At 58.4% G+C, this 47,814-nt stretch carries 45 protein-coding genes; 15 read left to right on the forward strand and 30 right to left on the reverse strand.

The genetic code is table 11. The features are described 5' to 3' along the window. The 6 genes from C3Y91_RS38475 to C3Y91_RS28180 all read right to left on the reverse strand — a co-directional run. Positions 1-160: acetyl-coenzyme A synthetase N-terminal domain-containing protein (locus C3Y91_RS38475; protein WP_168576088.1), on the reverse strand; the 160-nt coding region annotated here is incomplete at its 3' end. Positions 161-310: 150 nt separating this feature from the next. Next, positions 311-1,645, reverse strand: coding sequence for an NAD(P)/FAD-dependent oxidoreductase (locus C3Y91_RS28160; protein WP_018068446.1), 1,335 nt, complete (start codon positions 1,643-1,645; stop codon positions 311-313). 225 nt (positions 1,646-1,870) lie between these two features. Next, positions 1,871-2,749, reverse strand: a complete 879-nt coding sequence (locus C3Y91_RS28165; protein ID WP_020397318.1) for an ABC transporter permease — start codon at positions 2,747-2,749, stop codon at positions 1,871-1,873. A 32-nt stretch (positions 2,750-2,781) separates the two neighbouring features. Then, entirely contained in the window at positions 2,782-3,732 is a 951-nt protein-coding gene (locus C3Y91_RS28170; RefSeq protein ID WP_024323560.1) for an ABC transporter permease, read from the reverse strand. A 71-nt stretch (positions 3,733-3,803) separates the two neighbouring features. Beyond that, complete coding sequence (locus tag C3Y91_RS28175; RefSeq protein ID WP_018068443.1) at positions 3,804-5,474, reverse strand: peptide ABC transporter substrate-binding protein; 1,671 nt, start codon at positions 5,472-5,474, stop codon at positions 3,804-3,806. A gap of 57 nt (positions 5,475-5,531) precedes the next feature. Next, complete coding sequence (locus C3Y91_RS28180) at positions 5,532-7,175, reverse strand: ABC transporter ATP-binding protein (RefSeq protein ID WP_018068442.1); 1,644 nt, start codon at positions 7,173-7,175, stop codon at positions 5,532-5,534. A 217-nt stretch (positions 7,176-7,392) separates the two neighbouring features. Between C3Y91_RS28180 and C3Y91_RS28185 the strand changes: the two genes are divergently transcribed. Continuing rightward, on the forward strand, positions 7,393-8,061 hold the full coding sequence (locus C3Y91_RS28185) for a FadR/GntR family transcriptional regulator (RefSeq protein ID WP_018068441.1): 669 nt from the start codon (positions 7,393-7,395) through the stop codon (positions 8,059-8,061). Positions 8,062-8,211: 150 nt separating this feature from the next. Here C3Y91_RS28185 and C3Y91_RS28190 read toward each other — a convergent pair whose 3' ends face one another. Next, entirely contained in the window at positions 8,212-9,081 is an 870-nt protein-coding gene (locus C3Y91_RS28190) for a LysR substrate-binding domain-containing protein (RefSeq protein ID WP_018068440.1), read from the reverse strand. 107 nt (positions 9,082-9,188) lie between these two features. Between C3Y91_RS28190 and C3Y91_RS28195 the strand changes: the two genes are divergently transcribed. The 6 genes from C3Y91_RS28195 (at position 9,189) to C3Y91_RS28220 (ending at position 15,132) form a co-directional block, all read left to right on the forward strand. Continuing rightward, the gene (locus C3Y91_RS28195; protein WP_130676707.1) at positions 9,189-10,397 is read left to right on the forward strand and encodes a four-carbon acid sugar kinase family protein; all 1,209 of its coding nucleotides are present in this window, start codon (positions 9,189-9,191) and stop codon (positions 10,395-10,397) included. Continuing rightward, positions 10,394-11,368, forward strand: coding sequence for a 4-hydroxythreonine-4-phosphate dehydrogenase PdxA (gene pdxA / locus C3Y91_RS28200; protein ID WP_018068438.1), 975 nt, complete (start codon positions 10,394-10,396; stop codon positions 11,366-11,368). Before C3Y91_RS28195 ends, pdxA begins: the two co-directional genes overlap by 4 nt. An 11-nt stretch (positions 11,369-11,379) precedes the next feature. Continuing rightward, entirely contained in the window at positions 11,380-12,108 is a 729-nt protein-coding gene (locus C3Y91_RS28205; protein ID WP_024323562.1) for a nitronate monooxygenase family protein, read from the forward strand. A gap of 78 nt (positions 12,109-12,186) precedes the next feature. After that, entirely contained in the window at positions 12,187-13,365 is a 1,179-nt protein-coding gene (locus C3Y91_RS28210; protein WP_024323563.1) for a DSD1 family PLP-dependent enzyme, read from the forward strand. Then, positions 13,365-13,790, forward strand: a complete 426-nt coding sequence (locus C3Y91_RS28215; protein ID WP_168576089.1) for a RidA family protein — start codon at positions 13,365-13,367, stop codon at positions 13,788-13,790. The genes C3Y91_RS28210 and C3Y91_RS28215 overlap by 1 nt, the downstream gene beginning before the upstream one ends. Positions 13,791-13,809: 19 nt before the next feature. Then, positions 13,810-15,132 (forward strand): NAD(P)/FAD-dependent oxidoreductase, encoded by a 1,323-nt coding sequence (locus C3Y91_RS28220; RefSeq protein ID WP_018068434.1) that lies wholly within the window; start codon positions 13,810-13,812, stop codon positions 15,130-15,132. Positions 15,133-15,166: 34 nt separating this feature from the next. On the opposite strand, the gene C3Y91_RS28225 is transcribed toward C3Y91_RS28220, so the two are convergent. The 5 genes from C3Y91_RS28225 to C3Y91_RS28245 form a co-directional block, all read right to left on the reverse strand. Next, positions 15,167-16,441 (reverse strand): NAD(P)/FAD-dependent oxidoreductase, encoded by a 1,275-nt coding sequence (locus C3Y91_RS28225; protein ID WP_018068433.1) that lies wholly within the window; start codon positions 16,439-16,441, stop codon positions 15,167-15,169. Between the two features lie 63 nt (positions 16,442-16,504). Beyond that, the gene (locus tag C3Y91_RS28230) at positions 16,505-16,981 is read right to left on the reverse strand and encodes an Lrp/AsnC family transcriptional regulator (RefSeq protein WP_018068432.1); all 477 of its coding nucleotides are present in this window, start codon (positions 16,979-16,981) and stop codon (positions 16,505-16,507) included. Between the two features lie 64 nt (positions 16,982-17,045). Further along, positions 17,046-18,374, reverse strand: coding sequence for an aspartate aminotransferase family protein (locus C3Y91_RS28235; RefSeq protein WP_130676708.1), 1,329 nt, complete (start codon positions 18,372-18,374; stop codon positions 17,046-17,048). 95 nt (positions 18,375-18,469) lie between these two features. Further along, positions 18,470-19,627 carry a phosphotransferase enzyme family protein gene (locus C3Y91_RS28240; protein WP_168576090.1) on the reverse strand — a complete coding sequence of 386 codons (1,158 nt, stop codon included), beginning with the start codon at positions 19,625-19,627 and terminating at the stop codon, positions 18,470-18,472. Positions 19,628-19,873: 246 nt separating this feature from the next. Beyond that, on the reverse strand, positions 19,874-20,542 hold the full coding sequence (locus tag C3Y91_RS28245) for a haloacid dehalogenase type II (RefSeq protein WP_018068429.1): 669 nt from the start codon (positions 20,540-20,542) through the stop codon (positions 19,874-19,876). Positions 20,543-20,900: 358 nt separating this feature from the next. Here C3Y91_RS28245 and C3Y91_RS28250 point away from each other — a divergent pair, with 358 nt between their 5' ends. Together C3Y91_RS28250 and C3Y91_RS28255 are read left to right on the forward strand one after the other, a co-directional pair. Then, positions 20,901-21,893 (forward strand): ornithine cyclodeaminase family protein, encoded by a 993-nt coding sequence (locus C3Y91_RS28250; protein WP_018068428.1) that lies wholly within the window; start codon positions 20,901-20,903, stop codon positions 21,891-21,893. Next, on the forward strand, positions 21,893-22,870 hold the full coding sequence (locus C3Y91_RS28255; RefSeq protein WP_172643717.1) for a threonine/serine dehydratase family protein: 978 nt from the start codon (positions 21,893-21,895) through the stop codon (positions 22,868-22,870). The genes C3Y91_RS28250 and C3Y91_RS28255 overlap by 1 nt, the downstream gene beginning before the upstream one ends. 94 nt (positions 22,871-22,964) lie before the next feature. Here C3Y91_RS28255 and C3Y91_RS28260 read toward each other — a convergent pair whose 3' ends face one another. The 12 genes from C3Y91_RS28260 to C3Y91_RS28315 form a co-directional block, all read right to left on the reverse strand. Further along, positions 22,965-23,801 carry a GNAT family N-acetyltransferase gene (locus tag C3Y91_RS28260; RefSeq protein WP_020397317.1) on the reverse strand — a complete coding sequence of 279 codons (837 nt, stop codon included), beginning with the start codon at positions 23,799-23,801 and terminating at the stop codon, positions 22,965-22,967. Positions 23,802-24,038: 237 nt separating this feature from the next. After that, entirely contained in the window at positions 24,039-24,392 is a 354-nt protein-coding gene (locus C3Y91_RS28265) for a cupin domain-containing protein (protein ID WP_018068425.1), read from the reverse strand. A 118-nt stretch (positions 24,393-24,510) separates the two neighbouring features. Next, the gene (locus tag C3Y91_RS28270) at positions 24,511-26,019 is read right to left on the reverse strand and encodes an NAD-dependent succinate-semialdehyde dehydrogenase (protein WP_029768303.1); all 1,509 of its coding nucleotides are present in this window, start codon (positions 26,017-26,019) and stop codon (positions 24,511-24,513) included. Between the two features lie 489 nt (positions 26,020-26,508). Next, positions 26,509-27,504 (reverse strand): ectoine utilization protein EutC, encoded by a 996-nt coding sequence (gene eutC / locus C3Y91_RS28275; RefSeq protein WP_024323569.1) that lies wholly within the window; start codon positions 27,502-27,504, stop codon positions 26,509-26,511. Beyond that, positions 27,504-28,487 (reverse strand): hydroxyectoine utilization dehydratase EutB, encoded by a 984-nt coding sequence (gene eutB / locus C3Y91_RS28280; RefSeq protein WP_168576094.1) that lies wholly within the window; start codon positions 28,485-28,487, stop codon positions 27,504-27,506. The genes eutC and eutB overlap by 1 nt, the downstream gene beginning before the upstream one ends. 58 nt (positions 28,488-28,545) lie before the next feature. Next, on the reverse strand, positions 28,546-29,865 hold the full coding sequence (locus C3Y91_RS28285; RefSeq protein WP_026170622.1) for an NAD(P)/FAD-dependent oxidoreductase: 1,320 nt from the start codon (positions 29,863-29,865) through the stop codon (positions 28,546-28,548). Between the two features lie 42 nt (positions 29,866-29,907). After that, the gene (locus C3Y91_RS28290) at positions 29,908-30,261 is read right to left on the reverse strand and encodes a cupin domain-containing protein (RefSeq protein WP_018068420.1); all 354 of its coding nucleotides are present in this window, start codon (positions 30,259-30,261) and stop codon (positions 29,908-29,910) included. A 22-nt stretch (positions 30,262-30,283) separates the two neighbouring features. Next, positions 30,284-30,964 carry an ABC transporter permease subunit gene (locus tag C3Y91_RS28295; RefSeq protein ID WP_018068419.1) on the reverse strand — a complete coding sequence of 227 codons (681 nt, stop codon included), beginning with the start codon at positions 30,962-30,964 and terminating at the stop codon, positions 30,284-30,286. A gap of 1 nt (position 30,965) precedes the next feature. Next, complete coding sequence (locus C3Y91_RS28300; protein ID WP_026170621.1) at positions 30,966-31,679, reverse strand: ABC transporter permease subunit; 714 nt, start codon at positions 31,677-31,679, stop codon at positions 30,966-30,968. Between the two features lie 58 nt (positions 31,680-31,737). Next, complete coding sequence (locus C3Y91_RS28305; RefSeq protein ID WP_018068417.1) at positions 31,738-32,556, reverse strand: transporter substrate-binding domain-containing protein; 819 nt, start codon at positions 32,554-32,556, stop codon at positions 31,738-31,740. A gap of 41 nt (positions 32,557-32,597) precedes the next feature. Then, a complete protein-coding gene (locus C3Y91_RS28310; protein WP_168576091.1) occupies positions 32,598-33,374 on the reverse strand; it encodes an amino acid ABC transporter ATP-binding protein in 777 nt (258 codons plus the stop codon). Positions 33,375-33,406: 32 nt separating this feature from the next. Beyond that, positions 33,407-34,807, reverse strand: coding sequence for an aspartate aminotransferase family protein (locus C3Y91_RS28315; protein WP_168576092.1), 1,401 nt, complete (start codon positions 34,805-34,807; stop codon positions 33,407-33,409). Positions 34,808-35,046: 239 nt separating this feature from the next. On the opposite strand from C3Y91_RS28315, the gene C3Y91_RS28320 reads away from it, so the two are divergent. The 3 genes from C3Y91_RS28320 to C3Y91_RS28330 all read left to right on the forward strand — a co-directional run bounded on the left by C3Y91_RS28320 (position 35,047) and on the right by C3Y91_RS28330 (position 38,268). Next, complete coding sequence (locus C3Y91_RS28320; RefSeq protein WP_018068414.1) at positions 35,047-35,523, forward strand: Lrp/AsnC family transcriptional regulator; 477 nt, start codon at positions 35,047-35,049, stop codon at positions 35,521-35,523. A gap of 268 nt (positions 35,524-35,791) precedes the next feature. After that, positions 35,792-36,853 carry a homoserine dehydrogenase gene (locus C3Y91_RS28325; RefSeq protein WP_163861809.1) on the forward strand — a complete coding sequence of 354 codons (1,062 nt, stop codon included), beginning with the start codon at positions 35,792-35,794 and terminating at the stop codon, positions 36,851-36,853. Then, complete coding sequence (locus C3Y91_RS28330; protein ID WP_018068412.1) at positions 36,853-38,268, forward strand: aldehyde dehydrogenase family protein; 1,416 nt, start codon at positions 36,853-36,855, stop codon at positions 38,266-38,268. The genes C3Y91_RS28325 and C3Y91_RS28330 overlap by 1 nt, the downstream gene beginning before the upstream one ends. 286 nt (positions 38,269-38,554) lie before the next feature. Here the strand turns inward: C3Y91_RS28330 and C3Y91_RS28335 are convergent, their stop codons facing one another. The 5 genes from C3Y91_RS28335 to argE form a co-directional block, all read right to left on the reverse strand. Then, the gene (locus C3Y91_RS28335; RefSeq protein ID WP_020397314.1) at positions 38,555-38,998 is read right to left on the reverse strand and encodes an Lrp/AsnC family transcriptional regulator; all 444 of its coding nucleotides are present in this window, start codon (positions 38,996-38,998) and stop codon (positions 38,555-38,557) included. Positions 38,999-39,012: 14 nt separating this feature from the next. Further along, complete coding sequence (locus C3Y91_RS28340) at positions 39,013-39,801, reverse strand: phosphotransferase (RefSeq protein WP_018068410.1); 789 nt, start codon at positions 39,799-39,801, stop codon at positions 39,013-39,015. 168 nt (positions 39,802-39,969) lie between these two features. After that, the gene (locus C3Y91_RS28345) at positions 39,970-40,323 is read right to left on the reverse strand and encodes a cupin domain-containing protein (protein ID WP_018068409.1); all 354 of its coding nucleotides are present in this window, start codon (positions 40,321-40,323) and stop codon (positions 39,970-39,972) included. A gap of 28 nt (positions 40,324-40,351) precedes the next feature. Beyond that, entirely contained in the window at positions 40,352-41,275 is a 924-nt protein-coding gene (locus C3Y91_RS28350) for a 2-hydroxyacid dehydrogenase (protein WP_018068408.1), read from the reverse strand. Between the two features lie 9 nt (positions 41,276-41,284). Beyond that, on the reverse strand, positions 41,285-42,409 hold the full coding sequence (argE, locus tag C3Y91_RS28355) for an acetylornithine deacetylase (RefSeq protein ID WP_018068407.1): 1,125 nt from the start codon (positions 42,407-42,409) through the stop codon (positions 41,285-41,287). Positions 42,410-42,612: 203 nt separating this feature from the next. On the opposite strand from argE, the gene C3Y91_RS28360 reads away from it, so the two are divergent. After that, positions 42,613-43,542, forward strand: coding sequence for a LysR family transcriptional regulator (locus C3Y91_RS28360; protein WP_018068406.1), 930 nt, complete (start codon positions 42,613-42,615; stop codon positions 43,540-43,542). Here the strand turns inward: C3Y91_RS28360 and C3Y91_RS28365 are convergent. Beyond that, complete coding sequence (locus C3Y91_RS28365) at positions 43,536-44,963, reverse strand: aldehyde dehydrogenase family protein (RefSeq protein WP_024323581.1); 1,428 nt, start codon at positions 44,961-44,963, stop codon at positions 43,536-43,538. The genes C3Y91_RS28360 and C3Y91_RS28365 overlap by 7 nt on opposite strands. 373 nt (positions 44,964-45,336) lie before the next feature. Between C3Y91_RS28365 and C3Y91_RS28370 the strand changes: the two genes are divergently transcribed. Then, positions 45,337-46,617, forward strand: coding sequence for a DUF3422 domain-containing protein (locus tag C3Y91_RS28370; RefSeq protein ID WP_130673827.1), 1,281 nt, complete (start codon positions 45,337-45,339; stop codon positions 46,615-46,617). 286 nt (positions 46,618-46,903) lie between these two features. Continuing rightward, positions 46,904-47,803 carry a recombinase zinc ribbon domain-containing protein gene (locus C3Y91_RS28375; RefSeq protein ID WP_168576093.1) on the forward strand — a complete coding sequence of 300 codons (900 nt, stop codon included), beginning with the start codon at positions 46,904-46,906 and terminating at the stop codon, positions 47,801-47,803. Positions 47,804-47,814 lie beyond the last annotated feature (11 nt).

Raw genomic sequence — 47,814 nt, forward strand, 5'->3', positions numbered from 1 at the left:
CCTTGGTATAGGGCTTGAACCAGTCGATCCGCTTGCCGTGCTTGCCCCAGAACTTGTCCGGGTTCTCGACGCTTTCCTCGTACCATTTCAGGTACTTTTCCCTGTCTATGAATGCTCGCTGCCGGACAAGGCGCGGCACGGTGTAGCGCTCGAGGACCACTGTTTTGCTCCCTATGATTGGCTCCTGAAAACGATCCCGCTCGACAAGAATCTGGAGACCTGTTCTGTCTGATTGATATCCCGACCCATGTCGGTCCGAGGCCCGTTTATCGGCACACCGACAGCAGCAGTTTGGACTGCAAATCAACCGTTACATCATTTCCGGTCGTCTGATCGCCGAGCCATCGCTGAACCGGCTCAGCCTGTAGGGTGAGATGTCGGTGATCGGGGTCTCGTTCATCACGATCTCGCTGACCAACCGGCCGGCACCCGGTCCTATGGCAAAGCCGTGCCCGCTGAACCCCGCAGCAATCACGTAACCCGGCAATTGCTCCACTCTTGAAATAACGGGGACGAGATCTGGCGAAGTATCGATGAGCCCTCCCCACGCGCGTTCGACCCCGATTCCCTTGAGTGCGGGGTATTCGCTTTCAAGGTTCTTCAATGCGAGCTTCACGAGTTCCCCGTCGGGCGCGGGATCTAAAATTCGGTTTTTTTCAAACGGCGAGATTTCATCGTTCTCCCAGGTACTGAAAGCATCGGGCCCATTCCAGAAGCTGCTGCTCAGACGGTACTTCAGCTTCTTCCCAATCTTGCTGCGGTACATCTGATAGAATTTGAAGGCGTATCGCATCCCCCTCGGAGTGAGGTCGAGCGTACCACGTCCGGGTACGGCGATCGTGTAGGCGCCATCTGTCCGACGTCGCAACACGAAGTTTGAAGCCGAGAGGCACCCCGCTTGAATGATTTCGGGCGCGGGAGTCGTCTTAATTGCGGTGCCGGAGATGTTTGCGACCGGAAGCTCGATACCATATCGATGAGAAAACCGCGAAGCCCATGCTCCACCAGCGCAAACAACGGTGCCAGCTTTCACAAGTCCTCGCTCTGTCCACACGCCTGTTACCCGGCCTTCGGTAATGTCAAGGCCCCGAACGGCGCAGTTTTGATGGAGCGATACGCCGCTTTCCTTCGCGGCCTCAGCGATGGCAGGCACAGCAAGACTTGGCTCAGCTCTCCCATCGGTCGGAGACCAAACGCCGCCGACCCACGAGGATGTGCCACCCGAAGCCCGATTATTGGCCTCGGACGCACTCAGTATCTGGCTGTGGAATCCTTGAAGGCGCGCAGCCTTACCCCACGTTTCCCACCGAGCAACATCAGCCTCGTTCTTCGTGCAGTAAAGTATCCCGCTTCGACGAAACCCAAGATCGCGACCGATCTCGGTGCTCAGTTCCTCCCAGCGCCGCAGACTATACGTGGCAAGCGCAAGTTCATGGAGGTCGCGGTTCTGCTGTCGGACCCATCCCCAATTGCGGCTTGACTGCTCGCCGCCAACGATACCTTTTTCGAGAAGAGCAACGGACACCCCCTTGCGGGCGAGCTCATAGGCCGTGCAGGTACCGACGATCCCCGCCCCGATGACAACGACGTCGACCTCGGTTGGAAACGAAAAGCTGTCACTTACTTTCTGAACTTCGACCGGCATAGACCCATTCCTCTGGCATCGTGCGCCGGCATCTCCGACAGGCACGTTTGAACCCTCAACAATCATCCGTGGCAACACGCAAGGTTTCCAACCCATCAGGGATAGCGATGAAGTGAATCTGCTACGCCGTCCTTACGCCTATGTCATCGGCAGAAGCCTATTCGACATCCTAGTGCCGATGGCTTTGCGTTAGACCGTCGTCATCTCGCCTAGGATGGTGTTCTCTCAGCTGTGATCACCGCGAACATCGAGCGCGTCGCGCAGCCCGTCGCCGATGAAATTGAAGCTGGTTACAGCGATCGTGATGGCGGCGCCGGGAATGATCGCCAGCCACGGTGCGGTCTCCAGATACTGCTGCGCGCCATTCAGCATGTTGCCCCAACTGGGAAGAGGCGGTTGAATTCCATAACCGAGGAAGCTGATATAGGCCTCCATCAGGATCGCCCGGGCGATGGTCAGGGTGGCCGCGACGATGATCGGACCTATGGCATTGGGAAGGATCTCTCGGAACATGATGTGCGTTGCGCTCAATCCCAGCATGCGGCCGGCCAGCACGAATTCACGCTCGCGCAGGGAGCGGACTTCGGCCTCGACAATTCGGGCAACTTCCATCCAGCTCGTGGCAGCAATAACGACGGTAATCATGATCGGGCTCGGCTTAAGCGCAGCTGCAAGAGCAAGCACGAGGAAGATGGATGGGAAGGACAGGAAGCCATCCACGGCACGCATCAGCACCGTGCCGACCAGGCCACCTCTATATCCCGCCACCACGCCTACAAGGGTCCCGATCAGCGTCGACAGCAGCATTGCCGAGAAACCGACCAGGAGCGAAATCCGGCCCGCCATGAACAACCGGGCGGCCAGATCCCTTCCCAGCGGGTCGGTACCGAGATAATGCCGGCCGGTCAGCGGCGGAGCGAAGCGGGCGCGCAGATCGATATAGAGCGAATCGTACGGCAACAAGTGGGGTCCTAAGACGCATGCCAGCGTCAGGAGAGCGATCATCACCATGCCGATGAGGGCCAGATGGTGGTTCATGAAACGGTGCGCAGATCGGCTGTTCCACCAGCGCTCCCGGGGCGAATTTGCGGCAATGGCAGTCATGATGGCTGACTCCTGATGAGCGTTTAAGGCGCTTAACTCAGACGGATCCGGGGATCGATGATGGCGACAACGATGTCGGCGGCGAGGTTGCTCACTACGACAAGGATCGCCGAGAACATGAGCAATCCCATCACCACCGGGTAGTCACTGTAGCCGAGGCTGTCGAGGAACAGGCGGCCCATTCCCGGCCAGGTGAATACCGTCTCTGTGACCAAAGCACCCGTGAGGACGCTGGGAAGCTGCATTCCCGCGAGCGTGATCATCGGCAGAAGCGCGTTTCCGATGACGTGTTTCATCAGAATGCGGCGCTCGCTCAGTCCTTTGGCGCGGGCCGTCTTGATGAATTCCTGATTGATCACGTCGAGAGTAGCCGATCGCATGTAGCGGCTCCAGATGGCCACATGCACCAGCGCAAGCACGACGCTGGGCAGGATGAGATGGTGAAGATAGTTCAGAACGGACTCGTCACCGATCGTGTACATGTTGCCGGCCGGGAGCCAGCCAAGTCTGAGCGAGAATACGTAAATGCCAATCAGTCCGAACCAAAAAGTCGGGATCGAAAGGGCCACCATCGCACCGACCGTCGCCATGTAATCGAAAATCGAATAACGCTTTATGGCGCCGCGAACTCCGATCCACGTACCGATGGCAATCGCGATGACGGTAGACGATCCCATCAGCAACAGCGTTGCCATGAGGTGTCGACCGATCACGTCGAGGACTGGCGCTCCGTCGCGAAAGGAGTGGCCCCAATCTCCTTTCAAAAGGCGCCAGGCCCAATCCATGTACTGGATCCACAGAGGACGGTTCAAGCCCAACTGCTCCGTCAGTCGGTTCAGGTCATCCTGCGTCATGCTCGCATCCAGCCCAAATTGTGCTAGGGGCCCACCCGGGATCAGGTTTAGGACCACGAAGCCGATGACGGAAACGATCAGAAGCAGTACAAGGCTCTGAGCGAACCGGTTAAGTAGGAAGCTACGCATTGAGCTCTCCCTGTGATAGCGCCAATAGAGGCCGCCGCCGCAACGCGCGGCAGCAGCGACGTTAGGTTAACTCAGCTCTTCCAGTGCCAGCCGGCAGCATGCCATGATGCCGTGCGCGTGTTCGTATTCGGTTGCCAGCCTTCAAGGCCTTCCTTTGTGCCAACCACATAGGTGGCGGCAAACAGGGGAAGAAAAGGAAGGTCCTGACGCACGATTTCCTGGATACGGTGATAGATTTCACGACGTGCTTCCGGATCGAAGGTCTGGGCACCCTTCTTGAGCAGCGCATCCACTTCCGGATTGGAATACTGGCCGACATTCGATCCCTTTCCACCCTTCGCGGCAATCGCGCTGCTGGCAAGACGGTTGGTGGCGTCGGGATCCGCGGCAATCAGATGCGTAACGCCCGAGATCGCCGTGTCGAACTGTGACTTCAGCCAGAATTCACCAAACATGACGGCAGCCGGCAAATTCGAGATGGTCATCTGGACGCCAATTTCCGCGAATGTCTGCTGCAGGAACTGCTGCACCTGCTCGCGGAGATTGTTGCCGGATGTCGTTGAGTTGTTGAACGCCAGCTTCACTCCATTCTTCTCACGAATCCCATCCGACCCCGGCACCCAGCCGGCATCGTCGAGGAGCTTGCGTGCTGCGTCCGGATTGTATTCCTGCGCCGGAAGGTTCGGATTGAAATAATACGACTCCTTCGGCATGAAGGTTTCCGTCGTTGTCACCACGCCGAAATAGAGGGCGTCGATGATCGCCTTTCTGTCCATTGCAGCATAGAGTGCCTGACGCACCGCAAGTTCCTTGAACTGCGGCCGCTCAAGATTCAGATAGAACGACTCGACGGAGGCACCAGGCACCAGGCTCACCACCCGACCCGGCAACTTGCTAGCCTCGTCGTAGTGGTCGGACGTGATGTACGCCTGGTCTGTGAGATCGATATCGCCGCTCTTGAACTGGGTGTAGAGTACCGTCTGGTCAGGAATGTATTTGAATATGACCTGTTCGACATACGGACCGTCGCCAAAATAATCCGGATTCGCCGCCAGTTCGAGATGGTCGCCGGCCACACGCTGGCTCCACTTGAAGGCGCCGGTGCCAATGGGTGCCTGATTGAAGGCCGCTGCGTTCGGATCAGGCTCCTTCTCGAGAAGGTGCTTCGGCACGATGAAGGTTTCGGTGAGAAACGACAGGTAAGGAGCGAAAACCTGCTCCATGCGCCAGGTGATTTCCGTTGGCGAGACCACAGTGAGGTCGCGCACCAACGAATGGCCGCCCGTACGCCAGGCGCGGAATTTCGGATTGGTGATCAGTTCAAGGGTGAACTTCACGTCCTCAGCCGTGAAGGGATTACCGTCATGCCAGTGCACATCGTCACGCAGGCGGACGCGCCAGTTCAGGCCATCCTCCGAGATGCCGCCGTTCTTCTGCGTGGGAACCTCTAGCGCAAGATTGGGCTGGAGAACGCCGCCTGGATCCATGCGGAAGAGGGCGTCGAAGAGTGAGAAGTGGACCGCATCGTCCGTTTCGATATGGGCCATCAGCGGATTGAAGACGGTCGGTTCCTGCGAAAGCCCGACCACGACGCGACCCGCAGGCTTCTTGTCGGCGGCCCGGGCAATGTCAGGCTTGCCTATCAGGTTGGGAGCGGCAAAGCATGCAATGCCGCCGGCTGCCATCAGGCGCAGTGCGTCGCGCCGAGAAATGTTGCTTTTGGTCGTAGAGTCATTTGTCATTTTATTCCCTCTCTTTTGCTTATTAGGCAGCGACTGCCAGGGGTGAATTGAACCTTCTCAAGTGCCTCTCCGTCGTTCTCCCGGAATTGCAGCGACAAGTTCACGGGTGTAGTCCGATTGCGGTTTCAGGAAGATCTGAGACGGCGGGCCGCGCTCGACGACCCTGCCCTTCTGCATCACTGCGATTTCGTCACAGATCTGACTGGCGACACGAAGGTCATGGGTGATGAAGATCATTGATACGCCCGTCTCGCGCTGGATTTGGTCAAGCAGCTTGAGGATCTGGGCCTGGATCGACACGTCAAGCGCGGAGACTGCTTCGTCGGCAATCAGTAGCTTAGGCTTGAACATCAGGGCCCTGGCGATGCCGATGCGCTGGCGCTGCCCACCCGAGAATTCGTGCGGGTAGCGGCCGAAGGCGCCGGCATCGAGACCGACGTGGGAAAGCAACGCACGGGCCTCTTCGCGCGCCTGCACGTAGGGCATACCATGTGCGACAGGCCCGACTGTCAGTATTTGACCAATCGTGGATCGCGGATTGAGCGAGGCAAAAGGATCCTGAAAGATCATCTGAATTCGAGGGCGCAGCGGCCGGAACTCGGATTCCGAAAGCTTGACGATATCCTTGCCCTCAAACAAGATCTGACCGCTGTCGCTGTCCTGAAGCTTGATCAGAAGCCGGCCCAGCGACGATTTTCCGGAGCCGCTTTCGCCGACAATGCCGAGGGTGCGGCCCGTAGCCAACGTGAATGAGGCGTCCTTCACCGCAGGCACGACACGCTGGCTACCGAACAGCGCGCTGCCACTGCGATAGGTCTTGCACAACCCATTGACCGTCAGGATCGTCTCGTCGCTCGTCTGCGCCTTGAACTTTCTGTCTTCGCCCGTGAGGTGCGGAACGGCTGCGATCAAGCGCTTAGTGTAGGGGTGGCTGGGGGATTTGAGAACCTGATCGACGCTCCCCTGTTCGACAATCCGCCCCTTCTCCATAACCACGACGCTGTCGGCAATTTCAGCCACAACACCGAAGTCATGGGTGATGAACATGACGCTCATATCCTTGCGACGCTGAATGTCACGGATGAGCTTCAGGATCTGCGCCTGCGTGGTGACGTCAAGGGCGGTGGTTGGTTCGTCTGCGATCAGAATGGTCGGCTCAAGGGCCAGCGCAATAGCGATCATGACGCGCTGCCGCTGGCCACCGGAAAGCCGGAAAGGATACTGGTGGTACATCAGCTCCGGATCAGGCAGGCCGACTTCGGTCAACAATTCAAGGGCGCGCGCACGCCGCGAGGCCTTGGTGCCCACTCCATGGGCCGCCATCACTTCAGCGACTTGGTCGCCGACCGTCATCAGCGGGTTAAGCGCCGAAAGCGGATCTTGAAAGATCATGGACACGACACGGCCACGCAGCTGGCGCAGCTTTTTTGCCGGCGCGCCGACTATGGTGGTTCCATTGAGATTGATCGCGCCCGATGAGACCGGAATGATCTTGGGCAAGAGCCCCATGATTGTGTTTGCAGTCACCGACTTGCCCGAACCAGACTCACCGATAATGCAAAGGATCTGACCACGCTTGAGGTCGAACGAGACATTTTCGACGGCATGGGCCCGTTCCATGCCTTTCGGCAGGTCGACAGTGAGGCCGCGCACCGTAAGCGCTGCGTCGCCCGCTGTAACGGCCTCTGTCATAACGGCCATCGGTCTATCTCCTTTATCTACGCAGCGTCTCGATTGAAATTTTGTCGCCGATTCATGCATGCTGCCGCACAATCTCTTCGAGCAGGTGCACAGCTCCTGGACTCGACACCATTCGCTACCAATCGGCGTTGGTTCGATGATCAATATAAGATTGGTATTGCCATTGGTGTCAATATAGATCAAATTGGTTTCGCAAAATAATTATTGTGGAGGTCACATGAGCGTGGTGTTGAAAGATTTCATTGAGGCGGAAGGCCTGGAACCAGGCGATCGCCTGCCCCCCGAACGTGACTTGGCGCTGAAACTCGGGCTGCCGCGTACCGCCCTCAGACGGATGCTCAGTTCGTTGGAGAAGGAAGGCCGCCTTATCAGGCACGTTGGCAGAGGCACCTTTATCGCCGGCAGCGGCGTAGGCTCCAGCGCCCTTCGCCGGCCGGCAACCAATGAAGGAGACACATTGCGCACCTATCCGGCGGAAGTGTTTGAGGCCCGACTGATCATTGAACCCAAGATCGCTGCCTTGGCAGCGTTACGGGCGACAAGGCAGGAAGTCGAAGAAATGCAGAAATCAATCGCACGAGGCAGCACGTCGGAATCTCTAGTTGATTTCGAGAAATGGGACGCCGTCTTTCATCGCATCATCGTCCAAGCCGCTCGTAACGGTCTTCTTGCCTCGCTCTATGAAGGCATTCACGCAGTACGGGCGGGAAACCTCTGGGGAAAAATGAAAGAACAGTCGCTGACCTCTGAGCGCATGGCGACCTATATCGTCAGCCATCAGGCGATTCTTGACGCCATCAAAGACCGCGACAGCAGAGAGGCCGAGCGAAACATGTACGACCATATCATCGAAGCCAGAGCAAACATACTCGGCCCCAGCATCTGAACTTGGTCAGAGCGATTGGTATGTTAGGCACGGCGTCGCGTTGTCCGCTGCGGCCGTCTTGGCTGCGATCTCCACCATGTCGCTCCTCTAGCCACACTATCTCTCACGTAGCGGAGCATCCGCCTCAAGCTACTGACCAGACTGCGCGCTTCAGGGACCAAACTGCCGTCGAATCCAGGAAAGGAAGTTACGTTTCCTAGCATCGCCTTCGAACGGGAGGCGGCTCAAAAGGATGTAGCTGTATCCGTTGCCGGAGTAACCCCGCGGCGCCACCAGTTGCCCACTTTCTACAGCATCGGCTACCAACGGCTCTGGACCGATTGCAGCACCTAAGCCAGCGATTGCCGCCTCAATGCTCAGATAAAAATGTTCGAATACCTGGTTCCCGGGTGGATTTGGATCTGCGAGCTGATTGTCGGCGATGTATCGCGCCCACGCGTCTCGCCGCGTGGCCGCATGAATGCGAGGCAAGGAGAGAATATCATTGCTGTCGGAAGCCAACAGGCGTGGCGCGCATACGGGGCCGACACGTTCTTCGACGACCGTTTCCACAAAGAGCTCCGGCGACCAGCTAAAATCGCTTCTCCGCAGCGCTAAATCAATATGATTCCTGTCGAAGCTCACCGGACCGCCAGCGGCCAATACATGAACCTCGACATCTGGATGAAGTGCATTGAATTGTGGGAGGCGAGGGATCAGCCACCGCTGCGTGAATGTCGGCTCGCATGAGACCACCAGCGGCGCCGAACCGCCAACTCTTATTTCCTCGCAACAATCGCTGATCTGGCGAAGCACCTCACTCATCGTACCAAGGAGGCGTCGCCCTGCGTCGGTGAGGAAAACGGCCCTGTTTCTTCGTTCGAAAAGATCTACTCCAAGGTCTTCCTCCAGTAAGCGGATTTGCTTGCTGATGGCGCTGTGCGTCACAAACAATTCATCGCCGGCGCGCCCGAAATTCAAATGACGTGCAGCGGATTCAAAGGCTCTCAGTGCGGATAATGCAGGGACTCGTGCGGCCATATCTGTGACTTGAAGTTACGGATTTCTGTCAGAATTCATCGTTTTTTTGTCAGAAGCAATAGCGCTAATAGTCTTTCGTCACATTGAGAACCGACGGGAGAGCGATTTTGAAGGTAGGAATTCTCGCCGACGATCTGACGAGCGCAACGGATGGCGCCGCGCCATTCGTGAGCATGGGGCACAGATGCTTTGTCTTCAACGATTATCAGCCATCGTCTCTGCAAGATGCTGCGATTATCTCCCTGAACAAGGCAAGCCGGGCAGGATCCATTGAGGACGCTGTCGATCGGGCGACGCTGGCAGCAAAAAGCCTGGCGTCCGCGGAGATCCTTTACAACACGGTGGATTCCACCATTCGAGGCCACGTCGGAGCTGAAGTATCTGCTGCACGTGCGGCATCCGGTCGGGCTGTTGCAATCGTCGCTCCGGCCTTCCCAGCGGGCGGGCGAACGACTGAAGGAGGGCGTCAGCTTCTGCGTGGCGTGCCGTTGGAGAAGACCGAATTTGCGATGGACCCGCTGCATCCTATAACAGACTCTCGTCTTCGGGCTCTGTTCCGGGATATTCCAGACGCGGAAGTGCGTTTTCTTGGGCTTGAGGAAGTTCGCGCATTAAAGTCCGGCGAACTTGTCGCGAATGGCAGCAAGTTACTGATAGCCGATGCAGCAACCCAGGACGACCTGGCACTGCTGGTGAAATCGGCGGCCGATCCTAAGTCCATTCTTTGGTGTGGTTCTCCGGGACTGGCGACTGCGTTGGCGGACTATGTTGGCCCCGCTGACATCGCACCGTCGACCCCCACGGCGGCGCTCAATCTCTTCGTCATTGGCAGCGTCAACCCTCTGAGCCGCGAGCAATGCTCAAGGCTGATGAGCACTGGCAACGTGCGCCAGATCGTGGTCGACGCCGAGCAGGCGTCTCACTCTCCCCGTCTCGCGGCCGAAAGCGCCGTTGCGCAATATAGCCAATCTGGGTCTACCCGAGATGTCATTCTAACAACGTCTGAGCGCGGCACGCCGGCCGAGCCTCGATCCATCGCAATCGCTCTTGGCCAGGCGGTCCGCATGCTTCTGGAGCGTAATCCCGTGACCGGGCTCTTCGTGACCGGCGGCGACACTGCCGAATCCGTCTTGGGCGTACTTGAGATTGGTTCGCTCGAACTTTTGGGCGAGATCGAGCCTGGAATTCCGGTCGGACGTACGAGCGGATCGCATCCCATGCACATCATCACAAAAGCGGGCGGCTTCGGTTCGTCGAACGTGCTGCTGAAATCAGCCGAATTGCTTCGGGGCCTCTGGCTTGGAGAAAAGAAATGAAGAAGCCTATCGGAATAACCATGGGCGATCCTTGCGGGATCGGCCCGGAAATCGTCGCACGCATTTTTGCGGACGGACTGCCTGAGCACGCGCTGGTGATCGGCGATGCCAAGGTGATGGAGCGTGCTGTCCGAGCCCTCGATCTTCCGCTTCAGGTGCAGCCCGTCACTTCCGTCGATGAGGCTGTCCCAGACCGCAAGCTCATGGCCGTTCTCAACGTTTCGGATCTACCTGACGATTTGCCGATCGGTCAGGTGGATGCGCGCGCTGGCCGCGCCAGCTACGACTATGTTGTGAGGGCGATCGACGAAGCGCTGGCAGGCAACATCAGGGCGATCGTTACCGCGCCGATCAACAAGGAAGCGATGAAAATGGGGGGGCTCAATTATCCCGGCCATACTGAAATCCTTGCAGAACGGTCGGGGACCGACAAGTTCGCGATGATGCTGGCAAACGACGAATTGCGTGTCATCCTGGTCACGATCCACGTGTCGTTGCGAGACGCCATTGACCTCGTGACGCAGGAATCTGTGCTCAGGACGATCGAATTGGCGCACAGGGCAGGTAGGGCATATGGCATCGCCTCGCCCCGCATCGCCGTCGCCGGCCTCAATCCCCATGCCGGTGAAAACGGCATGTTCGGACGCGAAGATCTCGACATTATCGCGCCGGCGATCAGCCGGGCCCGGGAACTTGGAATAAACGCGTCCGGTCCATGGCCAGGAGACACTATTTTCATGCGAGCCCGCAGAGGCGAGTTCGATATCGTCGTTGCGCAATATCACGACCAGGGCCTCATTCCGGTCAAGTATCTCGGCATCGACAGCGGCGTCAACGTCACCATCGGCTTGCCCTTCATCCGGACCAGTGTCGATCACGGCACCGCATTCGACATCGCGGGCCAAGGTACGGCCGACCATTCCTCACTTCGCTACGCCTTCGATCAGGCGCTGCTTCTCAACGCAATCTAGGAGTGCTTTCGATGCCCCAGACTTCTCCCGACTTCATATTTATGTTGACCAACCAGGACCGCACTGTTGCCGACGCGGCCGAGCGCCTCCAGGATGTGCTTGCCGCCGGCATCAGACATGTGGGGTTCAAGGATATTGGCCTGCCATTCGATAAACTCTTGGGCCTTGCTTCGGCAATCAAGGCGGGGGGTGCCACGCTCTACCTCGAAGTGGTCAGCCTCGACGAAGAGAGCGAGCTACGATCCGCGCAGGCCGCGGTCGAGCTTGGCGTCGACATCTTGATGGGTGGCACCCGACCACATGTCGTTCTCCCAGTTATTGCTGGGCGAAACATGGGGTACTATCCGTTCCCCGGCAAGATTGTCGGTCATCCGAGCAAGCTCGAAGGGACGATCGACACAATTGTGGAAAGTGCCCGGCATTTGACGGCGATCAACGGTGTCAGCGGTCTGGATCTGCTCGCCTATCGCTTCGGCGGCGATGTCGAAGCGCTGATGACGCGGGTGTGCGAGGCCGTGGCCAAGCCTGTGGTCGTTGCCGGATCGATCGACAGCCCTGAAAGGATGGCGGCGGTCGTACGGTCTGGTGCTGCAGGCTTTACCATCGGAACGGCGGCTTTCAATGGCGCTTTTTCCGGCAGTGCCGATCTGCGATTGGAGATCGAGGCGGAGATCAACGTTCTTGAGCGGATTCAAGCTGACGCTGGCTGGATTGCACCATCAGAATTAACGCGTACCTGAATCGAACCTTCACCAATCATTAATTGCCGTCTTTACGATTGGGCGACAAGATGAGTTTCGAAATTGGAGACCCGACAAATGGATCTAGCGACGTTCGCCCCCTCCCCTGGCTTGGCAGCAACGACCACTCTTGAGGCGCTGGAAACGCCCTGTCTGGTTCTGGATGCGGACCGGATGGACCGCAATATCAAGCGGCTCAGGAACCGGCTCGATGACCTCGGCGTGTCGCTGCGACCGCATCTGAAGACGGCGAAGTCGATTGACGTGGCCCGGCGGTTGATGAGTGCGCCAGAGGGACCGGCAACCATCTCGACGCTGAAGGAAGCGGAGCAGTTCGCGGCCGCTGGCGTTCGCGACGTGATCTATGCGGTCGGCATCGCTCCTTCAAAGCTCGCGCGTGTCACCGATCTGCGCGCCAAGGGCGTCGATCTCGTGGTGGTATTGGATACCGTCGAACAGGCGCAGGCGGTTGCCGAGGCGTCCCGAGACGCCGGAATGCGGATCCCAGCCATGATCGAGATCGATTGCGATGGCCACCGCTCGGGTGTTGTGCCTGGCAATCACACGCAGTTGCTGGAGATTGGGCAGACGCTGGCGGCAGGCGCGGAGCTGCGTGGCGTTTTGACCCATGCCGGCGATAGCTACAAAGGTGGAGACGACGAGGCGCAGCAGCGCTATGCGGAGGCGGAGCGGTTGGCCGTTGTTGAAGCCGCCCAGCTTCTTCGTGGTGCGGGTCTGCCGTGCCCGGTCGTCAGCGTCGGTTCGACGCCGACGGCCCATCATGCGAAGGATCTAACCGGCGTGACCGAAGTCCGCGCCGGGGTGTTCGTGTTCTTCGATCTGGTGATGGCAGGCATCGGCATTTGCCAGGTCGATGACATCGCGCTCAGCGTTCTTGCGACGGTTATCGGACACCAGCGCGAGAAGGGTTGGATCATAACCGATGGCGGATGGATGTCTTTGTCGCGGGACCGCGGCACCAGCAGGCAGGCCATCGACCAGGGTTATGGCCTCGTCAGTGGCATCGACGGCAATGCCTACCAGGACATCATCGTTGCCGACGCGAACCAGGAGCATGGCATCCTCGCCGTGCGGCCCGGCTCGAACGCTCGCCTTCCCGATTTGGCGATCGGAGACCGGGTGCGGATCCTGCCGAACCACGCATGCGCAACCGCTGCGCAGCACCCCGTCTATCATGTTGTCCGCAGTGGCTCGCATGCCGTTGAGGCTTGTTGGCCGCGCTTCGGGGGCTGGTGATGTCGAAGGTCATAACCGTAAACACCGATCGCGCGCCCAGCCCTGCCGGTCATTATGTCCAGGCCAAACTCGCGGGCCAGCATCTATATATATCAGGGCAGCTCCCGATCCGGCCGGATGGGGCGCCGCTTTCCGACGATAGCTTCGAGACGCAGACGGGGCAGGCCATCGACAACATGCTGGCGGTCCTGGAAGCCGCAGGCGGAACCCCGGACGATCTCATCAGGGTGACCGCCTACATCGTCGGCGTCAGCAACTGGCCGCGCTTCAACCAGGTTTATGCAGCGCGGCTGGGAGAGGCGCGCCCGGCGCGCACCGTGGTTCCGGTGCCCGAACTCCACTACGGCTATCTCGTCGAGATCGACGCGATCGCCGTGCTCGCGCAAGACGCTCCTGCGCGGCAGGCAGAAAACAGCTCCGACTAATCAATTCAGGTCAGCCACGATGTCACCACTTCTCAAAAGCATACAGAGCGATCAAGAGCTTCCCGCGAAGGCCGACGTCGTCGTCATCGGTGGCGGCATTATCGGTGCGTCGGCGGCATTTTTTCTCGCAGAGCGGGGGCTCTCTGTTGCCTTGGTCGAGAAGGGCTATATCGGCGGTGAGCAGTCCAGCCGAAACTGGGGCTGGTGCCGCCGGCAGAACCGCGATGAGCGCGAACTGCCGCTCTCGGGAATTTCCATGCAGGCGTGGGACCAGTTCGCAGCCAAAATCGAGGAAGACGTCGGCTTCCGCCAATGCGGTCTGTTCTATGCGACGGACAACCCGCAACAGCTGGCGGAATGGGAACAATGGCTTGATCTTGCCCGGCAATTCAACGTCAATACCAGGATGCTAACTGCCCGGGAAGCGCATGACAGAATTCCCGCGCAAGGCCGCCGCTGGATCGGCGGCGTGCATTCAGTCGATGATGGCAAAGGCGAACCCTCCATTGCAGCGCCGACCATCGCGAATGGTGCCCGCAAGTTGGGAGCGACTATCCACCAGGAATGCGCTGCACGGGGTCTCGATATCGTCAATGGTGCAGTTGCTGGGATCATCACCGAAAAAGGGATCATCAGGTCGCAGGCCGTTCTGAACGCCGGCGGTGCGTGGACCTCCTTGTTCTGTCGCCAGTACGGCGTGCAGTTCCCGCAGGCATGCGTGCGCCAGACTGCAATTCGTACACGACCCACAACCAATCTCGGAGAGGCGATCTATACGCCTGAGTGCTCGCTGACCCGCAGGTTGGACGGCAGTTACACGCTTGCTATCAGCGGTAGGGCGACGTTGGATATCACGCCACAGGGCCTGCGCTACGCGCGCTGGTTCATGCCGATGTTTCTGAAGCGACTGAAAGCGGTCCAGATTGGCGTTGGCAAGTCCATGTTCCATGGACCGGAAGCTTTGGCGAGCTGGAACAAGGATACGCCTTCGCCTTTCGAGCAAATCCGTGTTCTCGATCCAAGACCGAGCCGCCGGACAATCGCCGCTATCCTGAAGGGCGTCACCGAGCAGTTCCCGGCGCTTGCGGGTATCGAAATCGCTGACAGTTGGGGCGCGTATGTGGATTGCACACCGGACGCAGTACCCGTTGTCTCGGCGTCTGATCATGTGAGCGGCCTTTATTTGGCCGCGGGCGGTTCCGGCCATGGCTTTGGCATTGGCCCGGGCATCGGCCGCCTCGCCGCTGATCTGGTTGCTAACGATAGGCCTTGCGTTGATCCCACGCCCTTCCGGCTGTCGCGCTTCTTTGACGGCTCCCGAGTCGAGGTCGGCGGGCTCTGATCATGGCGGACGACGAGGGTAGGACAAGAAGTCCCTAGCCGACGCTGTCCAGCATCTTGTAATACATGCCGACCAGCGGCAGGAACCAGGGGGTTCCGAAGTGCCCCGGGACGGCCGGCCATTCGAGCCCCTTCATCGGATTGCGGTCAGGCCGGCCGAGGATCGCGTCGGCGACCAGCATTCCGAGATGGGTCGAAAGCTGGGCGCCATGGCCGGAGTAACCCATGGCGTACCAGACGCCGTCATGACAGCCGGCGCGCGGGAACCGATCCTTGGTTATGTCGACGAGCCCGCCCCAGCAATAGTCGATCTCGACACTGGCGAGTTGCGGGAAGATTTCTGCGAGGCTTGCCTTTAGGGTCGCTGCGATCTTAGGGTCCGACCCGTGGTCGGAAGTTGCCGAGAAGCGCGCGCGGCCTCCGAAGATAAGCCGGTCGTCGGGCGAGAGCCGAAAATAGTTGCCGATGTTCTTCGATGTGACGCAGGTGCGGTTGCCGGGCATCGTCGCCGCGATCTCCGCTTCGGTCAGCGGCCGCGTGGCAATGATGAAGCTGCCTACCGCAATGATCCGGCGCCGAAAATAGCCGAAGGTCGAGGGGGTATAGGCGCCGGTGGCAATAAGCACCGCATCGGCGGTGACGCTGCCGCGGCCGGTTTTCAGATGATGACGGCGGTCCGCCTGCCGATGGCCCGTGACGGCCGCGTTCTCGAAGATCGTCGCGCCGTGACGCTTCGCTGCCTCGGCGAGCCCTATGACGTAGCGACCCATATGCATCATCGCGCTCTTCTTCGAGAGCATCGCGCCGTGGAAGGGCGAGCCGATTTCCTGCTTCAGGTCGTCTGCGCTTAGCAACGCCGTGTCCGGATCGACTTCGGCGTGCACGGCTTCGAAGTTGCGCGCGATCGCTTGGAAATGCTGGGGCTTGGAGGCGAGCTTCAGCTTACCGGTGCGGCGGAAGCTGCAATCAATTCTCTCGTCTTGGATTAGAGCCTCGATCGTGTCGATCGAGTCGTCCAGCGCCTTGTAAAGCGCAATCGCGCGCTCCTTGCCAAGCTCCGCCTTTGCCGCCAGATAGCTATGCGCAAGTCCGTTGTTCAAGTGACCGCCATTGCGGCCGGAGGCGCCCCAACCCACCGCCTCGGCTTCCAGAACGACGACTTTGGCACCTGCCTTTGCGAGCTGCCGGGCGGCGCCAAGACCGGTGAAGCCGCCGCCGACCACGGCGACATCGTAATGGCCATCGATCGGACCCTCTTCGGCCCCGGCAAAAGCCGGAGCAGTGTCGTGCCAGTAGGATAAGAACTTCATGGTGGCGCGCCTTGTCTCTAGAGATTGGATCGCCCGAAGAAAGGGCGAGGAGTTTATCGGAGCCTATGGTTGAAACAGTTTCGTCAGCGGCAGTTGCGCCCTGCGGATCGGCGATTTCAGCACGACGTAGCTGAAATACTTGTCAATACCGACGTCCAGCTCAATCAGCCGCTCCATGATCTCCTGATATTCGCCTATGCCGGTAGTCACGAATTTCAAGAGATAGTCGTAGCCGCCCGAGATCACATGACACTCGATGAGTTGCTCGATCTTCTCGATAGCGGCGAGGAAGCGCGCAAAATCGGTCTGCCGGTGGTTCTTCAGCGTGACCTCAGTAAACACCAATAGCGCCTGCCCCAACTTGGCGACATTGATCTGCGCCGTGTAGCCTTCGATATAGCCCTCCTGCTGCAGCTTCTTGACGCGCATGAGGCAGGGGCTCGGCGATAGGTTGACAACCTCAGCAAGCTCCACATTGGTCATTCGACCATTCTGCTGCAGCACGTGCAGGATCTTGATGTCTGTCCGGTCGAGTTTCATGGACTTAGCTTTCGGTGATAAATGGAACGATCCGGGTCGGCTGCCGAGGCGGTCGATGTTACACCTACGCAACGACCTTCCTGAGCGCGGACTCCATGGCTTCGAGAAACCGATCCACGTGCTCCTCCTGACAAATCAGTGGCGGCCGAACTTTCAGCGTATCCTCGTTGGCGCCAGTCGTGCTGATAAGAACGCCATCTTCACGCACCAGGTTTACAATCTCCAATGCCATGGCACGCCGGCTGGCCTCTCCCGTTCCATCCAGCCCGATGTCGATGCCGAAGAACAGACCGGCATTTCGAATGCCGCGGATACCGCCGTGCAGCTTAGCAAGATGCTCCAACCCCATTTTCAGGCGTTCGCCCATGGCATGCGCATGCTCGGGGATGCGATCTCTGTGCAAAATGGTCAGGACGGCGTCAGCAGCCGCGATCCCGACGGTATTGCCGCCGAAAGTGTTTGAGTACCGGGCAGTCGCGCCAAAGCGAGCCATCGGTGCCTTGCGACCAACAACCGCGCCGATTGGAAATCCATTGCCCATAGGCTTGCCGAGAGTGACGAGGTCAGGCACTACTTCGTGACGCTCAAAACCCCACATGTGTGTGCCCGTCCGTCCAAATCCTGGCTGAACTTCATCGGCAATCACGAGGCCACCTGCTTCCCGCACCGCTTTAACTCCATCGGCGATGAAGCCAGGAGGGTCAACCCAGACGCCGTCGCTGGAGAAAATCGTGTCGATGAGAAGGGCCGCGATGCCTATCCCACGCCGGTTCAAATCAGCGATTGCGGAGCGAACCTGTTCTTCAAAGAACGCCGCAGCTTGCCGCTCGGGTATGCCCGAGGGACCGTGCAACGACACCATGCGCACGGCAGGGCTGAGCTTGATGGCATCGCCCAGATTAGGCGACACCATCGCGGTGGCCGTACTGGTGCCGTGATAGGCATGGGAAGAGACGATCACGCCCTCGCTGCCGCTGGCCAGCCTTGCAATCCTGAGTGCCAGGTCGTTCGATTCGCTCCCCGTGCAGGTAAAGACAACGCGGTTCAGTTCCTGGGGAAAGGTGGCCACAAGCCGTTCGGCATAGTCGACTAGCCTCGGTTCAAGATAGCGCGTGTTTGCGCTAATTCGGCTGGCTTGTTCTGCCATGGCAGCGTTGATCTCTGGGTGACAATGCCCGAGAGAGGGCACGTTGTTGTAGAAATCGAGATAGGGACGTCCGTCCGGATCGAAGAGCCACATGCCCTCGCCCCGAACGAAATGAACCGGCCGGCGATATTGGAGCCTGTAGGAAGCTCCCAATACGCTGTCGCGCCGGGCGATCAGCTCAGACTCCCGGGGGGGAATTGTGGCTTCCCCGGGGGTGAAGCGGTTGGGCATGAGATCTGTGGACATAGCTTTGATCCTGCTTAAGTTTCCATCCGCGAGAAGGTCGCGGCTTACCGTCCTGATGACCAAGGCGAGTGACGCAACGTTTAAGTGCGGCCGGGCTAAGGTCCTGCGCGACGCACAGCCACATCGGCCTCCCCTACGCTTAACGCCGATAGGATAGAGAGCCCGCGTTCGGCCCTGGCCACGTTTTTCTTGATATATGCCGCCTCGGCCGGAAACAGCTCGGCTCTCCAGTAGTTGATGAGGATGAGGGCGCTTTGGCGCGCCTTCATCAGTCCGACCAGCAGTTTCGCCTCAAGCGTGGAAAGCGGAGCCACCGAAGTATAGCCGGCGATGAGATTTTCTGAGCCGCCGAGAGCCAAAGATGGGTCGGTTACCAAGTGGCTTGCAGCAACCACGAGATCCTGAATCCGAGGACCCCAGCAGCCATCGCCGAAATCGATGAACGCGATACCCTGACCGGCCAGGAGCGTGTTGAAAGGGCTGGGGTCATTGTGCGTGACCTGCCATGCTACCTCGCGCAGTTGCGGCTTGATGAGCTCGACATAATTGCCCATGGCAAGACGCACTGAGGCCGCGACAGGCTCTGATTGCAGATGCTCCTCCAGTTCCAATAGCCTCGGCCAGCATCCGACATGCCAAAGTACCGGGCGATGCATGGCGGGCAGCTTCAGAGGCTCGAGCGCCAAACTGAGCCTGCCAAGCGCCTGGCCGACCCGGTAGCGGACGTCCGGAGTTGCGTTCACCTGGTGCAGCGGCACCCCTGAAAGTCGGGTCTGCAGGTAGCCGCAAATCTCCTCCTCTTCGAACATCAGCGTACCGGCGCCGGTACGCAGCAGATGAGGTGCTGCGAAACCGGAAGCGCCTTCCAGCCCTGCAAGGGCCGCAACCTGGAAGCGGAAACTGTCTCGTCCTTCCGGCCGCGCTGACGTTTTGAGGATCAACCGATCGCCGCTCAACAGAGTGACCTCGGCGGTACATTCCACTTCCGAGGACAGAACCCTGATCGTCCCCGTCAAACCGTAGTGGCGCAGTAGCAGCTCACCGGACACGTGCGCATCGGCAGGGCTCGGCTTAGTCCCCAGAATAGCGGCAGCGCCCCTGAAATATGCTTCGGTGAATGGCTCGCCGAACGACTGGTTGCCGTCGAGATGACCCGCGCCGTCGTCTGGAACCGTATCGTTACAAGCACCCACGATTGAGACCCTCGCACTGTTTGGAGCCGGACGGCAATGGTCAAAAACGACCGTCCGCATGGCATCCAGTCCGCTGCGGCCAACCTCCGTGAAGGATGGCGATGCTACTGAAGGCGCTGGAACCACTGTCCCCGCCTTCAGCACGATTGTCCTGGCCCCGGCATTGTTACCTCGCCCCTGCCGGGATCCATGAACGCGCCGCCGAACACGGCGGCACCGCAATGCCCTCGGCCCTTTACCCTCCGGCAAACCGAGGTTCGCTGTCGGACCGGTGGCAGAGAGATTTTCAGATGTATTCGGGCTTCCTTAAAGCCCGACAACGCCCGGCAAGTCAGAGATGCCGGCAATCTCGGTGTAGCCGTAATAGGGATTGGCCGGCTCGTGACCGCGATTGACCCAGACCTTGTTCTTGATCCCAAGGTCGTGCGCGGACATAAGATCGTAACGAAACGAAGAAGAGCAATGCAGTATGTCCTCCGGTCCGCAGCCAAGCATATCGAGCATATATTCGAAGGCCCGGAAGTGCGGCTTATAGGCCTGAGCCTCTTCGGCGGTGTAAACCGCGTGGAAAGGCGCGCCGAGCTTCTCGACGTTAGACATGATCTGGGAGTTCATTGCATTCGACAGGATGACCAGCGGAATTTCCTTTGCCACCTTGGCAAGACCGGCCGGAACGTCGGGATGCGGGCCCCAAGTGGGAACGCGTTCGTAAACCATCTGCGCGTCTTCGTTCTTGAACTGGATGCCATTGCGTTTGCAGGTCCTCGCCAATGCGTTATGCACGACCTCCGCATAGGGCTTCCAGTCGGCCATGACTTCATCAAGCCGGTACGCAGAGAAGTCGGCGATGAACTGCAGCATTTTCTGCTCGCTCATACGCTCGGCGTAGAGATCGCGTGCCGCCTCCGCCATCTGAAAGTTGATCAGCGTGCCGTGGCAATCGAACGTGATGTATTTCGGGCGGAAAGTGGTCATGCGCTTCGTCCTTGCTTTGCGGGGAGCTGTTTAAGTTATGACCAATCATAGCCCGGCGCTCGCATCCGAATTGCCCGGAGATTGCGGAACATCAGCACAAAATGCTGGAGGGAAACATCATTTCCCCTTGTGAGTGCCGGGTCACAGTGATCCGCGGTGGCGGGATAGTTCCAACACACCGCCCAAGCTTCGAAAGCGCATGCCGGTACTCTCTGCCAAAATCGCCATGCGATATAAAACAATCTGCTTGAGGCCCCGCGGATACGGCCAATAGAAATACAGCGGGCCCAATATGATTAGTGCAGATCAGGTCGTGATGCGCCGAGGCATCCGATGAATTGAAATAGAGAGGTCACGCATGAAAACGCTGCTGCTCAAGAAGAATGACGTAGGACGGCTTATCGGCATGACGGAGGTCATTGGCGCGGTCGAAGAGGCTTACAAGGCCTTCAGCAGCGCTCAGGTGGAACAGCCCGACTATATCGGGATTCATCTGCCCTCCCGGCGTGGCGAGATCGACTTCAAGCTTGGCTATTATAAGGTCGCTGAAATCATCTCTATGAAGGCGCATTCCGGAGGGTTCACCAACAACCCGGTAGAACACGGCGTGCCGAACAGCATGGGCACCATTCTCCTGTTTGATGCAAAGAGCTGTGCGTTGATTTGTATCATGGATGGTAGCTTGATCACTGGCCTCAGAACCGGGGCGGCGGGAGCCGTCTCCGTCAAAGCACTGGCGAGAAAGAACGCCAGGACGATTGCGTCGATCGGCACAGGCAATCAGGCAAGAATGCAAATCCGTGCGATCAACGAGATCTTGAAGATCGAAGAGATCCACGCCTGGGATAGCACCTACGAAACAAGTTCCAAATACAAGGCGGACATCGAGCGCGAATTCGGCATTCCCGTCACCGTCGCAAGCTCGAAGAAGGAGGCGGTCGAGCGGGCCGACATCTTGATCACAACGACCCGAGGGAAAGGGTCGCTTGTGGAAGCGGAATGGGTAAAAACCGGTACACACATCGTTGCGATCGGCACGGATCAACGCGGCAAACAGGAGCTGGATCCGGAACTTTTCCGAAATGCCAAAATCATCGTCGACTCGCTTTCACAATGCACGGAAAAGGGCGAGACTTGGCACCCGCTGAATAAAAACATCATTACCAAGGACGACATCCACGGCGAAATCGGCGAGGTATTGTTGGGGAGGAAGCCGGGACGAGAAAATGATGACGAAATCACTATTTTTGACTCCACGGGGATGGCCATACAAGACAATACGACAGCCAACAAAATCTATCAGAACGCAATAGCCAACAACGTCGGCGCTTTCTTCCAGTTTTTTGAGTGATGACCATGCGCAACTACCCCACCATTCAAGACATTCGTGAAGCTCAGGAACGGCTGAAACCGCACATCAGGCACACGCCGCTATTGCGCGCGGAAAAGATGGAAAGCGCCGCTGGTTGTCAGCTCTATCTCAAGCCGGAAACCCTGCAGATTACGGGTGCATTCAAAATTCGCGGTGCCCTGAACAAGGCTCTCTCGCTATCGCGGGAAGAGATCGCGAACGGCATCATCGCAACGTCGTCGGGCAATCATGCCCAAGGGATTGCCTATGCTGCCAGGTTGCTCGGCGTAAAAGCAATTTTGGTGCTTCCGGTCACCACGCCCAAAATTAAAATTGAAAACACAAAGGCACTCGGGGCAGAAGTCATTCTTTTCGATGGCGACACCGCCGCCAGGTGGAAAAGGGTGTATGAAATCGCTGAAGAAAACAAATACGCAGCTGTTCACGCTTTCGAGGACCCCGTCGTGATGGCCGGCCAGGGCACGATCGGCTGTGAAATACTGCAGGATCTCGCCGATGTAGATACGGTCATTGTTCCCATTGGCGGCGGCGGGCTAATCTCGGGAATCGCGACTGCCATCAAAGAATCGAAACCATCAGTGCGCGTCATTGGGGCGGAACCCGCCCTGACGCCGAAGTATTTTCAGAGCCGTATAAACAAGGAGCGCACATCGCTTCCCTTGAAGAACACTATTGCGGATGGGCTGAGGATAAGCGTTCCGGGCCAGAATCCTTTTCCGATTATCGAAAAGTATGTGGACGAGATTGTTCTTGTTGAAGACGAGCATATCATTGCCGGGATGCGCGCTCTTGCCAAGGACGCGAAACTCATTGCTGAACCCGCCGCATCCATCGGCGTGGGAGCGCTGTTGGCGGGCGCCATAGATGTCGAGCCCGACGAAAAAGTTTGTGTCGTGTTGTCTGGCGGAAACTGGGATCTATGCGACCTTGCCGAGATATACAATGCGGAGAGGTGATCGCCACTCGCGATCACCTCGGAGTACAGACATGATTATTATGTTTCGCCCAGAGACAATGGACGTGCAATCAACGGACTTCCGCCCGACCAAGTCAGCCGATAGCCTGGCTGGCCAGGCAGAAAGTCTGAACCGCTGGTGTTTGAGGGTGGCCCGCAGCACCTCGAACCATCGCAACGACTCCATCCGCTTGAGGTAGCCCCCACCCCTTGAGCGACGACGAAAGGCCCGTCTGTTCAGGGATGTCGATCCGTACGAAGCGACCCTCCTTGCCTGAGAGGATGAATGCGAGCAAGTCCCTCGCCTGTTCGAAGTTTTCCGCAACGACCGGCCCGACCACTTCGCCCTTTCCGAACAACCGCGTCGACGCGAATGCGACGATACGATCATCGTTCCGAATGACCGCGAACCTTCCCTCCTTCGACAGGACATCGTTTAATGCCTCGCGGGAGGCGCCGAACGCCGCACGATCGAGCGCTTTGATTGCCGGCAGGGCGTCGGGCCCGACCCACTCAACATTTTCAGAAGCATCGATGCGATTGACGATGCCTTGGTGGCGGACGATCTGATGCGTCGCAACAAAGCCCAGCTTTTCGTAAAGCGGCAAGCCGTCACTCGTCGCCGTCAAACGGCATTGGCGATCGCCGGCGAGTTCCAACACGGCGGTGGTCAATTTTCTTCCCAATCCCCGGCCGCGCTGGCTTTCGTCGACAATGATCATGTTGATGGCTGAGCAAGTGTCTCCGAAGGGAGTCATGAGAGCTGTTCCCACGACCCGGTCGCCAGCGAGTGCAACGCGCCCCTGGCTCAGCGACCATATCATTACCCAGTCTTCTCTCCTGTGAGCCCAGCCCGCCGCACGCGAAAGCGCCACCGCATCATCCAGATGGTGAGCCTCGAAAGGCGCAAGAACGACGGATTCCGTTTGCATGAGTTCATCCATTTCGTGGGTCTCTGCGCTCACCTCGAAAGAACAGCGGCGGGTTTTGGTGGCACAGGGGCGTAAGATTGACGTCTAGGCCGAACCGCGACAAGCTTGGCATATAGGCCTTCGAGTTTGGAAGTCGGCATGGGCGGATAAACCGCCCATCCAGTTTCGGGTGGAAGCATCTGAAGGCCTTGCCTGCCGGATTGCTCCGTTTCCGCCCCGTCGCCGAGAGTCCCGTGATCAGGTGACGGTGACGAAGATTTTTCGCACCGTCTCTATGGTCTTCCAAACGCCGACATAGCCGGGCTTCATCACGAAGCTGTCGCCTGCACGATATGTGACAGGCTCCTTTCCCTTCTCGGTCAGTTCGATGACACCGTGGACGAGATGGCAAAATTCAAAAGTCTCACCCTTGATGGAGTGCGTTTCGCCGGGCGTGGCCTCGAAGACGCCGGTATTGACTGTGCCGTCCTTGGCGGTGTCCTGCAACCATGTCTTGAACGCGGGGCTGCCCGCGATGAGGCGATCCGGCTCTGCAGTTTTATGCTTCGGCTCGAACAATGGATTCGGGTCGATGGTTTTCAGTAGCGACATTTATCTCTCCTAGGTCTGGCTTCAGCCACCCGCATCACCTTTGGATGGCTTTGAGCCGGCTTGACTTCCCCACGCCATTACCATGGCATAGCGAAACGTACCTGCGTTGATCGGGCCCCTACCAAGCGGCGGCGATGTATTTCGTTTCGAGATACTCGAGCATGCCGTGGTGGCTGCCTTCGCGTCCGAGGCCGCTCTGTTTCATGCCGCCGAACGGCGCGGCAGCGTCGGAAACGACACCTCGGTTAATTCCCACCATGCCGCTTTCCAGCCTGCCAGCGACTGCGAGCGCGCGCTTGAGGTCCCGGCTAAAGACGTAGGATACCAATCCATATTCGGTGTCGTTGGCTAGTTCGACGACCTCGTCTTCAGTATCGAACGCGATGATTGGCGCGACCGGACCGAAGATTTCTTCTCGAAGTATCTCAGCATCGGCAGAGACGTTGGCGAGGACGGTCGGTAGATAATAGAAGCCCTCACCGCTCAATCTGCTGCCACCGGTAACCAGGTGGGCTCCCTTGGCGATAGCGTCGTCTACCAGGCGCTCGACCTTGGCCACCGCGGCTTCGGTGATCAGTGGGCCAAGCTGCTTATCCGCGGCCAGGCCTGGTCCTACTTTGAGTGCGGCCATCTCTTCCGCGAAACGACGCGTGAAGTCAGCCAGAATCCTCTTTTGCACGTAGAAGCGGTTCGCGGCTGTACAAGCCTCACCGCCGTTGCGCATCTTGGCGATCATTGCGCCGGCGACAGCGGTTTCCAGATCGGCATCATCGAACACGATGAAAGGCGCATTGCCGCCCAGTTCCATTGAACAACTGACGACTTGGTCCGCCGCCTCGCGCAGCAGGATCCTGCCAACGCCTGTCGAGCCGGTGAACGACAGCTTCCGTACCCGCTTGTCATGCAGCATGGCGCTGACCACAGGGCCTGCTTTCTTCGTGGTAACGATGTTGACCACCCCGGCGGGAACACCTGCCTGTCGCATGAGTTCTCCGATCGCCAGCGCCGTAAGAGGGGTCTCGGCTGCGGGTTTCAGGATGCAAGTACAACCCGCGGCCAACGCGGGAGCAATTTTGCGCGTAGCCATTGCTGCCGGAAAGTTCCAAGGCGTTACCAATACGGCAATACCAATCGGCTCATGGCTCACGATGATCTGGTTCGCGCCGGAAGGTGCAGGTCCGAATTCACCGGGAGATCTTACCGCCTCTTCGGCATACCAGCGGAAAAACTCGGCCGCGTAGGCGACTTCCGATCTTGCGTCGGCAAGTGCCTTGCCATTTTCAACTGTGATCAGTCGCGCCAGCCATTCTGCCTGTTCGAGGAGAAGGTGAAAACACTTCATCAGAACGTCCGAGCGCCGGCGCGGCGGAGTTGCTTTCCAGGCCGCAGCCGCCTTTTCCGCCGCGTCGACGGCCGCCATTGCGTCCGGGATGTCGGCGTCACAGACGGTGGCGATTGCATCAGCAGTCGAGGGATCGATCACATCAAAGGTCCGGCCGCCTTTCGCGGCGACCCATTGGCCGCCGATGAACAGTTGGCTGGGAGCATCGCATGCTACAGCAGCCGCCTGCGATGGAGCAACACGGGTTGTTTCAAGTGTTGGAGTTGTTTTCACGTTCACCACCATTCGCTACCAATCAGGATCGTCATGCGATCAATATACAATTGGTTTCGAGATTGGTGTCAATATAGATCAAATTGGTTGCGCAGATTATTTTCCATGCTCCAAGACTGGGGATGCGGTGATAGGGCTAAGTTCGTTGACGGAACCCCGAGCGCACCAGCATTTCATGGTCGGTGGCAGCATTAATGCGACAAAGCCACAGCTGCTATCGGTCGGTGACAACACGCAGACGTCATGCCGACATTTGTTTTGCAGTCGGTTGATAATTCCAATGTCAGTAAGGGCCGGGCCGCTTACAGAGACGCTAGCAACGCGTTGCATCAATTTTCCGAGCCGACATCCTCAAGCGTATCCAACCGAGAAACTGCGGATGCCGCTCGAAAAAACGGCCGGGCACGAGCAAAGGATGCTCGGCCAACACGTTCTGTCGCCGGACTGCATTTCTCAACGCCCCCATATCAGGGGCGCTCGGCTGGCAAAGATCGCCTGCCATCAACTTTCGAAAAGCGTCCCCGCGCCGTGCGCTTCGGCGTGCGCAAACGCAAGCGTGGCAATGGCCGTGTCCTGAACACCGGTTCCCGTAAGATCGGCAATTGTGATCTCCGAGACACTATTGCGGCCCGTCTTGGTGCCTGTGACAATCTGGCCCAGTTCCGCAAACTCCGTATCGCCCGAGACTAGGCCGGCTTCAATGGCATGGTGGAGTTCACCCAGTCTCCGCGTTTGTTTGAGGCTGTCGGCCACATAAACATCTGCGCGGGCGATGGCCATCGGGTCGATTTCATTCTTATGTTCCGCATCCGAACCCATAGCTGTCAGATGCTGCCCAGGTTCAAGCCAAGAAGCATCGACAATTGGCCGGTTCGCTGGTGTGGTCGTGACGATGATCTGGGACCCGGCGATTACCTTTTTAGGATCGTCAAACGCGGAAACTGAGAGGTTTCGTTTGCCGGCGAATTGTTCGACGAGCGACTGTGCCTTGTGAGGATCACGCGCCCAAACACGGATCTCTCGAACCGGCCTCACCAACATGAGGGCTTCAAGTTGCAGCCTCGCCTGAACGCCTGCTCCGAAGACCGTCACGATCGACGCATCCTTCTGCGCCAGATGGTTTGCCGCAACAGCGCCGGCGGCAGCCGTGCGAACATCGGTGAGATAGCCGTTATCCAGCAAAAGAGCCTGTACCAGGCCGGTTTTACTCGAAAGCAAAACCATCATCCCATTGGTGCTCGGTAGCCCGATCTTCGGATTGTCGAAGAAGCCGGGACTGATCTTGATGGCAAAGCCGCTTACGCCCCGAATATACGCCGTCTTCACATCGACTTCGCCCCTGCTGTCAGGGACGTCGAGACGCAGAATCGGCGGCATTTTAACTGCATTCTCCATCGCCAGCGCGCGGAAGGCATTTTCAACACAATTCACCGCATCGATGTCGAGCGGTACGATCGACCTGAGCTCCGACTCAGTCAATATTCGTATTGTCGGCATTAGCTTCCCTCACCAATCGTATTGAGCCCGTTGACCACGTTCCTGTGCAACGCCATGTCGATGTTTCCGCCCGAAAGGATTGCCGCGATCGGGCCTTCAACGTGCGCCAATTTCCCTGAGAGCAGCGCAGCAATACCGACCGCGCCAGCACCCTCGACTATCTGACGCTCATATTCATAAGCGTGGCGTATGCCGGCCGCTATTTCACTCTCGCTGACCAGTACCACGTCGTCGAGAAGGATTTTGCACATTTGGAACGTCCAGACGTTAGCCAATCCGATGCCGCCACCGAGCGAATCGGCGAAGCTTCGATGCTCTTCGACCTGGACCGGGTGGCCCGCATCAATGCTGGCCTTCATCGCCGCTCCCCGCTCCATGGTAATGCCGATCACCTTGGCCTCCGGCCGCACCGCCTTGACGGCCGCCGCGACACCTGCTGCCAAACCGCCGCCCGACAGGGGAACAAGAACCGCCGCGACTTGAGGCATCGCCTGGACGATTTCAAGACCGAGGGTAGCCTGGCCGGCGATGATCCAGGCGTGGTCGAAGGGCGGGATCATGCTGAGGCCTTCCTCCGCGACCAGCCGATCAACCTCCTCTTGCCCATCATCTTGCGAAGACCCGACGATCCGCACGGATGCCCCTAGCCGGCGGATTTCAGACACCTTGTTTTCAGGCACAAGTCGCGACATGCAAATGGTCGCGCGGGCGCCCATCGCCCGAGCGGCGTAGGACAGCGCGCGTCCGTGATTGCCGGTGGAAGCCGCAACAATGCCTCGATCGCGCGCGGACTGGCTGAGCTGCAGAACGGCATTGGTCGCCCCTCGAAGCTTGAAGCTTCCGGTCAACTGGTGATGCTCCAGCTTCAGGCTGACCTGCGTCCCGACCAGTTCGGACAATGCCGCCGAACTCACCAGAGGCGTGCCGCGGATATGCTCAACAATGCGCTCGCGCGCTTGCTCGATTGTTTCCAGGCTAATCATGTTTTTCACTTGAAACTCGGCCCCACTATCCGTGATCCGCTGTGCTACGCTCTGCACCTCAGCCTTTCTGGCGACGGCGCAGCGTCTTTCTGTCGTGACGCTCATACAGCGAGTAAACAATGGGAATGAACCAGGGTTTGCCGTTAAAGAATGGCACGGCCCTGGGAGCCGCGTCGAAATCGAATGCGGAGCGCGACTGTTCCGCGTCGCCCAGGATCTTGAACGCAGCCTTCTTGCCTAGCCATCTGGCCCATACGACGCCGGAGCCGCAATAGCCGGTCGCATAGACCGTATTCCCCCGCGAGAACATGCGAGGGATCATGTCGCGGTTCATGGCCACATAGCCGAACCAGCTATGCGTAATGCTTATCCCCGCGAGTTCCGGGAAAAGCCTTGCAAGTTCGGTTTGCAGATGCCCAGTCGGAGCTGCCGGATCTCCCTCGGTCGTGCCATCGCGCCCGCCAAACAAGATTCGGGAACCATCGTGCGACGGCCGATAATAGTAGCTGAGCTTACGCATGTCGCCATACATCATGCGTGGCGGCATCAGCAGATCCATCATCTCTTTATCCAGCGCTTCGGTTGCAATGATCCTGCTGCGGACAGGAACAAGGCGTCGACGCAGCCACGGGTCGAAACCGTCGGTGTAGCCGTCGGTGCAGACAAGAAGCTTGCTGGCGAAGACATTGCCACGCTCGGTTTGAACTCGCACGCCACCAGCCTCGTTGACCGAGCCAAGGACCGCGGTATTTTCATGAATGACCGCGTTCGATGTGCTTACCAGGGCGATCATCGCCGCGAGCAGTTTGGCCGGCTGCAGACCGCCAACATCCTTACGTACAAACCCTCCGATATAAAGGTCTGTCCCGATGAACTTCCGGACGTCGGCCCTTTCTACCGGATATGCCTCGACGCCGAGGTTCCGTTGCAGGAAGTCGGCTTGACGACGGAGTTCATCGGCCTCATCGGGCGTCATGGCGCCGCTGAAGACGCCCGACAGGAAGAAATCGCAGTCGATCTCTTCATCTCTCAGGAAGCGCCAGAGATCCTCTCGGGCCGCCTTGCCTTCCAGGAGAATGGCTTGTGCCCTTTCCTGCCCGAACCGCTTGATGAGATCCTTGCGCCCGGGACGGATACTTCCGCTGGCCATGCCTCCATTTCGGCTCGATGCCGCCTGGCCTAGAGCCTGGCGGTCGAACAGCTGGACATGCTTGCCGGCACGGGCAAGTTCGAGTGCAGCCGACAAACCGGTATACCCGCCGCCAACGATCGCCACATCACATGTCTTTTCGACGTCTCGAACTGGCAGGGACGGCAAGCGGCAGTCCTCCCACCAGTAGGGCGTTGACTTGATCGGATGTCGTTGAGCTTGGGTCATGAGCGGGCAGGTTCCGGAAAGATGACTTGAGTTGGTGATGCCTTAGTCTCGGGAGACCCAGAGCTTGCGCGTCGTTTCGATGACCCGCCAGGTTCCAACGAAACCCGGATGCATGGCGAAAGCGTCGCCGGCCACGATGCGCCGCGGCTCACAGCCGTCCTCGATCAGTTCGGAAACCCCCGAAAGAATGACACAAAATTCGAAGGTTTCGCCCTTGATCGAGCGGTATGCGCCGGGTGTTGCTTCCCATACGCCGGAGCGAACAACACCATCAGTTGTCTGTGCGATGTCCCAGCTCAGGAACTGCGGGTTGCCCTCGACAAGTCTGTCAGGCGCTGGCTGACCCTTCCGCGGTTCAGGAAGATTGTTCTGATCGACGAAGGTGAGATTGGACATGCTATTCCCTTTCTGAAGGTGATTATCGGACGAGCAACAAGCGTCGTTCGAGAAGTTTTAATGCCGTTAGAGCAACGACGTTCATGGCGAGATAGAGGGCTGCGGTGATGATGAAGATGTCCATGATCGCGAAAGTCTCGCTCATCAACCTCTTGGCATATCCGGTAACTTCCAGGACAGTGATTGTCGATGCGAGGCTCGATTCCTTGACGATAATGGCCGCCTCGCTGCTGTAGGCAGGCAGAGCTTGGCGCAATGCCAGCGGAAACTTCACTCGTGTGAAGACATGCCAGGGGGACATGCCACAGGCTTCGGCCGCCTCGATAAGCCCCTTGGGAAGAGAGAGGAAACCCGTCCGGAAAATTTCACCGGTGTAGGCGCCGGTGTTCAGCACGACGGCGAGGATCGCCGCGTGCAATCCATCACCAATCATCCACCATAACGCCGGGTTGTGACGGACGAAGCTTACCTGCGCCAGTCCGTAGTAAATGACGAATATCTGCACCAACATCGGTGTCCCGCGGAAAATCGCGCAGTAGGTATCGCAGATATTGCGCAAGGTCCTGTTCTTCGAGCCGCGGCCAAGACCGACAGCGATACCAAACGGGAATCCGAAGCCAATTCCGAACAGGGCAATCAGCAATGTCGTCTTGGCGCCAACCAGCAAAAAGGGAACGGCATATTTGACAATCTCGAGATCCATGTCATCGCCCTCCGAAGCCGCGATTCAGCGCACGTTCCGCCCTGGAGAACAGGCTTTGGCTGACCGCTGTCATACCGAAGAACAACGCCGCGGCGATGCAATAAAAGAGGAGAGGAGAACGCGTGATCCCGGCTGCGACCGCCGCCGTTCTCATCAGTTCCTGCAGCCCGACAACCGAGATCAGGGACGTGTCCTTGATCGTCATCTGCCAGACGTTGTTGATCCCTCCGAGCGCCAGACGCAAAGCCAGCGGAAAAGTGATGCGGAAAAACGTGACCGTGCCTGGCAAGGCAAGCGACCGCGCGGCTTCAAGCAGACCATGCGGCACCGCCTGAAGTGCACCGCGGATCACCTCGATGGAATAGGCACACGAGATTGCGGCTATGGCGATCACGCCGATGATATAAGGGTAGGCATTGTCAACCGAGTCCTGATAGCCGAAAGCGGTCGTGATGGTTTTGACCCAGTCGACGGACCCGAAAAACAGCAGGTAGATGACCAGCAGCCCCGGAACACCACGAACGACGATGCTATAAGCATCGACCAATTGCGAAACCACGGTGACTTTCTGCCAGCGCAAGACAGCCAATGGGGTGGCAATAACGAAACCCAAAGACATTCCGAGAAGACCGATCACGATCGTGATGGCACTTCCCCGCAGCAGAGCAAGCGCCCAGCCTCGCTCCACCATCAATATCCAGAAATCAGCTAGCATGGACACCATCCCAATGACCTGCCTTGGACCAGACCAAGACAGGTCTCATCGTCAAAGATCACTTCTTGCAGGGAATGGTGTAGTCGTCCTGGAACCAATGCATCGAGGCTTCTTTCACTTTGCCATCATTGATCATCTTGCAAAGCGCGGCGTCCACCTTCGCCTGTAGTTCCGTGTTGCCCTTGCGCATCCCAACGCCCATCCCGTGTCCAAGAACGTCCGGGTCATCCATGGCCATGATCTTCACGTCGATCTTGGTGAAGTTTGCGCCATCGGTCGTTGGAAAAAAATCCATCCAGGTCGGCGAATCTCCGAAAGCGACGTCGATACGGCCGCTTGCAAGGTCGGCAGTTTGCTGAGTGACAGCGTCGTATGTCTTCAGATCAACGCTTGGCATCCGCTTTTCAATGAATTTGGCGTAGGTCGTGCCGGTGACGACGCCGACGCTTTTGCCTTCAATGGCCTTTTCAATTTCGGCCAGGCTCTTGAGACCGGCGAGCGGAGAATCCTTCGCAACGACGAAATAGAGAGGGGTTGTCGCATAGGGGATGGAATAGTCGATCTTTTTCTGGCGCTCGGCGGTAATCCCGAGGCCGGATATAATGACGTCGAACCGATCGGTGTCCATGGACGGGACAAGCGAACTGAACGTCTGCACAACAAACTCACACTTTAACTTGAGCTCGGCGCAGATACCATTGGCGATGTCCGCGTCAAAACCGGTGACGTTTCCGTTCGGATCAGCCATGCTGAACTTCGGCGCATCGCCCTCCGTGCCGATGCGCAGGACCCCGTCCTTAGCCGAAGCGGCCGTGGCCAGAGCGGAGACGAGCAGGCTGGTTGCCAGCGCTGACTTGATGATTTTGCTGATGATCATGTCTGTTACCCTTTTATCGTTGTTGTTGTGGCCCGATGCCTCTAGGCGCAGGCCGGCATAACGCCTGACAGGAACCGCTTGACCCCTTCTGTCGCGGGATTTCGAAGCAGTTCTGTCGGCGTGTCATCCTGCTCAAGGCGGCCCTCTTGCAGGAATATCATCCGGTTCGATACGTCGCGTGCGAACCGCATTTCGTGTGTGACGAGGAGGATTGTGGCACCCTCTTCGGCCAGTGTTCTGATAACCTTCAGCACTTCCCCGACGAGTTCCGGGTCGAGTGCGGAGGTTGGCTCATCGCACAACATCAATTTCGGTCGCATCGCCAGCACTCGTGCAAAGGCGACCCGTTGCTGCTGCCCACCAGATAACTGATGTGGGTAGCGCTCTGCGAAATTTGCCATGCCAACCTTCGACAAGGCGGACAACGCAACCTCTTCGGCCTCCCTTTTGCTCATGCTCAGCACATAGATCAGGGCCTCTGTCACGTTGCCGAGGACCGTACGGTGGGGCCAGAGGTTGAAGTTCTGAAACACCATGCCGATCCGCTGGCGAAACGCTCTGATATAGGAAGCGTTGACGATCTCGCTTTCGCCACCCTCTTTGCGATTGACGGAGATCGCCTGGCCCATGAACTCGATCTGCCCGGAGGTCGGCGTCTCCAGGAAGTTGATGCAGCGAAGGGCGGTGCTTTTTCCACACCCAGATGATCCGATCAGGGAAATGACCTCACCTTCGCACATGCGAAAGCTGATGCCATCCAACACCTTCGTGGATCCGAACAACTTGGTGAGTTCGTGGACCTTCAGGACCTCGCTCATGCGTGAAAACTTTCCAGCCAATTGGTCATCCACTATCCCGCCACTGCGCCTTGAGCGTCCAATTCCTTCATCACCTCGTCGACCGCGGCTTTCGCGATCGCGACCATTTCGTCGATTTCGGCTTCCGTCATGACCAACGGCGGAGCAAAGCCCAAGATGTCCCCGTGTGGCATCGCCCTGGCAATCAGGTTGCGATTGCGGGCCGCTTGGGAAATACGCGCTCCGACTTTGAGACCCGGATCGAACGAGGACTTGGCGCCGCGGTCGGAGACGAACTCGATGGCCGCCAGCATGCCGACACCACGGACTTCGCCGACGATCGGATTCTGATCGAATTCTGCCCTCAGCCGTTGCAGAAGATACGCGCCTTTGGTCGCGGACTGGCCCGCCAGGTTCTCCCGCTCAACGATATCAAGGACTGCGTTTGCGGCCGCTGCGCCGATCGGATGGCCGGAATAGGTGTAGCCGTGTGAGAAGGATCCCACCCGAGGCGTCGCTTCCTCCATAACCTCATAGACTTTCTGCGAAATGATCGCAGCCGACAGCGGCACATAGGCAGACGTCAAGCCCTTGGCGACGGTGACCAGATCGGGCTCGATGCCATAAAGATCCGAACCGAACATGGCGCCGGTGCGGCCAAACCCGCAGACCACCTCGTCGGCAATCAGCAGCACGTCGTATTTCTTCAGCACAGCCTGGATTTTCGTCCAGTATCCCGCCGGCGGCGGTATAATGCCCCCCGTCCCAAGGACCGGCTCCGCTATGAAGGCGCCGATAGTGTCCGGCCCCTCGGCGAGAATAAGCGCTTCCAGCTCTTCGGCGCGGCGCTGTGAAAAGGTTTCTTCGGTCTCGCCAGGCATCGCACCACGATAGAAATGCGGGACGCCGGTGCGCAGAATTCCCGAAACCGGCAGATCCATGTGATCGTGGTAGAAGCTCAGGCCCGTCATGGAGCCGGAAACCACTGAACACCCATGATAGCCACGCTCGCGCGAGATGATCTTCTTCTTCTGCGGTTTTCCGCGAAGATTGTTGTAATACCAGACGATTTTTGCCTGCGTCTCATTCGCATCCGAACCTGACAGCCCGTAGAAGACCTTCGACATGTTGCCGGGCGCCATTCGCACCAGTCGGTCGGAAAGACGTGCGAGCTCCTCCGTCGTGTGCGCGGCGTAGGAATGATAATAGGCAAGCTTGTAGGCCTGACGGGCGATCGCCTCGGCAACTTCGGTGCGGCCGTAGCCGACATTGACGCAATAGAGGCCTGCAAACCCGTCGAGATATTCCCGGCCGGACGCGTCCCGGATACGAACGCCTTTTCCAGTCTCGACGATGGTAGGTTCAGTCTCGCCCGCCGCGTAATCCTTGAGGTAGGTGAACGGGTGCAGAACTGTCCTACGGTCCATGTCTGCTAATTCAGCGATATTGGTCATCGTTATTTCCTCATGCGGCCGTCAAGACAAACGCACCGTATTTCCTGTGGTCAGGAGCAAGATCGCCGCCCCGAGTATGTCGCACTGTCATCCTCCGCTTGAACTTTTTTCGTCGCCTCACTCCCTTGCAAAATGAAGCGTAAGGCCATTCGAACGCCGCATTTCCCGATAAATATTGATCTCACGAAGAAATCCTGCTTTTTGGGGCGGCAAAACGATGAAATTATGCGGATTTTCCCATGCAGCTTGACCGCCTTGATGCTCGCCTGCTCAGCATTGTGCAAAATCACAACAAGCACAGCAGCGAAGAACTCGGCGCGATGGTTGGTCTATCGGCCACTGCGGTGCAGCGCCGCCTCAAGCGGCTGCGTGAGGCGGGTGTGATCGAGGCCGACGTGTCGATTGTGAAACACAAATTCGTCGGGCGGCCCATCGCGATGCTTGTGCTGGTGACGCTCGAGCGCGAAAGAGCAGACATTGTTGACCGCTTCAAGCAATCGATACGGCAGATGCCGGAAGTCATGAACGGCTATTATGTAACGGGAGACGCGGACTTCGTCCTGATTGTCACTGCTCAAAGCATGGAGGACTATGAGGTCTTTACCCGCAAGTTCTTCTATGAAAATCCCGATATCAAAGGTTTCAAGACAATGGTTGTCATGGACCGGGTCAAGACGGGCTTTTCAGTTCCGATCGACTTTGATCAGTTCTCCTGATGTTTTTTGACTCCCACGGAAATCGGCCCCAGACGCGTCACTCGGGCTGAAACACAGCTGCCATTTTGACGGATTGCGCCTGAAGCCAAATCGGCTTTCCTCGGCTGGACCATCTTATCCGTTCGAGTTCTCACGCGGAATGGGACGGCACGGCAAGACGGCGGCTGAATGAGCAAAATGCACGGCAGATTGGTCTGTTTGCGCCGTTCCGACTGAGCGATCCGCATCCGATGATATGCGCACACATCGCTTCACCGGAGGGTACCACGTGAAAATCTACAACATTGCTCTAATCGGATTTGGTGGCGTCAACCGCGCGTTGGCCGAACTCATCGCGACGAAGAACACTCTGTGGGAACGGGATCTCGGTTTCCGCCTGAACATCGTTGCTGTCAGCGATCTTTATCTCGGTTCCGTAATTTCGCCGAACGGCCTTGACGCCAAGACACTCGTTGACGCGAATTTCGCAAAGGGCGGTTTTGGCCGGCTTTCTGGGGGTAGCGCGGAAGCCGATAACGAGATGATCATCAAGACAGCGCCTGTCGACATCGTCGTGGAAGCAACATTTACAAACCCCAAGGACGGCGAGCCGGCTGTTTCGCACTGCCGCTGGGCCCTTAAGTCTGGCAAACATGTCGTCACCACCAACAAGGGGCCAGTCGCAATCGCCGCTCAGGAGCTAAAGGCTCTTGCGAAGGCAAACAACGTTCATTTCGAATATGAAGGCTCCGTCATGAGCGGCACCCCCGTCATCCGCATGGCGGAGAAGACCCTCGCGGGCGCGGAGATGAAAGGGTTTGAAGGAATTCTGAATGGTACGTCAAACTTCGTCCTCGGCCGCATGGAGAACGGTCTCGACTTTGCCAGCGCCGTCGCGGAAGCGCAGGCACTCGGTTTTGCCGAAGCCGATCCGACAGCCGACGTCGAAGGTTTCGACGTCCGCCTCAAGGTGGTGATCCTCGCAAACGAGCTGCTGGGAGCAAACCTCAAGCCGGAGGAAATCTCCTGCGAAGGCATTTCCAAGCTTTCTCCTTCCGACATCGAAGCGGCGGCAAAGGTCAACAGCCGTTGGAAGTTGATCGGATCGGCCGTTCGCAATGCCGACGGGACGATAACCGGCAGCGTTGCTCCGAAACAGCTGCCGCGCGAGCATCCGCTCGCCGGTGTCAACGGCGCTACCAACGCAGTCTCGCTGAACACCGAACTGCTGGGCTCTGTCACTGTCACGGGTCCAGGCGCCGGCCGGACCGAGACCGCCTATGCGCTGCTGTCCGACATTGTCGCCATCCATAATGCCCGGTCTGGCAGCCTTGGGAAGGAGGCTGCGTGATGGCAAGCTTCGCCCTGTGCAAAAAGACATCTCCAGCAGAGATCTTGGTCAGCAATCCATTCGATGGCAGCTTGGTCGGTGTGGTCTCCGAGACTAGTGCGAGCGCGGTAAACCTGCTGCTTGAGCGCGCCAATCGTGGCGCGCAGATCGCCCGATTGCTTCCCCGCCACCAGCGCTCCGCAATTCTCGATAAGGCTGCAGCGACCGTTGAAGCCCGCAAGGAGGAATTTGCGCTCCTGATCGTGCGGGAGGCCGGGAAGACAATCACCCAGGCGCGCAAGGAGGTGACACGCTGTGTCAACACTTTGAAGCTCTCGGCGGAAGAGGCCAAGCGAAACGCCGGCGAAGTCATTCCCTTTGACGCCTATGCCGGATCGGAATCCCGTCAAGGCTGGTATACCCGAGAGCCACTGGGCATCATCACGGCGATCACGCCTTATAATGATCCGCTTAATCTCGTGGCCCACAAGCTCGGCCCCGCCATCGCCGGCGGCAATGCAATACTCCTGAAGCCTTCCGAGCTTACCCCTCTCTCGGCCATCAAGCTGGCGGACGTGTTGATCGAAAGCGGTCTGCCGGGAGAAGTCCTCACGGTCGCTGTCGGCGGCGCCGACTTGGGCAAGGCGCTCGTTTCGGCAAATGAGGTTCGAATGATCTCCTTCACAGGCGGCTTTGCAACCGGCGAGGCCATCGCAAAATCCGCCGGTATCAAGAAACTCGCGATGGATCTCGGTGGAAATGCACCAGTTATCGTGATGGAAAACAGCGATGTTGACGCCGCTGTTGAAGATTGTGTGTCAGGCGCCTTCTGGGCGGCGGGTCAGAACTGTATCGGCACTCAGAGGATTCTAGTCCAGCGCCCGATCTATGAGCGGTTCAAGGCCGCGTTCGTGACTCAGACCCTCGAGCTGAGAACCGGCGACCCGATGGAAGCTGACACTGACATGGGTCCGATGATCACCGAAAAGGCGGTCGACCGCGCCGCTTCCATGGTCGAGCGTGCGATCGCTGCCGGCGCGGCGCTGCTTTGCGGCCACAAGCCCTCCGGTACACTCTATCCTCCGACCATCCTCGAGAATGTGCCGGCGACGTGCGACGTGTTGAATGAGGAAGTCTTCGCACCGGTTGTCATCCTGCAGCCGTTCGACGAATTGGATGAGGCAATACAACTGGCAAACAACCCGGAATATAGCCTGCATGCGGGGATCTTTACCAACGATCTCGCCGATGCCCTCGATGCCGCCAAGAGGATCGATGCCGGGGGTATAATGATCAATCAGTCATCCGACTACCGATTCGACGCGATGCCCTTTGGAGGTTTCAAATACGGCAGCATGGGGCGCGAAGGCGTGCGCTTCGCTTACGAAGACATGACCCAACCGAAAGTCATCTGCATCACTCGGTTGCAGCGCTGACCGGCCAGCCAATCTAAGACCATCGTTGCCTCCGAAAATTAAGATGTTCCAATGATCTGTCACCGTGCTTGTCACCCCTCCGCCAATGGTAAAGTCGCTGAGGCTGCGTTTTGCAGCCTCATCGACTGGCAAATCGCCGAGGACACGTCAGGGTTTGCCCTGCGGAACCACGGGAATGCCCAATGCATAGCCATGAAGAATACAAGCGCGTCCGTGGAAGTGGCGATCGAGACTGCAAATGGTCGCGTGGACGGCATAGGCGTGCATCGACCGATACTCGCCGCTCCTATTTTCGGATCACGGAGGAGAGTGCAAAAGAAGTCAGTGTGTCGCGCACACCGGGCATCTCGGCTATTAGGTGCCAAATTTGCGTTATGCGGTCTGCCTTGGAAGACTCTACCCTGACAAGGAGATCGAAATCGCCGGTCATCACATCACAAGCGACCACTTCCGGGATTTTCCGAAGCGCCTGAATAACATCCCCGCCCCTCATGCGATCATGGCGATAGACGAAGACGAGCGCGGTCGTCACGTTTCGGCTAGTTGCTCCATCGCCGGTGATGATCGTATATCCCTTGATGAAGCCTTCTCGTTCAAGTCGCTCTATCCGTACCCGCACGGCGTTGCGCGAAAGATTTACCTTCGCCGACAACTCGGCATGCGAGGTTCGAGCGTTGGCCTTCAATGCGGCCACTATCTGTTCGTCGGTCCGATCAAGAGAATTTTTCATGGCGTTGGAGCCGATCAATTACCTAGAATGTCCGAAGTTGCCGAACGATATGCTAACACGGCCATTTCCGGTAGGAAGCTTCTTTCCTTCTGGCTGGCAAACCGTCTAGCTGTGGACGCCATGATGAAGCCTGGTAAGGCTTCCTTTTCGGGGCCGCTCAGTTGTCGAACCTCTTCATAACCCTGAAGCAGCGCACGTGCCCGATCCTTGTTCAGTTCTCCGCCGGGTTCCGCCACCCAGCCGACCAGCACATCTGCAATCTCCGATACGAACGCATCGTCGTGGCGAAGCCTGAAGTTAATGATCCCGCTCACGTCATTTCCAACGAAAAAGACATTCGCCTGGGCCAACGCGCCGTGAACTGTCCCGGTTGGAAGGGCTGGCGAAAGAGGCTTTGTCTTCCGTTCAAAAACAGAATGGATTTGAGCCATCGTGCGGCCCAGGCTTCGGCACTTTGCCGGGCCTGCAAGGGTGGACGAGGAGCCCTGTACAAAGCTGACGGTAGCAACCAATCGGTCTGCAGCCCGACACGTGGCATGGCCTTGGAGCGTGCGCAGCGGCCTAGGGCACGGCACGCGATTTTGAAAGAGCGCCTCCATGGTCTCGAAGGCTCTTTCCAGATCCAGAGGCTGGACTCCATTTTCGAAAAGCGTCACAATGAACTCGCCTTCCTGGGCGCGAAACAGGTAGGTCGTATCGGTGTCGCCATCAGCGATGCCGATCACAGACGAGAGCGACGTAAAACCATAGGCTGCGATGATCGATTGGCGATCGCCGTCAGAAAGCTCGGTAAAAACAGCCATTTTCGCTCCCTTATGACGGCCGATGATTTAGCGCTCGAACGAACTCCCACGGGCCGCGAGAACTCCCGCATTGCTGCGAGCGATTGCCTGGCAAAACGCGCGGCGGAAAATATTCTGTTCCGCCGCGGCGCAGACGATTGCTCGTCGTCTCCCACCGACGCCCAGCAGTTACATGACCGTCACGTAGATCTTACGGACGGTTTCCACGGTACGCCATGTGCCGACGAAACCGGGCTTCATCACGAAACTGTCACCCGCTTTGTAGGTAACCGGTTCTCCGCCAACCGGCGTGATTTCCACGACCCCCTGAAGGATGTGGCAAAACTCGAAGGTCTCGCCCTTGACGGAATGCGTCAGTCCCGGAGTTGCCTCCCAGACGCCGGTGTGGATCATTTCGCCTCTCGCTACGTCCTGGGCCCAGGACTTGAACGACGGATCGCCGGAAATAAGACGCTCCGGCCCGGGCTTGGATTCACGCGGAGCTTCTGTGCTGTTCGGTACGATGGTCTTGAGGAGGGACATGTTTTCTCCTTGCTCTCCTGGTTGCAGCTCAATAACCGCGGTCGCGATCGACGAGCCCGATCAGGTCGAGGCCGTCGCGATGGCGCTTGATGTTGTCGATGACGGCGCGGGCCGCCGTTTCTGGTTGCGTAACGCTTGCGATATGCGGCGTCAGAATAATCTTTGGATGTCGCCAGAAACCATGTTCGGGAGGCAAGGGCTCAGGTTCGGTGACGTCGATGACCGCGCTCGACAGATGCCCCGCGTCGAGAGCCGCAATGAGCGCGTCGTGATCGAGTTGGGCGCCGCGCCCCACGTGGATGAGCGCCGCGCCGGTTGGAAGCGTCTCTAAGAGCGCGGCGTCGAGCAGTCCTTGCGTCTCTTGCGTCAGCGGCAGGAGACAGATCAGGATGTCTGTACGCGCCAGAAACGGGGTGAGGCCGTCCGGACCGTGATAGCAGTCAACATCCTCCACCTGTCGCTCCGAGCGGCTCCAGGCGGCAAGCGGAAAGCCGAAGGGTTTCAGTCGCTCGACGACGGCCTGGGCGAGCAGGCCGAGGCCAAGGATACCGATCCGCTGCTGGGCGGCTGGGCGCGCGGGAAGGGGAAGCCAGGTGGCGTCGGCCTGTTGGCCAATATAGGCCTTCAGCTTTCGGTGAATAGCGAGCACCGCGAGCGTCACATATTCTTGCATCATCCGGACGATGCCGTCCTCGACCATGCGGACGAGCATGACGTTCGGGGGGAGCGTTTGCGGCTTGAACTGGTCAACGCCGGCGCCGATCGAGAAGACGACCTCCAGGTTCTTGAAGCGATGAAGATCGGGCGGCGCCGTCCAGGTCAGGATGTAGCGGATGTCGTCTGGATTGCGTTCCGAGATATCCATGGCGAAAGGCAGATCGGGCAGATCGCGCGCAAAAGCATCCGCGAAGACGCGACCTCTTTCTCGATCCGAATTGAACCAGAAAACCATGATTCTCTCTCAGTCTCGCAGGGTTTCGGCAAGCCGCAAGATCATTTCCTCGCAGGCAATAAGTTCGTCGAGGCGGATGAATTCGTCGGCGCGATGGGCGCAGGCGATGTCCCCCGGCCCGCAGATGATCGCGTCGATGCCAGCGGCTTGATAGAGCCCTGCTTCCGTGCCGTAGCTGACGGCCGCCAAGGTCGACGCTCCGGTTAATCCCTCCATCAGCCGGGCGAGCGGCGCGTCGGCATCAAGCGAGAGTGCGGGGTAGGTGCTGCTGGTCTCCCACGTGGTGCGGAAACCGTCTTTCTCCAACGCCTCGGCAACTGCCTTGATAGGTTCCAGCAGAACCGTTGGCGACACGCCAGGCACGGCGCGGGCTTCCAATTCCAGAGCGCAGAGATCAGGGATGATGTTGACGCTGCGGCCGCCCACGATCGTGCCGATTTGCAGGGTGGAATACGGGGGTTCGAAAGTCTGGTCGTAAGGACCGTTCCGCAGAGTTTCGATGGTCTTCATAGCCGCGGTCATCACCGCAGTCATGGCATGAATGGCGTTGAGGCCCCTGTCGGGACGCGACGAATGGCCGGTCGTGCCATGGATCTCGACGCGGGCGGCCGCCTTTCCCTTGTGACCTCGGATCGCCACCATACTGCTCGGCTCGCCGATAATTGCGCCCAAGGGCGGGGCGCATAGGTTCCCGATCTGCCGTAGCATGTGCGGCACGCCACGGCAGCCGGCTTCCTCATCATAGGAAAAGGCGAAGTGGATCGGACGGCTCAATGGCATCCTCGTCATTGCCGGAAGTCCTGCAAGGGCGGCGGCAAGAAAGCCCTTCATGTCGCACGCCCCCCTGCCGAAGAGCCGATCGCCCTCTGCCCGCAGGCGAAAGGGATCCGACGTCCAGGTCGGTTCGGACGCAGGAACCACATCCATATGCCCGGAAAGGATGTAACCGGGCTTGTCTTTCGGGCCGATGGTGGCAAAAAGATTTGCTCGATCTCCTTCCGGTCCCAGCAAGACAGTCACGGTAGCGCCATGACTTTCGAGATAGCCCTTGACCCATGCCACGATGTCGCCGTTCGGAGTCCCGACGACGGATGGAAAGCTGACCAGCTGCCCGAGGATATCTTTAGCATTCATTGCAGGCTCTCCACCATGACTACGCCCCCAGGGGCGGTTGAGCTCTAGCAGGGCAATTTTCCGCTCCCCAAGACTGTTCGTCGCGGCCAAACGGGGGCCGGACTAAATTCATGAATCCGATCTCCAATTCGAAATTCACCTTGTCGCCAAACCCTAAAGATGGCAATTAATGAGTAGTGAAGGTTCCATTAAGGCATGAATTAATGCTTACGTCCGATGATCTCGCCTTCTTCTCGGTCCTTACTGCCTCGAAATCTCTCGCGGAAAGCGCGAGAAAGCTGAACGTGACGCCTCCCGCGGTCACCCAGCGCCTGCGCGCGCTCGAAGAGAAAGTCGGGGTAAGGCTGATTGACCGGTCCGGACGCCACCTGCGCCTTACCGAAGAGGGCTCATTGGTCGCTTCTCACAGCATCATCGTCAGCGATGCAATAGATTCGCTTGCCGAAGCCTTGGCTGATCGCGAGGGTGCGGTTCGCGGGCACCTCAGGGTCGCAGCGCCTCACGGATTTGGAAGGATCTACGTGGCCCCGGTCGTGGAGGCGTTTGCTCGAGAGCATCGTAGTGCCACCGCCACCTTGCAACTGTCCGACCATCCCACGGCGCTGGTCGTTGATAGTTATGAGGTCGTTGTTCACATCGGGGCATCAGCGCATCTGGATCAGGTCGTGACGACACTGGCGCCGAACCGTCGGATTCTTTGCGCAAGTCCAGAATACCTGGCTTCGGCTGAGCCCATTTCTACGCCTGCCGATCTGGCGCGACATCGCTGCCTCGTCGTTCGCGAGAACGAGGAGGACGTAACGCTCTGGCGGTTCAAGGGATCACGGCAGGAAAGTGCGACAGTGCGCGTTAATCCCGCTATGTCGAGCAACGATGGTGCCGTCATTCGGGATTGGGCGTTGGCGGGTCAGGGCATTATGATGCGCTCTGAATGGGCCGTTGCAGAAGACCTCGCCGAGGGACGGTTGAGGCAGGTACTTCCCAACTGGATGCTGCCGTCGGCTGATATCGTCGCCATCCTCGGATCGCGGCACGGGCGAAGTGCGCGGACTGCCGCTTTCCTGACGATGCTTCGTCGGTCGCTGAAACCACTGCCCTGGCGAGCCGACCTCGCGGAGACGCCTAATCAATAACCGAGGATGGACTTCGTCTCAAGATACTCTTCGAGCCCGTATACGCCATACTCGCGGCCGTTACCTGATCGCTTGTACCCACCGAAGGCGGCCGCTCCGTCCCAAGCGGGATAGTTGATATGAACCTGGCCGGCACGGATGCGCAGGGCGACCCGGCGTGCCCGCTCCGGATCTGAAGACTGGACATGAGCACCCAATCCATAGACGGTGTCGTTGGCAATGGCGATTGCCTCTTCCTCGTCCTTGTAGGGCATAATCGAAAGTACGGGACCGAAGATCTCCTCGCGAGCAATACGCATGTCGGACGTCACCTCGGAAAAGATCGTTGGCTGCGTGAAAAAGCCCCGCGCGATGCCGGCCGGCCGGCCCAGACCGCCATACAGCAGCTTGGCGCCATCGTCGATACCGGCTTGGATCATCGTTTGTACCCGCTCGAACTGGGGAAGATTGGCGATGGGACCCATGTCCGTCGCGGGATCAAGCGGAGCGCCGACTCGGATCGCACGCGCAGTGGCGCTTGCCAATTCCTCCACTTCGGCCAGCCGATGTGCGGGTACCAGCATACGCGTCGGGGCGCTGCACGACTGGCCGACATTGCGCATTCCGGCGAGCACGCCCTTGGATACCGCCTCGCTGAAGTCGGCATCATCGAGCAAAATGTTCGGCGACTTGCCGCCGAGTTCCTGAACCACTCGCTTCACCGTCGGTGCGGCCGCCTGCGCGACGAGTACCCCCGCGCGGGTGGAACCTGTGATCGAGATCATGTCGACCTCGGGATGGCTGGCAAGCGCTGCGCCAACGATCTCGCCAGTTCCGTTGACCAAATTGAATACGCCAGCCGAAATGCCGGTATCGTGCATCAACTGGGCGAAGAGCAAAGCGCTATAAGGTGACAGTTCACTCGGCTTGAGGACAACGGTACAGCCTGCCGCAATCGCGGGAGCGACTTTGGCGGTGATCTGGTAAAGTGGCCAGTTCCAGGGGGTGATCAGCGCACAAACCCCGATTGCCTCCTTGGCGGTCGCGGTACGCCCATCAATCGTCACAAACCGGTATTTCTCAAGAGTTTCCATCTGGACACGGATGTGCTCGGAAGCAAAAGGAACCTGGGAAGCCCGCGCAAAGCTGATCGCCGCCCCCATTTCCATTGCGAGCGCCTCCGCGAACGTCTCCGCTCTTTCGTTCAGGAGAGAATGCATCCTGCCGAGCAGACCGAGCCGTTCAGCCACAGTTGTTTGAGAGAAGGCTGGGAACGCGTTGCGCGCTGCGGCAACCGCGAGATCGACGTGATTAGCACCGCCCGCAGCAATATGCCCGACAACACATTCCGACGCGGGATTCACAACAGGCAGACGGTTTACGTCCCCGGATTCCTGCCATTTTCCACCGATGTAAAACTGATCCTCGCGTTCGGTCAGCATAACTTCACCTCGCGTCACAATGTTGCGGCCATTTTGAGCTGCCTGAGCAAGATGCCTGGAAAGACTACAAGATGACAATTCATGTCGTGTGAATGGTTGCTTAAGACGCGTGTTAACGAGAAAACGCGTCGTCGGACCTGACACAGGTGGTATCGGCCTTACCTCCCGTATGTCCGTTCAAAGCTCGGAGGTGGGCATGGCGGCACGCTCGGCGTCAACCGACCGAGTGTTGAGTCACAAATCGACCGCAAGCGCTCGAACCTCGACGAGGATCGGCAAATTCTTTGCACCCCGGCGGGGCTTTTCAAGTTGATTGCATTCGCTTCATATAGGTTCGCCGGTTCGTGTGCTTTTGGGAATGGGGAAGACAGACATGATTTCAAAGGGCGCAGACGAAGCATTCTTTCCGACGGTGTCTGCATCCGCACCACAGATCTCTAGTCCAGCTGCCTTTGAACAGGGGGCCGCAGACTTCAACTCGGAGCTTCACGCTCGACCGTCGATTTATTTTACCGGTCCGGCGATCGTCGAGCACGTTGCTTTCATGCCGTTGGATGGTGTGATCAAGGAGTTCCACGATAGTCTCGAAGCCGACGGTGGAATTTCAGTCAGAGTTGAACGGCACACTGAGTTCGTGACGGTCACGCGGGTCCGAAAATTGGCCAGCGAGCCCCAGGGTTGGCCGGAAACTGATCTTTGTGAAGGTGATTTTGCGAGGCTAGCAGGGTTGAGCTCTCCTCTGCTCGTTTGCCACGTGAGTATCCTTGTCCTCGAAAACCCTCCTGACCAGCTGGGAACGGTTCTAAAATCGCTCGACTTCGGCGATACCGCCGCGTCATCAATCGGCGGCGGGGCGGCACAGATTTGCTCCGATTTTCGCGTTCGAGAGGACAATTCAAGCAGAATCATCCTGTTCAACAAGGACCTGAATGCACATCGGCTTGGGCGCATGGTACGGCGGATCTTTGAGATCGAAACCTATAGGTCAATGGCGCTGCTCGGATTGCCGGAGGCGCGTCGTCTTGCGCCGCTTCTGGGCGGATATGACGCGGAACTCGTTCGGCTGACCAATCGAAACTTGAGTACGCCTGCACATCAGCACAAGCAATTGCTCGAGGAAATCACTGTTCTCTCGTCGCATATCATTTCAGCCACCGCGGAGACCAGAAACAGGTTTGGCGCAACCGCTGCCTACGCCAAAATCGTTGAAGAGAGGATCGCCCTTTTACGGGAAACCCATGTCCCCGGCTTTCAACGTTTCGGCACCTTCGTGGAGCGTCGGTTCAAGCCTGCGGTGCGTACCTGCGAAGCAACCGCGTTGAGGCTTGAACACCTGTCAAGGGCTGCGATGCACCTGCTCGACCTGCTACAAACCCGAATCCAGGTCGAGATTGAGTTTCAGAACGCTACACAGATCCAGGCGATGGCTGATCGGGCCGCGACGCAGGTCAAGATCCAGCGCGCGGTCGAAGGCTTTTCGATGATCGCAATTAGCTATTACCTGCTGAGCTTGCTGAAATTTATATATGAGTCAGCCGACCACGCAGGATTCCATTTCGATCCGGTGATCATGCTTGTCGCTGTTCCGGTGGTGGTGGGATCTGTTGTGATCACCATCCTGCGCGTCAAGCATGCCCTTAAAGCAGAGAGCTAGATGTAGCGCAGCCCGACCCGGGGACACTCGATCAATCAACGCAGCTCTTCTGTATCTCCAGCAAGCGCTTCGGCGGGGCGATAGTTTTCCTACCGCCTCCGCCGCGTTGTGCTGCTGCATCAAGCTGCACAATCCCCGAAGTCTGTTGGTGAAAGTTTCATTTGATGAAGCTTGCTCTTGAGGAGATACGAACCGCGCGCGCGACGCCGAGATCGGTGACCTCTATCAAAGCGCCAAGACGAACCGGCTTAACGCGACCCAGCGCCCGGAATATCTCCTGAGCCGCATGCTGGAATGCGCCGAATGCGGCGGTCCCTATGCGATCTCCGGCAAGGACCGCTATAGCTGCACCAACCGCAAGAAGCGCTTGCCGATCGAGGCGCTCGACGGCGCCTGCTGCTCCAACAGTAAGACAATCACTCGTCACGAGCTCGAAGAGCGGGTCCTGAACTGCATTCCGGTGGCGTTCTACTCGATGGAGATTTTCGATCGCATTTCGCAGAGGATGATTACGCATGAGGTCAACCTCCTGAAGCAGTCGCCTTCCCAACGGGATGAGCTGACGGCCGCGCTGAAGGCAACCACCCAACGCCAGAACAGCATCATCCAGCAGATCAGCGATCGAGCTGCGGAAGGCCGCCCTCGCCTCGCCGCGCTCGACGATCAATTGGACGAACTGGAAGCGACGCGCGAGAAGCTGGCGGCGGAGCTGAATGCACTGGCAGAGCCGGTGGAGGATTTTCAGGAGAAGATCGCCAAGCTCAAGGCGCAGTTCAATCCCACTAATATGGAGATCATCATCCGCAAGCTCATCTTCCTCGCCCGCCACAATGCCGATGAACAAGCCAAGCAGCGGCTGATGCCCATCGTGCGCGATTTGATCCAGACCGTCGTGATCGGCAAGACGCCGGGCCATCAGCCGGCATCCCTGCAGGTCCACGGATCAATCGCCAACATCATGGCATCCATGGAGGCGATTGACGTGCTCGAGCACCAGTTTCTGGCTGCCGCCCAGAACGACCTGATGGCGAAGATTGCCTCCGGCGAGATCGACACGGAAGCCAAAAAACAAAAGCTCCTCGACGCTTACGCGGAGGAGCTCAAGAGCAAATACCCGGAGTGGGCAAATTTGCAAGTTTCAGTGGTTGCGGGGGCAGGATTTGAACCTGCGGCCTTCAGGTTATGAGCCTGACGAGC

Origin of the sequence: Rhizobium ruizarguesonis (assembly GCF_012349115.1) — a bacterium.
In the GTDB taxonomy this organism is placed as follows: Bacteria; Pseudomonadota; Alphaproteobacteria; order Rhizobiales; family Rhizobiaceae; genus Rhizobium; species Rhizobium ruizarguesonis.

Bases quoted from the DNA above. Each gene is read 5' to 3' on its own strand.
- C3Y91_RS28365 (WP_024323581.1), bottom strand. From the start codon at position 44,963: ATGCTGACCGAACGCGAGGATCAGTTTTACATCGGTGGAAAATGGCAG.
- C3Y91_RS28170 (WP_024323560.1), bottom strand. From the start codon at position 3,732: ATGCGTAGCTTCCTACTTAACCGGTTCGCTCAGAGCCTTGTACTGCTT.
- C3Y91_RS28215 (WP_168576089.1), top strand. From the start codon at position 13,365: ATGTCGAAGGTCATAACCGTAAACACCGATCGCGCGCCCAGCCCTGCC.
- C3Y91_RS28290 (WP_018068420.1), bottom strand. From the start codon at position 30,261: ATGTCCAATCTCACCTTCGTCGATCAGAACAATCTTCCTGAACCGCGG.
- C3Y91_RS28165 (WP_020397318.1), bottom strand. From the start codon at position 2,749: ATGACTGCCATTGCCGCAAATTCGCCCCGGGAGCGCTGGTGGAACAGC.
- C3Y91_RS28220 (WP_018068434.1), top strand. From the start codon at position 13,810: ATGTCACCACTTCTCAAAAGCATACAGAGCGATCAAGAGCTTCCCGCG.
- C3Y91_RS28240 (WP_168576090.1), bottom strand. From the start codon at position 19,627: ATGCGGACGGTCGTTTTTGACCATTGCCGTCCGGCTCCAAACAGTGCG.
- C3Y91_RS28375 (WP_168576093.1), top strand. From the start codon at position 46,904: ATGCTGGAATGCGCCGAATGCGGCGGTCCCTATGCGATCTCCGGCAAG.
- C3Y91_RS28160 (WP_018068446.1), bottom strand. From the start codon at position 1,645: ATGCCGGTCGAAGTTCAGAAAGTAAGTGACAGCTTTTCGTTTCCAACC.
- eutB (WP_168576094.1), bottom strand. From the start codon at position 28,487: ATGATTAGCCTGGAAACAATCGAGCAAGCGCGCGAGCGCATTGTTGAG.
- C3Y91_RS28305 (WP_018068417.1), bottom strand. From the start codon at position 32,556: ATGATCATCAGCAAAATCATCAAGTCAGCGCTGGCAACCAGCCTGCTC.
- C3Y91_RS28265 (WP_018068425.1), bottom strand. From the start codon at position 24,392: ATGTCGCTACTGAAAACCATCGACCCGAATCCATTGTTCGAGCCGAAG.
- C3Y91_RS28250 (WP_018068428.1), top strand. From the start codon at position 20,901: ATGAAAACGCTGCTGCTCAAGAAGAATGACGTAGGACGGCTTATCGGC.
- eutC (WP_024323569.1), bottom strand. From the start codon at position 27,504: ATGCCGACAATACGAATATTGACTGAGTCGGAGCTCAGGTCGATCGTA.
- C3Y91_RS28235 (WP_130676708.1), bottom strand. From the start codon at position 18,374: ATGTCCACAGATCTCATGCCCAACCGCTTCACCCCCGGGGAAGCCACA.
- C3Y91_RS28190 (WP_018068440.1), bottom strand. From the start codon at position 9,081: ATGGCCGCACGAGTCCCTGCATTATCCGCACTGAGAGCCTTTGAATCC.
- C3Y91_RS28260 (WP_020397317.1), bottom strand. From the start codon at position 23,801: ATGCAAACGGAATCCGTCGTTCTTGCGCCTTTCGAGGCTCACCATCTG.
- C3Y91_RS28345 (WP_018068409.1), bottom strand. From the start codon at position 40,323: ATGTCCCTCCTCAAGACCATCGTACCGAACAGCACAGAAGCTCCGCGT.
- C3Y91_RS28315 (WP_168576092.1), bottom strand. From the start codon at position 34,807: ATGACCAATATCGCTGAATTAGCAGACATGGACCGTAGGACAGTTCTG.
- C3Y91_RS28270 (WP_029768303.1), bottom strand. From the start codon at position 26,019: ATGGTGGTGAACGTGAAAACAACTCCAACACTTGAAACAACCCGTGTT.
- C3Y91_RS28175 (WP_018068443.1), bottom strand. From the start codon at position 5,474: ATGACAAATGACTCTACGACCAAAAGCAACATTTCTCGGCGCGACGCA.
- C3Y91_RS28320 (WP_018068414.1), top strand. From the start codon at position 35,047: ATGCAGCTTGACCGCCTTGATGCTCGCCTGCTCAGCATTGTGCAAAAT.
- C3Y91_RS28310 (WP_168576091.1), bottom strand. From the start codon at position 33,374: ATGAGCGAGGTCCTGAAGGTCCACGAACTCACCAAGTTGTTCGGATCC.
- C3Y91_RS28285 (WP_026170622.1), bottom strand. From the start codon at position 29,865: ATGACCCAAGCTCAACGACATCCGATCAAGTCAACGCCCTACTGGTGG.
- C3Y91_RS28335 (WP_020397314.1), bottom strand. From the start codon at position 38,998: ATGAAAAATTCTCTTGATCGGACCGACGAACAGATAGTGGCCGCATTG.
- C3Y91_RS28350 (WP_018068408.1), bottom strand. From the start codon at position 41,275: ATGGTTTTCTGGTTCAATTCGGATCGAGAAAGAGGTCGCGTCTTCGCG.
- C3Y91_RS28300 (WP_026170621.1), bottom strand. From the start codon at position 31,679: ATGCTAGCTGATTTCTGGATATTGATGGTGGAGCGAGGCTGGGCGCTT.
- C3Y91_RS28230 (WP_018068432.1), bottom strand. From the start codon at position 16,981: ATGAAACTCGACCGGACAGACATCAAGATCCTGCACGTGCTGCAGCAG.
- C3Y91_RS28340 (WP_018068410.1), bottom strand. From the start codon at position 39,801: ATGGCTGTTTTTACCGAGCTTTCTGACGGCGATCGCCAATCGATCATC.
- C3Y91_RS28245 (WP_018068429.1), bottom strand. From the start codon at position 20,542: ATGACCACTTTCCGCCCGAAATACATCACGTTCGATTGCCACGGCACG.
- C3Y91_RS28360 (WP_018068406.1), top strand. From the start codon at position 42,613: ATGCTTACGTCCGATGATCTCGCCTTCTTCTCGGTCCTTACTGCCTCG.
- pdxA (WP_018068438.1), top strand. From the start codon at position 10,394: ATGAAGAAGCCTATCGGAATAACCATGGGCGATCCTTGCGGGATCGGC.
- argE (WP_018068407.1), bottom strand. From the start codon at position 42,409: ATGAATGCTAAAGATATCCTCGGGCAGCTGGTCAGCTTTCCATCCGTC.
- C3Y91_RS28225 (WP_018068433.1), bottom strand. From the start codon at position 16,441: ATGAAGTTCTTATCCTACTGGCACGACACTGCTCCGGCTTTTGCCGGG.
- C3Y91_RS28370 (WP_130673827.1), top strand. From the start codon at position 45,337: ATGATTTCAAAGGGCGCAGACGAAGCATTCTTTCCGACGGTGTCTGCA.
- C3Y91_RS28180 (WP_018068442.1), bottom strand. From the start codon at position 7,175: ATGGCCGTTATGACAGAGGCCGTTACAGCGGGCGACGCAGCGCTTACG.
- C3Y91_RS28330 (WP_018068412.1), top strand. From the start codon at position 36,853: ATGGCAAGCTTCGCCCTGTGCAAAAAGACATCTCCAGCAGAGATCTTG.
- C3Y91_RS28255 (WP_172643717.1), top strand. From the start codon at position 21,893: ATGACCATGCGCAACTACCCCACCATTCAAGACATTCGTGAAGCTCAG.
- C3Y91_RS28210 (WP_024323563.1), top strand. From the start codon at position 12,187: ATGGATCTAGCGACGTTCGCCCCCTCCCCTGGCTTGGCAGCAACGACC.
- C3Y91_RS28185 (WP_018068441.1), top strand. From the start codon at position 7,393: ATGAGCGTGGTGTTGAAAGATTTCATTGAGGCGGAAGGCCTGGAACCA.
- C3Y91_RS28205 (WP_024323562.1), top strand. From the start codon at position 11,380: ATGCCCCAGACTTCTCCCGACTTCATATTTATGTTGACCAACCAGGAC.
- C3Y91_RS28295 (WP_018068419.1), bottom strand. From the start codon at position 30,964: ATGGATCTCGAGATTGTCAAATATGCCGTTCCCTTTTTGCTGGTTGGC.